This window comes from Thermoflavimicrobium dichotomicum (assembly GCF_900114055.1).
In the GTDB taxonomy this organism is placed as follows: domain Bacteria; phylum Bacillota; class Bacilli; order Thermoactinomycetales; family Thermoactinomycetaceae; genus Thermoflavimicrobium; species Thermoflavimicrobium dichotomicum.
Genome location: NZ_FORR01000017.1, coordinates 1 through 57671 on the forward strand (window position 1 = coordinate 1; position 57671 = coordinate 57671).

Sequence of the window (57671 nt, forward strand, 5' to 3'; positions counted from 1 at the left end):
AGCCAGCCGCCGAAGGTGGGGCAGATGATTGGGGTGAAGTCGTAACAAGGTATCCCTACCGGAAGGTGGGGATGGATCACCTCCTTTCTACGGAGCTTATTTCCGAATAACATTTACTTCTTGGGTCATGACCTCTCACTCTTTGGTTTTCAGGGAATATGAAAACCCTCATCATTTTCCAGGTGGAGAATGATGAGGGTTTTGTTTTTATGGTCATCAGGAGAATGTTTGGTATGACTGGTCAGTATATCCTATCGTTAAATAATAAGCTTAATGAAGATGATTTTTTCCTTTTTCGCTTAATTTGCGTGCTGTCGAGCTTAAAGGTACTTCTTTTTCATGACCATATGTTCCCATGACTCGATCCATTGTTAGATGAGTCACACCGAACCAATAATTTTCATTTTTAAAATGATGGAGTAGATGCAATTTCTTCAGTTTTCTCCCCCATGGTGTAAGTGGTTTAATGGGGCGATGAGCGATAAAATGTTTCCATTCATAATAAAGATGGTAGCAAATGGTACCTGTAATATAACCCAAGGTTAACTCTACATTTTTCGTTATTAGATAAGCGATCCCACCTGACAAAAGGATTAAAGGTCCGCTATACCAAATGGGAAGAAATAGTAGCTTTAGATTATCCGGATCTTCATGATGATCATAGTGCAAGCGCTTTAATAGAGATAGAAGAAAAGGATGGTGAGGTGGCTTTAAGTGAAAGAGGAAACGGTGAATCAGGTATTCGCCAAGAGCAAAAGAAAGGGCACCTGATAACCAGGCAAGCCAGATCCATGGAGTGGCAATATGGATCAAAGTAAAAGTGAATCCTGCCGCACAGACGATACACATGAAGAGGATATCAGGAAAGAGAAAAAATTCTTTCAAGTGTTTTTTCATTGAGAAACTCCCCTGAAAATTTTTGATCTATAATTTATTATAAGATAATTTCATATTATTTGCGAATATATATCACATTTGCAGGTTTTTTATAATGAACGACGAAAAGTATATTAAGAATCTACTTTAAATTCAACATAAAGTATGATTCTTTTTTAATCGTTTGATGTTTTCTTGTGTCTACCAAATCTTTAGTACATAAGGGAGGGGAAAGATTGAAAAAATATGTCCTTTCATTTAGAAATGTTTTCTGTTATCTATTTATTCTGATTCTAATTGGAGCTTTGCTTTACCCTAATATCATATGGGCTCAGGGTGATACGAAAAAAGTGGAGTTGAATGAACAGCAGCCCACCTGGGTAAAAAGACAGTTACGGGCTGTTTGGATTCCAAGCGTGTTAAATATCACTTGGCCATCAAAAACAGGATTAAGCAAAGAAGAACAACAAAAAGAAATGATTCAGCTATTGGACGAAGCAAAGGCAATGGGAATGAATGCAGTGGTTATTCAAATTCGACCAACAGCGGATGCGTTTTATCCTTCCAAAATCAATCCGTGGTCGAAGTACTTGTCTGGAAAGCAAGGAGAAGATCCAGGATATGATCCGCTTGCCTTTATGTTAAAAGAGGCTCATAAACGCAATTTGGAATTTCATGCATGGTTTAATCCATACCGGGTCAGTATGGATACCAACCTGGATGCTTTGGTTCCAGAACATGTAGCTAGGCAGCATCCCGATTGGGTAGTGGCTTATGGAGGAAAGTTGTATTTTAACCCTGGAATTCCTGAAGTCAAACAGCATGTGATCGATAGTGTCATCGAAGTTGTGAAAAATTACGATATTGACGCAGTCCATTTTGATGATTATTTTTATCCTTATCCTGTAGCTGGGCAAGAATTTCCAGATGAAGAGCTTTACCAGAAGTATGGAGCTGGACAGTTTAAAAATAAACAGGATTGGCGCAGACACAATATCAACATGCTTGTCAAAGAGGTAGGTCAGGCTATTAAGAAAGAAAAGCCTTATGTGAAATTTGGGATTAGTCCATTTGGCATTTGGAGAAACAAAAGCAGCGACCCAACCGGGTCAGAAACCAATGGTTCACAAAGTTATGAAACGATTTATGCGGATACCCGAACATGGATTCAAAATGAATGGATCGATTATGTTACGCCCCAGGTCTATTGGAATAGAGGCTATCCACCAGCAGCATATGACAAGCTTGTTCCTTGGTGGGCGAATGAGGTGAAAGACAAACGGGTACACCTGTACATTGGACAAGCGGTCTATAAAATCGGAACAACTTCTCCACCGGCATGGCAAGACCCGGAAGAAATGCCCAATCAGTTAAAATTGAATATGCAGTATCCTGAAGTGAAAGGAAGCATGTTTTTCAGCATGTCTGACTTGCGGGCCAACCGATTGGGAATCAAAGACCGGTTAGCGCAAGATCTCTATAAGTATCCGGCGCTTGTTCCTTCCATGCCGTGGCTGGACGATGATGCGCCCCCAGCTCCACATATTCATTCGGCCCTCAGAACACAGAAAGGGATTGCTCTTGTCTGGGGAGACCATCCTAAAAGCGATGCTGTGTATTATGTGATTTATCGATTTAAGAAAGATGAAGCGATTGATTTTGATCGACCTGAACATATATTGACGACGATTCGGCGAAGTGGTAAATTCAGTATCGCCCAATTTTACCTTGACACGACAGCTCAACCTGATGAACAGTATGTTTATTATGTGACCGCAGTAGACCGTCTGCATAATGAAAGCAAGCCAAGTAAACCGAAAGAAGTAAAAGGAAAACCGTTTTGAAAAATAAAAGTACATTTTTAGGGCATTTCTAACGCAATAGAAATAGCCTGAAAACGTTGACAAACATAGGGGTTCCTTTTCTGGTTGAGCGACTCATGCGAAACGGAAAAGGAACCCCTGTTGCTGCTTCATATCCTCGGTAGAAAAGCCCGATACCACAATAGATCCTTCACCGACGGTTTGACGGAAAGGATCTTTTTTTGCAGAAAAAGTTGGCTCAAAAATGGAAGTCAGCTAAAATAAAGGGAGAAATATGGTTACATTGAGATTGTTGACAAACCCGGTTTTCCTTTTCCAGTTGAACGACTTCTTGCTCATTTTTTTGAGCGGGAGTGAAACAGAAATGGAAAACCGGCTTATAACGGATACTTTGTTAACGGTCTCACATTTTGCATGAGTATTTGATGATCTCACACTCAGAAATTTTAGGAGGTTATTCAATGCATAAAGTAGTTGTACTTGGAACAGGCCCAGCTGGACTCACTGCCGCTATTTATTTGGCACGTGCCAATATGGAACCTCTCGTGATTGAAGGGCCAGAACCAGGTGGGCAATTAACCACAACAACAGATGTTGAAAATTTTCCAGGGTTCCCAGATGGGATTTTGGGTCCACAATTAATGGATAATATGCGCAAACAGGCAGAACGCTTTGGTGCCCAATTCAAACGTGGTTGGGTCAAAAAAGTGGATCTTTCGCAGCGTCCATTTCGCCTGTTTATCGGTGAATCTGAAGTGGTGGAGACTGAAGCATTAATTATTTCTACTGGAGCATCTGCCAAACTTTTGGGCATTCCAGGTGAAAGAGAAAGTATTGGTCAAGGGGTCAGTACCTGTGCCACTTGCGATGGCTTTTTCTTTAGAGGGAAAAAGATTATCGTGGTTGGCGGAGGAGACTCGGCGATGGAAGAAGCTATCTTTTTAACCAAGTTTGCTTCAGAAGTTCGCGTCGTTCATCGTCGAGACCAGCTCCGTGCTTCAAAAATCATGCAGGAGCGGGCGAAAGCAAATCCCAAAATTACGTGGAGCTTTAATCGCACACCATTAGAAGTGGTTCGAAACGATCAAGGTGTGACCGGTTTGAAAGTGCGTAATAATGAGACCGGCGAGGAAGAACTGATCGAAGCAGATGGCATTTTTGTTGCCATTGGTCATAAACCGAATACAGACTTTCTTGAAGGACAAGTGAAAACGGATGAGTTAGGCTATATTGTCGTCGAGCCAGGTACGACCAAAACCAATGTACCAGGTGTATTCGCCTGTGGTGATGTTCAAGATCGTGTATATCGACAAGCTATTACTGCGGCGGGAACAGGATGCATGGCTGCCCTTGATTGCGAACGCTTTTTGGAGGGAAGTGCCACTCACGATTGGAGTCATAGTGTCTCCAAATAATAAATAGATGGAATCATACCGCTGATTCTCACAGTTAGATGGGAATCAGCGGTTTTTTGTGGTACAGGATAAATCTGAGCAATACCATCAGAGAGATGAAAATATAAAGCGGAGGGATGGGTTCCTTACGGAGTGACTGTGATGGAACAGAAGTCGTCACGGAGGAAGGAACCTATCCCGAAGCATGGGAGTAAGGTATATATTTTCCGGATAGAGATAGATGGTTTTAGGCTTTTTTGGATTAACCAATAACCCTGATAGGATCCAGTCTCGGAGCAAATGATTATGAAAGCGAACCGCTTTTTTGCATATAATTATTAGAATAATCAATCTATTTTTATCTCTGCATTGTTATTCTGTTAAAAATAAAGAGGAAAACAAGCAAACTTCATGTTTTCTATGTCTTTTTCCTCTACAAATATATCTTGTGTGGAGTCAAATATGAAAAACGTAGCTTCAAAAAGAAAGAAACACAAAAAACGATGTTACCCCCATGTTTATTTGTCTCAAGATTTTATTTCTCCTTTTTAAGGTTTTGCCACAATATGTTGTATTGTTTATACTCAAGTAGCAACTATATATAGATCGGACGTGATAGAGATGTTAGAAGTAACGGAAAAAATGTCTTTATTGGATCCATTTCGTCCTTTACTGAAAGAAGTATTTGCTGATTTTCCGCATTTAGACCAGACACAGTGGATGGAAGAAATTGGTTTGCAGTTAAGGGACAATTTGACAGAAAAAGAGGTACTGCAAATCATTACCCAAGTAGCCGTGGAAAGAACAAGTGTAGAGGAACCGGACTGGCAGTTTGTCGCTGCCCGTTTGCTTGCTTATGGACTCTATCAGGAAGCGGCTGCAAACCGGGGTTATGATGCCTCTTGCAGATATGGTTCTTTATACCATCTCGTACATACATTGACTGAGAAAGGATTATATGGCCCTTACTTGCTGGAGAATTATACCAAAGAAGAGATGGATGAACTCGAAAAAGCCATTGATCCAGAAAGAGATAAACTGTTTAACTATATTGGTCTCAAAGTATTGGCTGATCGCTATATTGTACGTGATTATGATCACAGTGTAATGGAGTTGCCTCAAGAACGATTCATGATTATTGCCATGCACTTGGCGCAAAAGGAACAGGACCGGCTGGGGTGGGCGAAAAAGTTTTACGATGTACTGTCCAAATTGGAAATGACCGTAGCCACTCCGACTTTGGCGAATGCCGGAAAACCTTTACATCAGCTATCCTCATGCTTTATTGATACGGTGGATGATTCGCTCTGGTCCATTTACAATACCAATTCGGCCACAGCACAAGTATCCAAACATGGTGGTGGAGTTGGTATTTACTTGGGAAAAGTTCGTTCCAAAGGTTCCAAAATCCGTGGGCATAAAGGGGCATCTGGCGGTGTAATCCCATGGGTTCGTAACTACAACAATACAGCGGTAGCGGTTGATCAATTAGGGGTACGTCGTGGTGCATTTGCCATCTATTTGGATGTATGGCATGCAGATATATTGGATTTCCTCAATCTCAAGACCAATAACGGAGATGACCGTCTCAAGGCACATGATATTTTCCCAGGAGTCTGTATCCCTGATTTATTTATGCAAAAAGTGAAAGAACGTGGCATGTGGTACCTGTTTGATCCACATGAGATAAGAGAAGTGATGGGGTACTCGATCGAAGATTACTATGGTGAAGAATTTGAACGACGTTATCAGGAGTGTGTAGAGCATCCTGAGTTGTCCAAAACAGAGATTCCAGCGATCGAAATCATGAAACGCATTATGATTAGTGCGTTTGAAACAGGTACTCCTTTCATTTTCTTCCGTGATACCGTTAACCGGGCCAATCCCAATAAACATCAGGGAATGATTTATTCATCCAATTTGTGTACCGAGATTTGCCAGAACATGTCTCCGACCGAACTGATCAGTGAAGAGCTGGAAGATGGCATCATTGTTACCAAACAAAAACCGGGGGATTTTGTCGTTTGTAACCTGTCTTCGATTAATCTGGGCCGGGTGCGTAGCTATGAAGATATTGCAAGGATCGTTCCGATTCAGATGCGCATGCTGGACAATGTGATCGATTTAAATATCTATCCAGTGAGACAGGCAGAGTATACCAATAAAAGATACCGGGCTGTTGGATTGGGAACAAGTGGCTATCATCAATATCTTGCACAACGTGGAATTATGTGGGAATCTGAAGAGCATTTGGAAGAAGCTGATCGTTTGTTTGAAGAAATTGCTTATCATGCCATTCGTTCATCAATGGAAATTGCCAGAGAAAAGGGAACCTATCCGTTGTTTGAAGGCAGTGAATGGCAAACGGGTGAATACTTCGAACAGCGTGGATACACCAGTGAGCGTTGGCAAAAACTTCGTGAAGATGTGGCAAAATACGGAATGCGAAATGCATGGGTAATGGCCATCGCACCAACTGGTTCTACATCCTTGATCGCTGGTTCGACCGCCGGAATTGATCCTGTCTATGCGAAGTATTTTGTGGAAGAAAAACGGGGAGCGTCCATCCCGCAAACTGCTCCAAATCTTACTCCAGAAACGACCTGGTATTACAAAGAAGCGCATCGCATTGACCAACACTGGAGCATCCGTGCAGCGGCTAAACGGCAAAGGCACATTGATCAGTCTCAATCGCTCAATTTGTATATTACCCCGAATACAAGTGCACGTGAGTTCCTGGATTTATACGTCCAGGCGTGGGAACATGGAATTAAAACGATTTACTATGTACGCAATCAGTCCATAGAAGTTGAAGAGTGTGTCAGCTGTTCTTCCTAGAGATGAGATGAGGGAGTCGCTTCGAAAATCGGAAGCGATTCCCTTTGATGGATCGGCTGGACGAAGAGAGGAGAAGAATCATGGCGAAGCTAGAGAGAAAAAAGATCTTTAATGAACACGGACAAAGAGGGACGCAACGGTTAATCAATGGCAATACAACCAACTTGCGTGAGTGGAATCGCATTAAGTACGATTGGGCATTTAAACTGTATCGAACCATGCTTAACAATTTCTGGATTCCAGAGGAAATTCCATTGGCCAGTGATGCGAAAGAGTTTAAGGAATTGTCCGTCGCCGAGAGAAGAGCTTTTGATAAAACAATTTCTTTCTTAAACTTTCTGGATTCGATTCAAGGAGAAAACTTGCCGAATATCAATGAATATGTGACGGCACCAGAAGTGTCATCTCTCTTAAATATCCAGGCATTTCAAGAAGAAATCCATGCGCAATCATATAGTTACATTTTAGACAGTGTTTGCTCGCCAGAAACACGTGAAAACATTTATGATGAGTGGCGGAATGATGAGCACTTGTTAAAACGGAATCGTTTTATTGCCGATCTGTATCAGCAATTTGTAGAACACAAGGATGATCGGCAATTTGTCCGGACCTGTATGGCTAACTTTTTGCTGGAATCCTTGTATTTTTACAGTGGCTTCTCTTTCTTCTACACCTTGGCACGGGCAGGAAAAATGACCGCAACCGCTACGATTATCAAATATATTCAGCGGGATGAGCTGACACATGTCGTCTTATTCCAAAACATGATCAAAGAACTGCGTAAAGAAGAGCCAGATTTGTTTACGCCTGATTTGATTGAGGAATTACGAGACATGACACGGACGGCTGTTGAGCACGAGATCCAATGGGGACAATATATTACCAATAACCAGATTCCTGGCTTAACCAATGAAATGATTGAGCGGTATATCAAATATTTGGCTAATGAACGGTTAAATCGGCTAGGGCTGGAAATCCTGTATCCGGAATATACAACCCATCCGATGAAATGGGTAGAGAGTTTTTCCAATCTCAATGCGACGAAAACCGATTTCTTTGAACAGAAGGTAACCAACTATACCAAAGCAGGTACCCTGGATTTTGGTGATCTATAAGCCTATGAATCCTCCTGAAAAGGAGGAATGAGACTGTTGACAAACCCGGTTTTCCTATTCCAGTTGAACGACTTCTTGCTCGTATTTATAGAGCGGGAGTGAAACGGAAAAGGAAAAACGGCTTGTAACAGAAACTTTGTCAACAAGCTGAATCCTCCTGAAAAAGGAGGAATTTCTTTTTTATATCTGTGAAGGGAGCAAATGAATGAATCGGGAATGGGAAAAGGTTAAACAATTTCATATCCATTTTGGAGTGCCCTATAAAGAAACGCCATCCTTGCTTACATCTGATCGGGTTCAGAAAAGAGCTCACTGGATGATGGACGAGATTCGAGAGTTTCAGGAAGCGAAAACATTGGAAGATCAAGCTGATGCCATGATTGATGTTATTTATTTTGCACTGGGGACATTAGTTGAAATGGGTGTAAAACCTCAAGAGTTATTTGACATTGTTCATGAAGCGAATATGGCTAAGCTTTGGGAAGATGGGAAACCACGTCATCGAGAGACAGATGGCAAAATCATCAAGCCACCTACATGGAAAGATCCACATCCTAAACTTAGAGAAGCCATTCATAAACAAGAAGCAAATCGTCAACCTCTTAGATAGGCCATATCTCTTTTGAGAGTGGCCTTAAGGGTAGCATCGCTCATTTCTGTTTGGATAACAGCCAGCCAGTGAGGTCATTACGCAAGGGTGAGTGGGGCGGACTGGACGACTCGGCTCTGTGAGACTTACTGAGAAAGGCCCGGCGGACAATACATGGGATCAGGAACATGTTTTTGTTTCCGTTAACTTGAAATTTGTTCGTCGGAGGCGTGCATATCGGCATCGGGAGAGTTTTTCGCCCGCCGAAAATATCCAGGCAGCAAAATGCAGCTGATCCCATAGCACTTGACGATGTACAAGATCAGGATGGCCAGCGATCCAAATAGAAAGTCGATACCTTTGGATGTACTGATAATCATTTTTCGCGCGATGGCAAATATCAGGATGTCCAGCATAATGTTCGGTTTACGCTTGACAAACATCATGGCGACTTCGAGGCCGATTATATACAACAAGACGTAATCAAGAAAAATTTGAAATGAATGTAATTTGCCTTCGAAAGCCACATTCCACATTTGCTTAGCGTGCAGGATTCCCTCGATAAAGATCCCGATTACTATAAAAATGGCCAACCCGATTTCTAAGACGCGGATAATCATTTCTGCAATTTGATATGCTTTTTCAACGCTTTTATTCATTGAGTATTCATCTCCCTAAAAAAGAATAATCAAATAATTCTGTTATATAATAATATATAAAATAATTGTATGTTATGCAACAGAAATGTTAACAACCATTAACGTTACAAAATATTGACAGACTATTTCGATGTTTGTTTGATCGTCACATTAACAATGGAAAACACAGGTAGATCCTGTCCAAATCGACTGAAAGGATTCTCAGTATAAACTTCGTCTTTGTGCCGGTACTTGCTCATGCTGGGCGGGGAGGGGAATTCCGAATGAATGTGGTTTGGAATGAGGATGTGCAGAATTCTTAGAAGAATTAACTGCAGTAGATGATGGTCAAGTACGCAGAGAAGGATTTACTACACTTATGGATAGACACCTCTTAAACAGTTGAGACAAAGACTCCAATGAAAAGATTTTGTTATTTTCTAAAAAGGAACGTTGACAAAACAGAACCGGGGCAATAAAGAGCTGGTATTATCCCCTACAGGTAGACACCAAAAAAAGAGGCCATCTGTTATGGGATACAATCATTGATCATCAACTTGTGAATGCGAGCGCTAATGTATTAGCTTCGCATCCAATAATCAAAAAAGAAAAAGTATTCCAAGACCAATTAATAGCTAGATTATAAATTAGTAGAAGATTATGAAAGGATTCATTCTTGTTTTATAGAAATAGTACATATATTTATATATTTTAATCTCTCATTTTTAAGGAGTGTTTTGAATTGAATAAAAGAAGCTGGAGAGGTTGGCTAACTGGGGTCATGGTTACGAGCTTAGCCCTCACAGGAATTCCACTCTCTTCGAAGATGGGGCAAGGAATAACACCCGCTGTATACGCCGAGGTGAAGAATGCGGACTATTTGCAAAATGCATTCGCGGCGGCGGCTAAAGAATTTCAAGTGCCTGAGAGGATTCTGCTTTCTGTTTCCTATCATGTTTCTCGCTGGGAACATCACAACGGAGAGCCAAGCGTCTCGGGTGGCTACGGATTGATGCATTTAACGGATGTCGATCAAGTTGATTTGCGTGGTACTGGTAAAGGGGATGTGGATAAAGAGTCCATGCCCGCCCCGACTGATCCGAGCTTGCATACATTGGATGAGGCGGCAAGATTGTTAGGACTTGATCCGGAAGAATTGAAGAAAGATCCGAAGCAAAACATTCGTGGAGCTGCTGCTCTATTAGCCAAGTATGCACGTGATACAGTGGGCAAGGTGCCTGCTGAAGAGAGTAACTGGTATAGTGCGGTTGCGAAATATAGCGGAAGCAAAGAGGCAGCAGTCGCTCTTGATTTTGCTGATCAGGTTTTTTCATCCATCAATAATGGGGTTGAGCGTCAGACAACAGAAGGGTATAAGGTCCGTCTGACTCCCAAGAAAGTACAGCCCAAACGAGAAACAGTAAATTCATTGAACCTTCGCAATACCAATTTTACTGGTGCTGACTGTCCAATCAGTCTTGCATGCCGGTTTATACCAGCTGCTTATGAGCAACGCAGCCAAGATCCAAGTGATTATGGGAACTATGACCTTGCTGATCGTCCGAAATCGGGTTTGGATATACGTTATATTGTGATTCATGATACGGAAGGGAGCTACCAGAGTGCGATTAATTGGTTCGCGAATCCCGCTGCTTCTGCCTCGGCACAATATGTGATTCGGTCTGCGGATGGTCAAGTTACCCAGATGGTAAACAATAAACATGTCGCTTGGCAAGCGGGGAATTGGTATTTTAATATGCATTCCATCGGATTGGAGCATGAGGGTTATGCCATGAAAGGGGCAACCTGGTATAATGAGCAACTTTACCGGGCTTCGGCTAAGCTGGTTCGGTACCTGGCTCGGAAATATGATATTCCTCTCGACCGTTCGCATATCATCGGGCATGACGAAATTCCTGGGACATCACCAGCCCGGCAATCAGCCATGCACTCAGACCCAGGTCCTTTCTGGGATTGGGAACACTATATGGAACTGGTAGGAGCGCCGATTACACCTGCAAAAGGTATTGGTCAAATCGTCACGATAAAACCTCACTTCCGGACGAACAAACCTCCTGTAGAGGATGCTGAACCTCAACCGGCTAATTTTGTTTATCTGCATACGGCACCGGATCAAAACGCACCCTTACTCGATGATCCAGCACTTAGCGGTCCGGGGACACGCAAAGGATTAGACTGGGGAGACAAAGCTGTAACAGGTCAAACCTACTATGTGGCTGATCGCCAAGGAGACTGGGTTGCAATCTGGTATGGTGGTCAGAAGGCATGGTTCCATAACCCTAAAGGTAAAAACACTGTACGAGGAAAAGGAATTCTCATTACTCCGAAGGCAGGTAAAACGGAGATCCCTGTTTATGGTGTTGCGTATCCAGAAGCTTCTGCTTATCCTGAAGGAATTTCACCTGCAGCCATCGTCCCTCTCCAATATAAAATAACTGCAGGACAGATTTATGTAGCTTCAGAGAAGGTAAAAGGGGATTACTATTACGCCAAAACATTTACTCTGGATCCTGCCGCGACACATAAAGTGATTATTGGAAAAGAGGAATATTATCGTATTCAATTTAATCACCGCCATGCATTTGTGAAGGCATCTGATGTTGAGATCGTTGGTAAAAATAAAAAAAGGTAAAAAGCTATATACCATCATTTGTCAGCGAAGATCGATGATTTATGCTAATACTGGGGATGATATTGCTTCAGGATTTGGTTTTCCGCGAGTGAAGTAAGTAATAGGCATATATTTACGCAACAAAATAATGGATTTATCATCGAAAAGAAGTCAGCCTATCCAACAAAGGATGGGCTGTTTTTGTTGTGTCTAACATGAGCCATAACATTGTCAAGTTAGCAATAAGCGACGATGCATAAGGACTGTGAGTAGTAATAAATGAAAATCCGGAAAAAATATTACTCATTGGAAACAACTAAACCGAGGTGAATCTCATGAAATTGTTTCAACCCGATCTGATCTACTTTGAACCCCAGGCGCTGGAGTATCCGCTGGGTAAAGAATTATATGATCGATACAAAGATACTGGCATCCCGGTGCGGATGACCACGTCACACAACCGAATTACAGATTTACCGGGAGAAACTGACTTGGAAAAGTATCGAATTGCCAAAAAAACGTTGGTGGTAGGTGTTCGTAAAACACTGAAGTTTGAACCATCTAAACCGTCCGCTGAGTATGCCATTCCTTTGGCCACCGGCTGTATGGGACACTGTCATTACTGTTATCTTCAAACTACGATGGGGAATCGGCCCTACATTCGGGTTTATGTTAACGTGGATGAAATCTTCGATACTGCAAAAAGGTATATTCAGGAGCGTGCTCCCGAAATCACGCGATTTGAGGCAGCATGTACATCTGATCCCGTTGGAATTGAACACATTACAGGTTCGCTTAAAAAGACCATTGAGTTTATGGGAAATCAGGAGTTAGGAAGACTTCGATTCGTTACCAAATTCGCTAACGTTGATAGCTTATTAGATGCGGCTCACAATGGGCATACTCATTTTCGATTCAGCGTGAATACCGATTATGTGATACGCAATTTTGAGCCGTCGACTTCCTCCTTTCATGAACGGATCGAAGCGGCTGGAAAAGTAGCACGTGCGGGTTACCGGCTTGGATTTATTATTGCTCCCTTGATCATTTATGACGGATGGGAAGAAGGATATACCCAATTATTAAAACGTCTTAGAGAAGCTCTTCCTCATACAGAGAGGATTACATTTGAACTGATCACCCACCGCTTTACTCAAACGGCTAAAAGAGTGATTAACGAGCGGTATCCTAAGTCCAAATTGGAGATGGAGGAGGAAAAAAGGAAGAGGAAGTGGGGGCGTTACGGAAGAGTGAAGTATGTATATCAAGATGAGCAAATGGAAGCATTGGAGCGACACATGAGGGAACAAATTGAGTGTTTTTTTTCTGGGTCTACAATAGAGTATTTTACCTAAGTGGCAGCCTGTGTTGAACAGAGAAGGATACAGTCCAAGAAGCCGAAACGCAAGTAGTGGGAGATATAAAGATAGCAGATGGGACAGGAAAAAGTAAAAAAGAAATGGCATCCGAAAAGCGACCAGAGCCGGAAATAACAAGAGGAAAACAGGAATTTCTCGGATGCCGTTTTACTCTGATTGGAAGTCTGATTATAAATCAGAATTTGTAATCATTTCAATAGCTAACAAGAATAGAAAAACAGCAAAACAGATGCGAAATATTTTGCTTCTAACCAAGTGTCGGTAGATAATCATGCCAAAAAGAATTCCAGGTGCTCCTCCTGTTACCATGATAATAAGCCAAAACCATCCAGCTATTTTTTCTCTCAGTTTATCCCTCTTCACAAATCTAAAACCCATTATATTCGACATAATAATTAAACCAACACCAAAAAAGAAAATGGATCCTATCAATCTGGCTATTACTATATCATATACCAGTTCCTCAAATTCTTGCTCTTCTTTTTCCATCTCTTCTTCATAACGTCTCCACGAAAATTTGTGCACTCAAAATATCTCCTTATATATAAATTACTAATATTAATATACATTAAAAAAGTACTTTAACTCATACTTTTTCTTCCAATGAAGAAAAGCCAATTCTATACTTGTTAAAAAAGTGAAATGGATAAGATGACTTAGAGGTGAAACGATTACAGAAAATCTTGGCATGTGCAAGAATTGCTTCCCGTAGACAGAGTGAAGAATTGATCTTACAAGGTCGTCTTCGGAAAAATTATCGTTTAGCCATATTTTAGCTAAAAAAAAAACCGGTATCCCTGTGCACAAGAGATACTGGTTCTTTGCTAATGAAGAAGAATGATTAGACGCTTTTGGATGATAACTTAAACTTTTAATTCTTTGCTTTGTTGTATTCGCAAGTTACACCTCTATCTCTAAATGTGAGCGTGATATAACTTTCCTCTAATTGGTTAAATTCAGCTCTTTCCTCTTTTGAGTCTTGATAGAGTACCAGTTCGGGATCATATTTAGGTGAATATTGTACATAATAATTTACCTTTTTGATATTACTTGGTTTTTCATTAATTACTGCTGTCTCATCCTCTCCGAGTTTAATTTGTGAAGGGCAATCTGCTTTTTTCTCTCCATTTTTATTTTCTTCATTTTTGAGTACCCAAGTCCCTACAGGAGATACGGGAGGACCACAAGCAGTTAATAACAGAAGTGCAAAAAAAATAATAGCAACTTTTTTCATTTTGGGTCTCCCTTTTAATATAACTTTTAAACTATGAAGTTTATATCTGTCATACTGAGAGTAAAAAAACCAAAATCAATTAAGCTTTGGGGTTAGTTCACGTTTTATAATATTTTTATAGACAAAATGATTAGGATTATTAATTTGTCAATAAATATCCACAGTAAAAGCGTAGGCCATAGATACATAATATTTATAAAATATTGATTTCACACAAAAAAATAAAGAGACCAGTTATAATGAAAAATCTACTCTTTATTTATTAAATTTTAATACCAAAATTAATAATGATATGTCGTATAAAAATAGTATGAATATGGATATATCGGTTGAAATAATAGAATTTATGTAGTATTATACTACAGGGCTATTATCGTTTTTGTAAAAATATATTTTACTTAATAAAAATTTTATAGTGTGAGGTGATAGGCGTGGCAAAAAATAAGGAAGCGAAAAAGGAAATGAAACAAAAGAAAAAACTGGGACTCGCCTGGCAAATCTTGATTGGTTTGGTTCTAGGTATTATGGTTGGCTATTTCTTGCGAGAATATCCAAAAATCGCTTCTGATTATTTAAAACCAATTGGTGACGTTTTCATTCGTCTCATTAAGATGATTGTGATTCCGATCGTCGTTTCCAGTCTGGTCGTTGGTGTGGCAGGTACAGGCGATATCAAGAGACTGGGTCGACTCGGTGGGAAAACCATTCTCTATTTTGAAATTATCACCACTGTTGCTTTAGTTGTAGGTCTGTTGCTGGCAAATGTTTTCCAACCGGGTGCGGGTGTTGATATGAAAGCGCTTGATAAAGGCGATATTTCCAAATATGTTGAAACGGAAAAACAGACACAGGCACATGGGTTCATTGATACATTTGTCAACATTGTGCCTACGAACTTATTCAAATCGTTGGCAGACGGTGATATGCTGGCCATCATTTTCTTCTCTGTCATGTTTGGGATTGGTGTTGCGGCTATTGGAGAGCGTGGAAAGCCGGTTTTACAATTCCTGCAGGGAACAGCAGATGCGATGTTTTATGTAACCAACTTAATTATGAAACTGGCACCGATCGGTGTTTTTGCTCTGATTGGAAATACAGTGGCTCAGTTTGGTATTGCTTCATTAATTCCGCTAAGTAAGCTCGTTCTGCTGGTTTATGGTGCGATGATTCTGTTTGTCATTGTCGTCTTGGGATTGACAGCGAGAATCATTAAAGTAAATATTTTCCAATTTATGCGCATTATCAAGGACGAACTGATTTTGGCTTACTCGACTGCGAGCTCCGAAACAGTTTTACCAAAGCTGATGGAAAAGATGGAACGTTTCGGCTGTCCAAAAGCGATTACTTCCTTCGTCATCCCAACAGGTTACTCCTTTAACCTGGACGGTTCCACTCTGTATCAAGCCATTGCAACAGTATTCATTGCCCAGTTGTACGGAATTCACTTACCTATTGAGAAACAGGTGATGATTGTCTTGGTATTGATGGTAACCTCCAAAGGTATTGCAGGTGTACCAGGTGTTTCCTTCGTCGTATTGCTGGCAACTTTAGGATCTGTTGGTTTACCGATGGAAGGACTTGCTTTTATCGCCGGAATTGACCGTATTCTCGATATGGCTAGAACGGCAGTAAACGTAGTCGGTAACTCCTTGGCTGCTGTAGTTATGTCCAAATGGGAAGGCGAATTTGATAGCAAAAAGGCTCAAAAATATTTGGATGAAGTCAATATGAAAGCAGCGTAAAAGATTGTCTCTTTGTTTCTTTGATAAAAAGAAAGGTTCTGAGACTGTTAACAAAATCCGGTTTCCCTTTTCCGGTTGAATGACTTTTGCGAAGCAACGGGAGTGAAACGGAAAAGGAAAACCGGCATATAAAGGGAACTTGTCAACATACTGAAACCAGTTACTCTCGAAAAGGTGAATGAGTAACTGGTTTTTTTGATTGCCAGATCCAACTCTGATAGTTCTTGCATTTTACATAAATTCTAAATCGTAATGCCATGGGACATTACCCAAATTGTTTGAAGACAAGCTCGTAATATACAGAACAGACATAGATTATGGGTGTATTCATGATTACGAATGAAAAAGGGGGTAAACACATGATGGAGATGGAAAGCCCTTATAACCCTTATATGGATGATATGGAAATTGAGCAACAATTTCCTCAGCCACCAACCATACCTGGTCATCCGATTCCACCATCCAGACCCGACCAAAGATATCCGATTCCACCATCCAGACCTGACCAAGGATATCCGATTCCACCATTCAGACCTGACCAAGGATATCCGATTCCACCGCCCAGACCCGCTCAAAGACAGCCTGCCCTGCCAGCCCCACCTCCCTATGCACCGACTACTCCGCCACACTTTCCTCCTGGAGCGCCACCTTATGTAGATCCAAGACGTTTGCGGAGATGTATGCATCGGATGGTATATATCTGGCGTCATGGTGGTAGAAGACCTTTTTGGGCTTGGCTTACAGCTGTAACTGGTCAAAACATAGCAGGTTATAGATGGAGTGAAAGAAGAAGAACTTGGGATCCTTTTAGCATGAATATCCATGAAATCAGATCTTTCCAATGCTATTAAGGGAATAAGGCTCCTGCGGGGGCTTGTTTTTTTCGTAATAACACAACTAATTATGAAAAAAGCTTTGATCAATACGAAGAATGATAGCGCCGTAAGATTTTCCCTATTCGTTGGATCGCTTGATCCAATATCTCAGGAGGTATTTTTCCGAAATTGACCTGAAAGCCAGGTACTGGTTGCTCAACGGCAAAAGCTTCTCCTGGCATGACAAATACATGTTCAGCCAAACATTGCTCAATAAAACGGGTTTCATCCATCGGATGAGGTGGATGTACCCATGTCGTGATGCCGACTTGCGGGGAAGAGAAGGTATACCCGGGAGGAAGCCAGCGTTCCAAACTTTCTAGCATCTGATTGCGAGCCGTTTTCAATCGTTGGCGCAGTTGCTTTAGATAGTTGGGAAAATTTATTTTTTCCCACAGGTGAAGAAGCAGATATTGAGTAAATACAGATGCGGTTTTATCCACGAGCGATTTGGCATGGTGCATGATTTCAACATAAGGTTCAGGAACAATCAGGTACCCTAATCGTATGTTTGTATGGATGAGCATGTGAAAAGAACTCGTATAAAAGATTGAGACATTTGGAGCCATGTTTGTAGCTAAAGCATAAAGAGTGGTAGGTGGGATAGGAGTGTAATAAAGCTCAGCATAAAAGTCATCTTCTAAAATCGGAAAGTTTCGTTTCTGGGCGAGCGCTATAACGGCACGCTTTTTTTCTTCTGACCATGATGCTCCAGTCGGATAGTGACCATTGGGCATAGTGAAAAGGAGTGAGATGGATTTTTTCTGGCAGATTTGTTCTAAGTGGTCAAGATCAATACCATCGGATACCTGTCGAATAGAAACTACTTGAGCTCCTTTGGACTGAAAAATTTCTTTGATGGGTAGATAGCAAGTTTCAGGAATCACAACGATATCACCGGGCTTTAATAAGAGATCGGCAATGAGCCAGATAGCTTGTTGACTGCCATTGAATATACATAGGGAAGAAAGATCGCTCCAAATGCCCCGCTCAACCAATAATCCCTGGATTTTCGAACGAAGATCTGATACACCGAAAGGATCTGATTCTTCTACTTTTAACGAAGAGTCAAGTGCTTGATTGCTTACTTCTTTGAGGGCTTGCAATAAAACAGGATCTGGAGGAAGAGAGATACCAGAAACAGGATACAGCCCAGGAATCTGTTTAAATGCTTTAAGAGTCTGTAATAGAGCCAGTCGTTTGGCATGTCGTTTTGGGGCAAGCATGGGTGTAGATTGAGGGAGATGGGCAGATACCGTCGTACCGTGACGGGGCTTGCTGGTAATCCATCCATCTTTTTTGAGAAGCTGATAGGCTTTTTGGGCAGTTTCCATACTGATTTGAAGAGATTTCGATAATTCCCGAACCGTTGGTAACGATTGGCCCGGTTTTAGCCGTTTGGCTCGAATGGCAGAGATGAATTGTTCTGCTATTTGTTCTGGTATTGGGATAGAGCTGGTTCGATCAATATACAAATATGGAATTGACAAGGGCTTTCCCCCTCCATATAATCTTAAAAATTTATACCCATTGTTCTGCTTTATTCATTTTAGCAGAACAATGGGTAAAAGGATGAGGAGGAATAAATATGAGGCCCTTGCGCAGGAAAATGAAAGAAGTGACAGATACCAATAGAATTCATACCTTTATCCAACAGGCACGTGTGGGATATTTGGGATTATATGATGAAGAGGGGACCTATGTTGTACCGCTAAATTTTAGTTGGCTTAATGGAAACATCTATTTTCACGGGAGCAATGAAGGAAGAAAAGTAGACGCCATTCAAGAGAATGAAACCTACTGTTTTACCTTAGCTGAGGAATATGGTACCGTCGCAGACCCTGTGCCAGCCCATACTGGCACTGCCTATTTCAGTGTAATGATTTTTGGCAAATTGGAGATCGTTCAAGATTTGGAGGAGGCCACAGACGCACTGGAAGCGATGTTAAATAAATATGTGCCTGGATACTTTAAGACGAAGTTATCATCGTCTCATGTAGAAAGATATCGTTCGAGCATGGGAAGTCCAACAGTGGTTTACCGACTGACACCGAGCTGGATTACAGCCAAGGAGGACCCGGTAGAAGAGGATAAAATGTTTTATCCAGGCCGAACTCAATTAGAAGATATTCGGAAAAGATAAAAGAAAAGATATAAGTTGCTGTCTGGTAGAGAGTCCAGTTGTAAGGTAATCATATTTGATATGGTTAAAATCTCCGTATTTCGATTTCAAGCACCCATTCATCTCACTCATTATAGAAGTGGGAGAATTCTGGGTGCTCTTTAGTTAAACAAATCAAGTGAAAGACGAATCCCAACTTTCATCTCACTTCGATGACGAAAAAGTAACTGGCGCTTCCTTCTTTCCAATTACCGTAAATATGGTAGATATATTTTCCTTTTTCATGTGGAAGGATCATCGATTGGTTTTGGATTGGGATGGGTTTGACTTTGCCATCTGCCCATGTCTTTCCATTGCTCCATTGCTCTGCTTTTAGTGTTCCGCCTTTGGGCGGATAGTCAAAGTGGATGAGCAGTTTTGTTTGAGGCAAAACAGGGATCGGTTGATGATTTTTTACCAACTCGGTCGACTCAATGGCATCGACGCACTCCCCTTTGTTGCCACTCTTCCAACAATATGATCCCCGCACAGCTGAAACCTTTTTTCCATCTGCTGTAATCGTAGGTAGCGGTGGTTTAGGGTATTTTGGTATTTCCGGGTTGCAACCCATCAAAGTGAGAATACAGAGACAGCAAACCATGAATGTACCCCATATTTTCAAAGAAAATCTTCCTCTACTGGTTATTTTAATATTCCGAAATATATGCATCTTAATTCTGTGCTTGGATGTTTCTTTGGTAAGATCATATCATGATAACGCTTGGAAATGAACCTGTTTATTTACGAATAAAAGCAAAAGTCAGTGAAATAGGATTAATTCACAAAGCCGGTGACAAACACGTTTTTCCTTTTCCAGTTGAACGACTGATAAAGGAAAAAACAAGCTGAATTCAGCCTTCATATAAAAATGGATATTTTTCTATTTTAAAGAATTAGTTTATAATCAAATCGATTAGTTTTGTTGTACTAATCAATATAAAAAATTGGAAAATGATATCGATAGGTTGTTGGAGGGCAAAGATGAAAGAAACATATGAAAAAAATGGGAAAAAAATCACGCTGATTGATCTTAGCGATCGTTTGGAAAACGAAACGAGTTCTTTTGAGCCGAACCCTCACCATATTCGTTATTTCAAGCATGAGGAAGCGGTTCAGGTTACCGAAAAGGTACTGGGATTGGACGCTACATATTGGCCAGATGGGGAAGGTTGGGCTGTTGAGGAAGTGACACTTTCAACCCATGCAGGTACCCATGTAGATGCTCCTTATCATTATGGAGCGAAGTCGGCTGGAAAACCAGCCAGAACCATTGATGAAGTACCGCTTCATTGGTGTTATGGAGATGGAGTTCTGCTGAATATGACACATAAGCAGGCTGGAGAAGAGATTACAGTAGAAGATATCCAAAACGAACTGGCGAGGATTGGGTATGAGATTAAGCCATATGATATTGTCCTGATTTATACCGGAACTTCCAGGCATTTTAAAACACCTGGATATGAGTTCAAGCATCCTGGATTGGGGCGAGCAGCTACAGAGTGGCTGGTAGATCAAGGAGTACGTTTGATTGGGATTGATGCTTGGGGATTGGATCGTCCGTTTGATGTGATTGCACAGGAAGCCAAAGAAGGAAAAAGACAGTTTTGGGAAGCTCATCTGGTCGGTCGTGAAAAAGAATATTGCCAGATTGAGAAACTATGCAACCTGGATCAGATTCCAAAACCATTTGGTTTTAAAGTTTCCGCTTTTCCGATCAACATCGCAAAAGCGAGTGCAGGTTGGAGCCGTGTTGTGGCCATTATTGAAGAAGATGTGAGCAAAGTGGGTGGAACTAGCTAAATGACATGAATCTGAAGAGGTGGCAGATCCATGTATAAAACGGTAGGCATTTATAAAGGGATTGATGATATAGAGGCATTTGAAAAGTTTTATGTCAAAGAAGTGATACCGAGAATGCTGAAGCTGCCTGGAGTCATCAAGATGAACATCACTCGATTGTACTATACGAATCCGGAGAATCAACCAGACGGCCTTCAGGATGTTCAATTCATTATCGAGACACATTACGAGTCCCTGGAAGCGATACATAAAGTCTTGGATACCCCAGAAGGACAGGAGCTCGCCCGCATCATTACAGGTAAAAACAAAGGACGTTGGCAAGAGGGTCCATTTCCAGTGTCAGTAGCCTTAGGCGTCATGGAAAGATTCTAGTTCTCTACGCTATGAGGTCTTTGGTCAACTTTTTGAAATTTCCTGGTATAAGAAAGAGTATACAGGATCAGTCCAATCCAAATAAAGCTGAAGCTGATCATATGAGTGACCGTGAACGACTCTTTATATAAAAATACGCCTAGAATCAAGCTGATGGTGGGCGCCAAGTATTGCAAAAAGCCGATCGTGGACAGCGGAACTACACGGGCTCCAAGCGCAAACCACAACAGGGGCAGGGCCGTAATCACTCCTGTCCCGATGATTAGAAGAATCAGATCGGGTGAAGCTGAGATAAAGTGCCCTGTTCCTTGGACTTCAGCGAACAGGAGATAAAAAAAGGAGAAAGGAAAGACCATGAGGGTTTCAAGAGCCAATCCTGTCAGGGCATCTACTTGAATTAACTTTTTGGCCAGTCCGTAAAAAGCGAAAGATAGTGCCAAACAAAGAGAAATCCATGGAACGGTTCCATATTGGATGGTGAGTATCGCTACACCGATGGTTGCGAGGAGAAGAGCCGTTTTTTGCCAGGCGTTTAATCGTTCGCGCAATACAATCATTCCAAGTAGCACACTGATCAATGGATTGATATAGTAACCCAAACTGGCTTCAATGATATGCCCATGATTAACAGCCCAAATATAGATAAACCAATTGCAACTGATCAGGAGTGCGCAAAGGAAAACAAAAAGTACCCTTTTCCTGTCTTTGATCACTTCTTTCAAACTCTGCCAGCGTTTTTTGAAGAAAAGAAGAACTGCTACAAATAAAAAAGACCAAAAGATGCGATGAGCCAACAGTTCTTCAGAAGAGACCGATTGTAGCAGTTTCCAATATAAAGGAAGAAGCCCCCAGGCTACATAGGCGGAAAATGTGTAAGCAATGCCAACTTTCATATGGATCGATTCTTTTCTCTCTGTGTCCACGAACTGATCACCTGCAATTCGCTGAGAATCAAATAACTTTATAAACATTCATATATGAAGTATGCAATCTATCATATATTATATATGTTTTCATACTCGAAAAAATAGAATAGCTAAATAAAATGGATTAAGAGATTGTAAAAATGATAGGTAAGCAAGTAAGCAAGAAGTTGTTCAACTGGAAAAGGAAAACTGGGTTTGAGGGCTGTAAGTTTTCAAAACAGTGTTTCGGTGTGCTAGGCACCATGAAAAGGTATCAAAAAAATGTTGACAGAATTAATTGCCTATTGTTAGAATAATTCATAGTTAATCGATGTGAATTATATGAATTGAACCGACCAGACAACTGGAGGTCCTAAACATACACAGATCGGTATAGATCTGTAGGTTATAGGGCCTCTTTTTGTTTTCTTTTTAAAGCCATTTTTCCTATCTATACCCTATGAAACGAAAGGAAATGAGTATCGATGTCCAGAGAAATTGCTTTAGCTACGAATGAAAAAAAGGTGGTGATATCCACCAAGTGGATTTCGGCTGGCACGATTGTTGGCCTAATCTTGCTATGGACGGTGGTTACAAACTTAAAATGGATCGATCCGTTGTTTTTGCCTTCCCCGCAATCGGTATGGAGTGCATTCGTAGAACTGATCAAAGACGGTTATAAGGGTTCTTCCTTAGGAACACATATCCTTAGCAGCCTCTATCGGTTATTTATATCCCTGATTTTGGCATTTATTATTGCCGTACCACTTGGGATGCTTTGTGGATATTCGAAATATATTCGTGCCGTTTTTGATCCAATTATTGAATTTTATCGGCCTCTGCCGCCTTTGGCATACTATGCCTTATTGATCCTTTGGTTAGGTATTGATGATACTTCAAAAATAGCACTGCTTTATCTCAGTGCATTTGCACCGTTGTTTATTGCTACTGTGTTTAGTGTCCAGAAGGTTTCTCAAGATCGAATCAATGGAGCGCTTGCCTTAGGGGCATCTAAATGGAAAGTATTCGTCTTTGTTATTTTTCCAAGCTGCTTACCAGATATTATCACCGGTTTGCGAACAGCCATAGGTGTTTCTTATGCCACACTAGTAGCGGCGGAAATGGTTGCGGCAACTTCGGGAATTGGCTGGCTGGTCCTAGACGCAAGCAAATACTTGCGCAGTGACATTACACTTGTCGGAATCATCATCATGGGTGGAATTGCCATGATCATGGATGGATGCATTCGGTTCGTTCAACGTTACAAATTTTCATGGGTGGGAACGCAAGATTAATGATTTAATTGGAGGGTAAACACAATGTCTTTACAAAAAACAACAAACCTTTTCTTACTTACGATTTTTTTCGCCATTCTTATTTTTATATCTGCTGCCTGCTCCAATCAAAAAGCATCCAGCTCCGATAAGAATTTATCCTTACCAAAAGAAGTGCGGATCGGATATCAGGTTTCTCCAAGTGGAGAGCTATTGGCAAAAGCACTTGGTTTATTGGAGAAAAAATATCCCGATGTAAAAGTGGAATGGATTCAGTTTGATTCAGGAAGAGATGTAAACAATGCGATGGCAAGTGGAAGCATTGATTTTGGAAACGTCGGAACACCGCCTGCCTCCATCGGAATTGCCAGGGGATTACCATATAAAGTTTACTATATGCACAATATCATTGGTGAGAGTGAAGCGTTAGTTGTAAAAAAGGAAGCAGGGATTCAATCTTTGAAAGACCTAAAAGGGAAAAAAATTGCAACCACTTTTAGTTCTACTTCTCATTTTAGTTTGCTAGGCGCCCTTAGGACAGCGGAAATTGATCCGGAAAAGGAGAAGATCACTATTTTAGATATGCAGCCGCCGGATATTTTCGCTGCCTGGAAAAGAAATGACATCGATGGTGCCTACATCTGGCAGCCTACACAAGCGAAGCTGGTTAATGCAGGAGGCAAAGTGATTTTATCTTCGAAGGACTTGGCCGAAAAAGGGGTTGTCACAGCAGATTTAGGAATTGTTCAAAAAGATTTTGCAAAAAAATATCCGGACTTTGTTAAAAAATATATCGCTGTTTTAAATGAAGCTGTTCATTATTACCGGGAGAAACCGAAAGAATCTTCCCAGCTGCTTTCAAAAGAATTAGGGCTGTCTCCAGAGGATAGTTTAAAAACCATGCAGCAAATCATCTGGCTGGACGCCTCACAGCAGGAAAAGTATTTTGGAAAATCCGGGCAGGATGGAGAACTATCAAAAGTGTTAAAAGATACTGGTGATTTTATGTTCAAACAGAAGTCAATTCCATCATCTCCAGATTTAAAAAGTTATCAACAAGGCTTATTAAAGTAGAAAAAGGAGAGGTGCTTATGTCTGTACTCACCTCAAACGAAGTTCAGGAAGAAATTTTAACAAATGAAGCAATAAAAGTACAGAAAGAAGCTTTAACAAGTAAAACAGTCATAGAGGCAAAAAATGTAAATTTGTTTTACGGAAATTTACAGGTTTTAAAATCTATTAATCTAAAAGTTTATCTAAATGATTTTGTTTGTGTCTTAGGTTCATCGGGTTGTGGAAAATCATCGCTCCTTCAGGTATTGGCCGGATTTCTTAAACCAACATCCGGCGAAATAACGATTGGCGGGAAACAGCATAAGAAACCAACCCCTGATGTAGGCGTGGTCTTTCAACATCCAAACTTATTTCCGTGGCTCTCCATTGAAAAAAACATTGCGTTTGGGTTAAGAATGCAATCCGTTCCTAAAACTGAACGAAAGAGAGTCGTTTCTCATTATCTTGAAATGGTCGGACTGCAATCCGCTGCGAAGATGCTGCCGCATCAACTTTCCGGGGGGATGAAACAAAGAGCTTCGATTGCCCGGACATTGGCTACGAATCCAAAGGTTATTTTAATGGATGAACCTTTCAGTGCACTTGATGCTCTAACCCGTATGTCTATGCAAAGCCATCTCAAAGAAATTTGGAAAAAGACACAAAAATCCATCTTTTTTATTACCCATGACGTGCATGAAGCTCTTCTGCTGGGAACCCGAATTGTCGTGATGCATCCAAGCCCTGGCAGGATTGTACTTGATATTCCAAACCCGTTAGCAAAAAAAGATGATTTGCCCCAGCAGGCAGAACAGTCAAAGGAATTTGCTCAATTAAGTAACTACTTACTTTCTGTTATAAGCAATAAAAAATAATAATTAATTTAAAAAGTTTATATAATTTGATCATTAGAAAGGAGAATGTAAAATGTCTAAAGGTAATTATGTTGATATTTCCCGTCCATTGGAAATTCCCCGAAATCGTTATACAGGTACCCGGATTCTTCGCCGTCTTCCCGAAGGAGTTGAAGAGAAACCATACAGATTGTTTCAAGTAAAGCCATTAAGTCCTCTGATTGGGGCAGAAATTATCGGAGTAGATTTACGAAATCCCCTTACTGCGGAAGTAAAGGATGAGCTGCACCGCGCATTGCTGGAGTGGAAGGTAATTTTCTTCCGAAACCAGCAAATTACAAGCGAACAACATATTGCCTTTGGCCGTAATTGGGGGGAACTGGAAGTCCATCCTTTCCTTCCGGAAGGCGATTCCTCTGAGATCGTCCGGTTTACGAAAGACAAAACAGCTACAAGTTATGAAAATATTTGGCATAATGATACAACATTCCGGCAAACTCCGGCCCGTTTCTCCATCCTTAGGGTGATTAAAACTCCTCCATTTGGAGGCGATACATTATGGGCTGATACGGCAGCTGCCTATGACAATTTACCTGATGAAATCAAAGAGCGGATTGATGGTTTGACAGCCATTCATGATTTTACCCATGTGTTTGGCCATCAACTGAACGAAGAGGAGTTAGCCTATTGGCAAGCAGAATTCCCAATCGCAGAGCACCCTGTGGTGATTAAACACCCGGATACCGGGAGAAAGACTCTATTTGTAAACCAAGACTTTACCGTAAAAATTGTCGGACTTGATGAAGAGGAAAGTGAGGAACTGCTCCAGTTTCTGTTCCAGCAGATTCACATTCCGGAATACCAAGTAAGATTTAAATGGGAAGACAACTCCATTGCATTTTGGGATAATTTTGCCACTCAACATTATGCAGTCGCAGACTATTATCCAAACGTTAGAATAGGGGAACGTGTTGCCATCATTGGTGAACGGCCGGTCGGTGTCAAATAAAACTTTGTGGAATTGTTGGCGTAGTCATATTCATTCTGTAATGGGCAGCTAATGGCTGCTCATTTCGTTTGGGAAAACCATCCTCAGGATTTTCTATAAATGTCAGTTTTCTTTAAAATGACGAATAAAATAAATAATTGTGGTGAGTAAATATAATGAACTGGCTTTATCTCTTTCTAGCTATCTTTTTCGAAATTATGGGTACTACCTCTGTAAAATTATCGAATGGTTTTACTAAAATAGTTCCCTCAATTTTAATGTTTGTATTTTTATGGATTAAGTTTAAGTTTTTTATCCTTTGCCTTAAAAAAAATTGATGTAGGCGTGGCCTATGCTGTTTGGTCGGGAGTAGGCATCACCATCGTTGTCTTAATTGGTATCTTCTTTTTCCAGGAATCCATCTCCGTTATAAAAGTAATATCCATCATATTGATTATCATAGGAATCTGCGGACTGAACTTAAGCTAAACTTTTATGCCGTCATCCTACAAGCTGTGGAATCTTTACAGATTCTGATATCTGCTTCTGGAACTAGCCACATTCCCGAAACCTTGAATCCGTGTATCTTCTTTTCCCGACATCATTTTTCACTGTATAAGTGTTAACGGAAAGTATCCGAGCTACATCTCGATCAAGAAGTCGTTCAACTGGAAAAAAACTAGGTTTGAGGGCAGCCTGAAACACCTGATTCATTACGAGAATCAGGTGTTTTTTTTCTGGCTTGTTAGGGGTGAATGTCTAGTTATCGTGTTTAATTCTTTATAATTGACATATATACTAGATTGTTAATATATAAATGTATTGAAAAAGTTGGTTTAATCCCTATTTTTCGTGATATATAAATAACAGGAGAGGATGAACATCTATGTTATGGAGAATGGTTCAGTTTTTTAAGTGGTTCCAATGGAAACAGGATCCTGTGAGAAAAAGGGGTCTCGTGAAAGTAAAAGTGCTGCACGTATATGATGGAGATACCATTCGTGTTCAGTTACCGAATGGGAAAGAAGAAAGGGTTCGCTTTTTATTAATCGATACTCCGGAACTCCATCATCCTGAAAAAGGGATGCAACCGTATGGGGAAGAAGCAAAGTTGTATACCAAATATAAAATTTATAAAAGCCGAGTGGTTGAATTGGGTTTTGATCAGGAAGAGCGTGATCGCTATGGAAGATTGTTAGCCTATGTCTATTGTGACCGAAAACTGTTGCAAGAGGAACTTGTCCGAAAAGGGTTTGCCAGAGTTTGTTATACAAGAAATCGAAATGAGGCAATCGTAAATCGGGTGAGAGCAGCACAAAAAGAAGCAAAAGAAAATAAAAGAGGGATATGGGCTTGTAAAGGATATGTAAGTAGAAACGGATATCATCCAGAAGCGATGGGGTTATTTCAACGATTTTTACATATGTTTAGAGGAAAACTATTAAAATTGGTACTGGATTAATATACATAGATGGGTAGCCAAAAGACTTGATTATTAATGAAAGATGTTTAATAATCAGGGTTTCCTTTTTGTCGGTGTCCAATGGCAGGCACCGACTTTTCATTTGAAGTAATACGGAAGGATGGGTTCAAAATAAATACATAATCCAAACCATAATCGTTCAAACTATCCCAAAAATCTCGAGGTTGAATGATGGTGTGGAACCCTGTAGTACCTTTTGAGCCTGTTCGTATGAATCAATCTCCAGCCGGAGAGAATTGGATTGCCCAGGTGAAGTGGGATGGTGTAAGAGTCTTGACCTATTGTCTGGATCACGAAGTGAAGCTGTTTAATCGGAAAAAAAATGAAAGAACCTTACAGTATCCCGAGCTGCTAAACATATCGAGCTACTGCAAGGCATCCTCTGTTATTTTGGACGGAGAAGTTATTGCACTTGTAGATGGAAAGCCTTCTTTTCATGAAGTCATGAAAAGGGATGCACTGAGAACAGCTAGCAAAATAGAAAAAGCGAAAAAGCAGATCCCCATCACTTACATGATCTTTGACATTCTCTATCATAATGGTCAGTGGGTAACCGAATGGCCATTGATGGAAAGACAGGCACTTTTGCAAGAGATTATTACACCACAAGATTACGTCCAAACGGTTCCCAGTTTTTCGGATGGGAAAGCTTTATTTGAAGTCATGAAAGCCTATGATATGGAAGGAATTGTCTACAAGGATCGAACCAGCACCTATGTAATTGGCGGAAAAGATCGACGTTGGATCAAGAAAAAAGTGGATCACGATCTTTATGCTGTGGTCGGAGGAGTAACCATGCGGCAAGGCATCGTGAATGCCCTGTTGCTGGGGGTGTACGATCAGGAAGGGAAGTTGCACTATATTGGGCATGCAGGCACAGGCAAACTGACAAAAAAGGAATGGTATGCCTTTACCCAAGGAATCCAACCTCTCATTAGAGAACAATCTCCTTTTGTTAATGACTCTCCCAGGATGAAAGGAGCGATCTGGTTGGAACCCCAATTGGTCGTGAAAGTGAAGTTTGCTGAATGGCTACCCGGAAAAACGCTTCGACAACCAAGCATTCAAGCGTTTGTAGAGGTAAAGCCCATGGATTGTACTTTTGATCAGTGATCCGGATGGTAAAGACGAAGACACCCCGAATACCGGGGTGCTGAGACTGTTGACAAACCCGGTTTTCCTTTTCCAGTTGAACGACTTCTTGCTCGTATTTAAGCAACGGGAGTGAAACGGAAAAGGAAAACCGGCATATAACGGAAACTTTGTCAAAAAGCTGAGACACCCCGAATACAGGGGTGCCTCTTTTTTGGTTTTTTTACCAGAAAAATCGGTGTGGAAAGAAAAACGGGAATGGGCGGAAAAAGAAGAAAGGAGCCGGAAAGAAAAAGAAGGGGGGAAAAATATTAACATCCGCTGAAGGGAATTCACTTTGGGCATCATATTGGGAGAGATCGAAATTGTAAGGGGCATATAAATTTGTTTTGTATATGTTTTTATCCATTAGACCTTCACCTCGTTTGCTGTTCTATGTAGTCAATTTATGTATGAATGAATGATTTGGTTATTTGTCTATTCTTAAATTAGACTTGTTCATGGGAGGACATAGTATGCCATCGCCATTTCGCATGGTATCGATTGAAGGATATGAGCTGAAAATTACCAATCCGGATAAATGGCTGTTTCCGGAACAACGGATCAGTAAGTGGGATTATATATTGGAGTGTATTCGACTGGCCCCTTTTCTCCTGCCTTATTGCCGTGATCGCTATCTTACAACGATTCGCTTTCCAGATGGAGTAGGGAAAGCATTTTTTTACCAAAAAAATGTGCCGGTCCATCGTCCAGACTGGGTAGAAACGGTTTCAGATGGGGAAGTCGAGTATATTTTGCTCAATAATCTTCCGACGCTCGTTTGGTTAGCCAATTTGGCTTGCCTGGAGTTTCATGTTTCGTTTAATTTGTATACACAGCCTGATCATCCCAATGAGCTGGTATTTGACCTAGACCCCAGTATCCCGGAATTTTCCCAGGTTGTCGAAGTGGCATCTTGTACACGAGAAGTGCTTCAACAGATGGGACTTGACGGGGTTGTCAAAACCTCAGGGGCAAGTGGGTTGCAAATTTATGTCCCCATTGAACCGATTTATTCCTATGAGGAGACAAGAAAGGTTAGTCAATTTATCGCACGATACTTGGCAGAACGCTATCCCCGCTTGATTACCATCGAGCGAAAAGTACAGGCTCGTGGAGACAAGGTATATTTTGACTATCTCCAACATTGGCGCAAAAAAACCTTGATCGCCCCTTATTCCCCACGAGCCGTAAAAGAAGCGACGATTTCTGCCCCGGTCAAATGGGAAGAGTTAACGGAAGGGCTATCACCCAAGCAATTTCATTTGCCCACGATTCATGAGCGTTTGGAACAAGAGGGAGATTTATTTCGCCCGTTGCTTGTGGGACCACGTTATTCATTGGATGAAATTTTGCAGTTTGTAGAAAAACACTTGTCAGATTGATGTGTTTTGCGTTATGTTAATCGCATCAGGGGACAAGAAAAGAGGGAGTTTGATGAAACAGATCTTCATTCATGCAACGATCATTACAATGGTAGAAGGACAACAGCCATTTTCAGGAGCATTGGGGATTGAAAATGACCGAATTACATATGTGGGCCCAGTACCAACTGCAAAAGAACTGGATGCTTATGATCAGGTAATCGATTGTCAGGGTAAAGCCATTTTACCCGGATTTGTCAACACGCATGGTCATGCGGCAATGTCGCTTTTACGCGGGTATGCAGACGATTTGCCTCTTAAAAAATGGTTGGAAGAAAAAATTTGGCCACTGGAAGCGAAGTTTACCAGCGAACAGGTACGAGCAGGGACAGCTTTGTCCGTTTTGGAAATGATCCAATCAGGTACCACTTGTTTTTTGGATATGTATGATCATATGGATCAAGTGGGACAGGTGGTTACAGAAGCAGGAATCCGTGCCCGTCTGTGTCGGGGTGCCATTGGATTTGGCAGCGAAGAATTAAGGCAAAGCAAGCTGAATGAGGCAGCCCAATTTGCGAAAGATTGGCATGGTGCAGCTGATGGCCGCATAACCACGATGATGGCTCCGCATTCACCATATACGTGCTCACCTGAATATATTCGACAATTTATCGAAAAGGCAGCGGAACTAGGGTTGCCGATACATACGCATATGTCAGAAACGGCGGCAGAAGTACAGCAAAATGTGGATGAATATGGTGTTCGTCCTGTTGAACATCTACGTCGCCTGGGCTTTTTTGACTTGCCATCGCTGGTGGCTCACGCAGTCCATTTGACGGATGAAGAAATTGATATATTGGCAGAATATGATGTGAAAGTAGCCCATAACCCGGGAAGCAATTTGAAATTGGGAAGTGGAATTGCACCGATCCCGAAAATGTTGAAAAAAGGATTGCGTCCGGCTCTGGCTACAGATGGTGCAGCAAGTAATAACAATTTGGATATGTTGGAGGAAATTCAATTAGCGGCACTCATTCATAAAGGAGTGAACCAGGATCCGGAAGCAGTTCCAGCCTATGTAGCCTTGAGCATGGGAACCCTGTATGGTGCGGAAGCACTCTTCTTGGACAAAGAGATCGGTTCTTTGGAAGTTGGAAAAAAGGCAGATTTTATTACGATTGATTTAAGTGGGGCACATATGTGTCCGCTTCATGATGTCGTGTCACACCTGGTTTATTCTGCGTCTCGTGGTGATATCCAGGATGTTTATGTTGATGGAAAAGCGATCATGCGTAATCGTGAGTGTCTCACTTTAGATGAAGAAAAAATCCGTTATGATGCCATCAAAGCATTTGAAGCCATTCAATAAGGAGAATAAATAGCCTGCCCACATGGGCAGGCTGGAAATCATTGGCGGGAAGGTATAGGCAGGAGTTTTATAGTTAAAATATTACTAAACTAAACTTTAATATCGATTCCAACATGGAATCGAATCGGTAGCTCTTCCTCCATTGGAAACCATTGGCGATATCGAGCAGAAGGAGAGACCCAGGATTCGGTGTGGATTAAGGGCTCGACTCGCTGTAATTCTTCAGCAGAAAAATGTGTTTGAAGCAGTTCCTGAATCCAGTGGGGAGAAGACAAAACCCATTCACCTCCCTTGTAACGGTATTTTTAGTATCACCGAAACACCTAGGGATATGTTTAGTACATTTTTCACTTCAGCCCAATATGGGCTTTTTTATTTTGTAAGTAATAAATTCTGCATTTTTTTCGTAAAATTAAGACAAAAAGGAGGGGAAGACGTGTTGATTCGAGTGCTTTGTTTCCTTTGTTTGATTGTCTTGATTGGATGTGAAATGCCACCGAAGAAAGAACCAAATCAGATACAATCGAGTCAAGTACTGAAACAAATCGTGGAGAAAAAAATCCGACAGTTACAGTATCCCTTTTTCATACAAGCAAAACAGGAACAGTTTAAAGGTCAAGTCAATGGTGATGATTGGTTTGTTGAAAAGGATAAGAAAATTCGATTGGAAAAAAAGGGAGAACAGATTCAATTTCGAAAAGATGGAGATAAGGAAGTATTTATGGTTCATCAGATCGGCTTGATTTCTCCAAAGGATCATTTGCAATTGCTAAATGAAGCCGGAAAGCCGAAAAAAGAAAAAAGAAATATTTCCTGGGAAAGGAAACGTGCAGAACAACTCGATATCCATATTGATAAACAGAAACTTTCAGAAAGAATAAAAAAGAGCTTTTTATCTGATCAGCCATTGGTATTATCAGATCAAGTCGATGTGATATATCAATTGATATACTTGCCTGATACTTATGAGCTCAAGAAAATGACGATTTTGATCCAAGCGCAAAAGCACTTGTTACAAGAAGTTCGTTACACTTTTTAGTCTTGCTTTTGCAAAGAGACTTTATCCAGGTCTGAATCGGTATTTACTCCCGATTCTTTTTTTTGTGGCTACGATTGGAAAGACATCATTGCAGGCTTCTTTTCCAAGTTTCCCCTACACATTCGATATATCTACTGTGATATACTGTCTATGCATAAAAATTTATATCAGAGAAAGGAGGCGTGGCAGGATGAACATTCAGTTGCATCGGGTTTTGCTCAGTTTGCTTGTCACGCTGTCTATATTGTTTGGGGGTTTTTTTGCTTATCAAACATTTTATATAAAACGTTCCATTCAACAATCTGTTCAAAAAACCCCACATGTAACGATTGAAAAGCTGGAGGTTAGCCCAAAAGAGGTTCAGCTTCAGTTAAAAATAGATCAACAGTTCCCGGTTCATTCGATGTATGTTCCTTTATATCAACGCATTAAATCATATGTGGGAAATCGGGAGCTCCGCCTGCAAATCCAGGATCAACCTGATCATGAGTTGCAGCAAGCATGGAGCCAAATGCTTTTTGGTATCCGTGAAGGATTGGCTCAACAACGTTATACCCAAGTGCTTCATACGGTTGAAAAAGTGGCAGAGAATCAACAAATTGATTATCAAGTCAACATGGATCAACAGTATTTATATGTACATTTGCGAAAGGGAAATCACTTTTTAACAAAAGTAATCTCGCTTGATCAGGAATCAAGAGCGATGAATAAAGCAGGAAGCGAGGTGAAAAATATTGGGTAAAGAATGGATTATCGGCGCTGCTGCAGCTGTAGGGATATTCAGTATATTTTTGGGAGTCGATCCATTACCGATCCTGTTTTTGATGATCGTGGGAATGGCCGGGTATATTTACTCTCAGCGTTTCCAACATTTCAATAAGAATTATGCGCATGCAACAGGTTCCATTCCCAATGTAAGCTTTGAAGAAATTGGCGGGCAAGAGCAAGCAAAGAAAGAATTAAAGGAAGCCTTGGATTTTCTCATTCATCGTGAACAGATTTCATATTATGGCATTCGTCCGATTAAAGGAATTTTGCTTTCCGGACCACCCGGAACAGGAAAAACATTGATGGCGAAAGCGGCAGCCCATTACACTAATTCGATTTTTGTCAGTGCTTCTGGAAGTGAGTTTGTGGAGAAATATGTGGGAATTGGTGCTCAACGGATTCGTGAACTGTTTCAGCATGCACGCAAGCAGGCGAAAAAACAGCAAAAATCGAGTGCAATTGTCTTTATTGATGAAATCGATGTCATCGGTGGGAAAAGAGAAGGATCCCAGCATAAAGAATACGATCAAACATTAAATCAACTATTGACAGAAATGGATGGAATCACGACTGACCAAGACGTGTTTGTTTTGGTAATAGCCGCAACGAACCGAAAAGATATGTTGGATTCAGCGCTTTTACGACCTGGACGATTTGACCGGCATATTACCGTCAATCTACCTGACAAGAAAGCAAGAAAACAGATTTTGGAATTGCATATACGAAATAAACCTTTAGCGGAAGATGTGAATATTGAGCAGATCGCAAAGGAAACGTTTGGTTTTTCTGGAGCCCAGCTGGAGAGTTTAACCAACGAAGCGGCCATCTATGCGATGCGGGAGAAGAAAAAGAAAATCGAGCACAGGCACTTTTCTCTTGCGATCGATAAAGTGATGATGGGGGAAAAAATCGACCGTGATACCACCCAGGAGGAAAAAGAAAGAATTGCAATCCATGAGTTAGGACATGCCATTGTGGCTGAATGTGTCCGTCCCGGATCTGTATCTCAGGTTTCCCTTACACCGCGTGGTCAAGCTTTAGGGTATGTTCGCCATCATCCAGAACAGGATCGCTATTTATATACCCGTAAGCATATGGAAGAGCAAATGATGATTTGCCTGGCGGGAGCCGCTGCCGAAGAACTGGTCTGCGGTCAGCGTAGCACTGGAGCACGAAATGACTATGAACAGGCTTATCAATATGTTCGTACGTTGATTGAATCGGGTTTATCCGAATTAGGAATAGTAAATCCTGATCTAATAGGTAAGGATAAGATACAGGATGAAGCTTTAAGGATCTTGGAGCAACTTTATAAAGAGACATTAAAGCAGTTATTCCAATATCGATGGATATTTGCTGATTGTCTTAAAATTCTTTTGCAGGATGAAGTTTTATCAGGAGATCAATTCCGGAAAATGATGAAACCATATCAAAATGCCTCATAACTTAGTGTTGGAGGGGTGCTCGCTGTGCCAGGCATAGAGCAGATTGTAGTAATCGGTGGAGGTACGATGGGACAAGGCATTGCAGAGTTTTTTGCCTCAAAGGGATTGGATACGACCATTTTGGAAAAAACAGCTGAACTGGCAGAAAAAGCGAAACAACAGATCGAGTTAAGTTTGGCGAAAAAACTGTCAAAATGGGCGATTACGCTAGCAGAAAAAAAATTGATTTTATCCCGGCTTCACTTTACGAACGAAACAGGCGTATTGAAACAGGCGGACTTGGTCATTGAAGCAGTAACAGAAGATTTGGAGATTAAAAAAGAAGTATTTCGTATTTGTGATCAGTTATGCCAAACAGATGTCATATTAGCGAGCAATACTTCGACGTTAAGCTTGACAGAAATTGCAGCTGTGATAAAACGCCCTGAACGAGTGATTGGGATCCATTTTGTCCACCCCGTAACCAAAACGCCTTTGGTGGAAGTGATCAGGGGACTCAAGACATCACAGGAAACCGTCCAGGAGATTAAGAAATTGCTAAAAAGAATAGAACTTTCCGTTGTGGAAGTGTATGAGTCCCCTGGTTTTGTCACGACAAGGCTTATTTGTTTACTGATCAATGAAGCACTCTATACATTGATGGAAGGAGTAGCCAGTGCGAAAGATATCGATCAAGCCATGCGAATCGGCTATCACTTTGAAAAAGGACCATTAGAAATGGCTGATCGTTTTGGGCTCGACTACGTTCTATTCTCTCTGGAAAAGTTGTATCGCGAATTTGGTGATACCAAGTTCCGACCGGCCCCTTTGCTCAAACAAATGGTTAGAGCAGGTCATTTGGGTGTCAAAACAGGAGAAGGATTTTTTCATTATGACGAAGATGGAGATCGTTTGGATATAGGTTAAAAGAGAAATAAATGAAGGTCAAGCATGCAACCTGGTCAATGATTGTCTGGATCATTCAGATCAGGTTGTTATTTATCATCGAGAATGGTCGGTTCAGGCTGTGATGGAGAAAGATTTTTCGATTAAGGACCCTTTTTGAGAGGATGTGCTTGTTAGGCATGAAGGTTTTGATCATTAATTGTGGCAGTTCATCGATTAAATATGAACTGTTTGAGATGACAACCGAATCTGTATTGGCAGAGGGAGTTGTTGAACGTATTGGTACAGATAGCGCCATTATCAAACTCCGTGTAACAGGTCGAGACCCGTTGGTGCAAACATCGGAGATATTGGATCATCAAGTGGGATTGAGTCGTGTTCTGTCTTTATTGATGAGCAGGGAACAAGGCGTGATTCAAAGTGCAGAAGAAGTAAAAGCAGTTGGTCATCGCGTGGTGCATGGTGGAGAGTATTTTTCGGAGGCAGTCATTATCGATCCAAAAGTTCGGCAAGCAATTCGTCAAACCATTGATCTGGCACCTTTACATAATTTGCCAAATCTCCTGGGGATTGATGCAGCCCAAAGTCAGTTGCCCCAAGCTGTTCATGTAGCTGTTTTCGACACGGCTTTTCACCAAACGATGCCCACTTATGCCTATATGTATCCATTACCCCGTGTATTGTATGAGAAATATAAAATTCGCCGTTATGGCTTTCATGGTACCTCTCACAAATATGTAAGTCAAAGAGCTGCCGCCTTTTTGAAAAGGCCCATCGAAGAATTGAAAATCATCTCCTGTCATATTGGCAATGGTGCCAGCGTCGCAGCGATCAGGCAAGGGAAGTCGGTGGATACGAGTATGGGCATGACTCCTTTGGAAGGATTAATGATGGGAACACGCTGTGGTGACATTGATCCTGCCATTGTTCCTTATGTCATGGCTCGGGAAGAATTGACTTTGGCTGAAGTGAAATCGATGATGAATAAACATAGCGGACTTTTGGGGATTTCAGGTCTTTCAGAAGATATGCGAGTGATTGAAGAGGCAGCAGAACAGGGTCATGCACAGGCAAAACTGGCGTTAGATATGTATGTATATAAGATCAGAAAAGTGATTGGCTCCTATGTCGCAGCAATGAATGGAATGGATGTATTGATTTTTACAGCGGGAGTCGGGGAGAATTCATCACTGGTGCGAGAGAGGGTTTGTAAAAATCTGACCTGTTTTGGGATCGAGTTGGATGATGGGCAAAATCAGCTGCGACGAAAAGAAGAAAGGCGAATCAGTACCTCTTCGTCAAAAGTGGAAGTACTGGTCATCCCGACGAATGAAGAGTTGATGATTGCCCGTGAGGCAAAAAAGCTGGTGGAAAAAATCTCATTGTGATATGATGAACTTATTAGAAAAAAGAGTTTGGGGAGGAACCCATGCATGAAATTGTCTAAGCGAGTTCAACAACTTTCACCTTCACCGACTCTCGCCATTACTGCGACAGCGAAAGCACTGAAACAGCAGGGACAAGACGTAATTGGCCTGGGAGCAGGTGAACCAGACTTTAATACCCCTGAACATATTTTACAAGCTGCAAAAGAAGCGATGGATCAAGGACATACGAAGTACACCGCTTCTGGTGGAATTCCAGAATTAAAAGAAGCGATTATCCAAAAGTTGAAGAGGGATAATCAATTAGAATATCAATCCAACCAAATTACAGTAGCGGTTGGGGCCAAGCATGCATTATATAATTTGTTCCAGGCAATCCTGGATCCAGGCGATGAAGTGATTATTCCTGCGCCGTACTGGGTCAGTTACATAGAGCAAGTAAAATTGGCAGGTGGCGTACCTGTTATTGTGAATGGAAAAGAAGAGAATTCGTTTAAAATAACCCCTGAACAATTAAAAGAAGCGATCTCTGATCGTACGAAAGCGGTCTTGATCAATAGCCCTTCCAATCCAACAGGCATGCTGTATGATAAAGAAGAACTGAAGGCATTGGGACAAATAGCGGTTGATCATGACCTTTTCATCGTTTCGGATGAAATCTATGAGCATCTCATTTATGATGAGGGCATTCAGCATGTTAGCATTGCCAGTTTAGGACCGGAATTTTATAAAAGAACCATTATTATCAATGGGGTATCCAAAACCTATTCCATGACCGGTTGGCGGATTGGTTTTGCAGCAGGAGCGCCTGAAATCATTAAGGCTATGACTGATTTGGCCAGCCATAGTACTTCTAACCCCACTTCGATTGCACAATATGCGGCGATTGCTGCTCTCAATGGCTCACATGAGCCTGTTGAAGAGATGAAAAAAGCGTTCAAAGAGCGTCGTGATTATGTTGTCAAGCGTTTAAATGCGATTCCTGGTTTTAAATGCCTCAAACCGGCTGGCGCGTTTTATGCGTTTGTCAATATTCGGGAAGCACTTGATCAGTCGGGTAAATATCAGACCCCCGATGAATGGGCAAAAGCTTTATTGGAAAAAGAACTGGTCGCTGTTGTACCAGGCTCAGGCTTTGGATCCAATGACCACATTCGTATTTCTTATGCAACGTCGATGGAACAGCTGGAAAGAGCACTGGATCGAATCGAACGTTTTGTGAAATCAAATTAAGAAGACAAACGCCGAACACTTTTACAGTTGTTCGGCGTGATTTTTTGCTCATTAAGCTTCAGAGCTTCCGAATGCCTGGGGATACATATGTGGACTGCTAGAACTTTCCATTTCCCCATGGAGAAAATGATGAGGATGATGGTGACGGCGATGAGGGTGATGATGTTTCATGATATGTTTCAAAATTTTGTAGGTCTTTTTGGCATGACAATAAGCCATTTCTATTTCTCTGCGAGGAACATGATAAGCTGGGTCTATGAGACCATGGTGCGGACAGTGGCGATGTTCCATTTTTTTCCCTCCTTGTTTTTGTACTTACATCGATATCATATGAACAAACATGGATCAGGGTATTAGGGCAAATGACACATTTTTGGAGAAAAAGTCATGGCTCCTAAAAAAAATCCCCCAACGATGAATGTTGGAGGAAAGTAGATGTAAGTTTATACCACTTCCCGAATTAAGCTGATGACTTTGCCGAGAATCGTTACCTGTGGTAGTAAAATGGGCTCGAGTTGATCGTTTTCCGGTTGTAGACGGATGTGATCTGCTTCTTTATAAAAACGTTTGACGGTTGCTTCACCTTCTGGAGTCATGGCTACGACAATGTCCCCATTGTCGGCTGTTTGCTGTTGTCTGACAACGACATAGTCACCATCGTAAATACCTGCGTTGATCATGCTATCTCCCTGAACGGACAGCAGAAAGACTGTTTGGTCATCTCCGACCAGACGACGAGGAAGTGGATAATATTCCTCGATATTTTCTACAGCAGTGATTGGTTCCCCTGCAGTTACTTTTCCAACGAGTGGTACCATAACTGTATCGATATGGGGCTTTTCCGGTTCGCCATTCGAACGTTTCAGGATTTCGATCGCTCTGGGCTTTGTAGGATCACGACGGATATACCCCTTTTTTTCCAATCGAGCCAAATGTCCGTGTACAGTTGAGCTGGAAGCGAGGCCGACTGCTTCTCCAATTTCTCTGACGGATGGCGGATATCCTTTTTCGCGTACTTCTTTTTCTATGTAGTCTAAAATGGATTTTTGCCGCGGTGAAAGCTTGCTCATTCTTCTCATCTCCTTTCTTTATCTATCCGCATGAAGTGATACCGTTTTCCCGATAAATACTCACTTAATTTCAGTATACATGATGTAACAATAAATGACAAACGTTAGTTCGATTTATTGAAAAAATAATGAATTACACAACCAGTTTGTTGACAAAGTATTCATCCCGCTTAAATGAGCTTTTCCAGGCGATCCAATGCCTGGTCTTTTTCGGTGTTGATCACGTGGGTGTAAATTTGTGTTGTCTGAATACTGGAGTGACCTAAAATTTCCTGTACGACCCGCAAATTTTCTCCGTTGGCGAGAAGCAAAGTAGCGAGTGTATGACGCAATTTATGTGGAGAGATGGCCGCTGCTTTTGGCGGTAAATTGGCTTCACGCACATATTTTTTAACTACTTCAGAAACAGCCTTGCGACTGATGCGCCCAAGATTCTTGTTCAGGAATAGAGCGTCTTGGTGTTTTGTATCATGGGGCGTAGGGCGTTGTTTCAGATATTCTTGTAAAGCCTCTACCGTTTTGTTATTGAGTTTCAGTATTCTCTCTTTTCCACCCTTTCCAATGATCATGACACGAATGAGATCGCCATCAGTTTGAATGCTGTTTATATTGAGGTTAATTAACTCAGATACCCGCATCCCCGTATTCAACAACATGAGGATGATGGCCAAATCACGTGCTTCCAGCCAGTTTTTTCGCTTTTTCTTTTCGTGGTATGTACTGATTGCCTGAATCAGCCGCAACGCCTCTTCTCGAGTTAGAAAAACGGGAACTTTTTGTCGAGAACGAGAACGTAACGTGGCATCTTCATATTCTTCCATTGGATCACGGTCCAGGACATGGGTTTTCACCAAATAACGAAAGAGAGAGCGGAGTGAAGCGCGTTTTCTTTGTTTTCCGCTACGGGAGTTTTCACGAAAATGTTTGCGCTCAATCCATTCTTCTCTTTTTTCTCCGGTTTGAGGATCGACTTTGGTCAGTTTGACATAGACACTGCGTTCATACCCATTTTCGATATATCGGAAAAAGCGTTTGATCAGGATCGGATCCACTTGCTCAATGGTTTTGTTCCGGGACTGAAGGAAGTCAAAAAACAGAGCAAAGTCATAAGCATAATTGGCGATCGTTTGTAAAGATCGATCCGCGCTAATCATTTCCAGGAAAAATTCTTGGACTTCTTCTGGAAATTTGCTGACGATTCGGTTGATATTTTCGGGTAGACGCCGCGAAACAATGGGTGTGTCCAATTATTTCCTCTCCTTTCATTCTTATTGTATTTCTTCTCTATTTCATATTTCCAGAGTTAAAAACAGCCTCAAAGTATATCATACGATCCAAGAGAAATTCTTTCATAATAGGTAACCAAATAAATTGACATACTTTTGTTGATTGCTTTATTATATTTCTAAATCAAAATAATCCCTATTAAAAGAAGAAAGGGAAAAGGAGATGAATTAAGTTATCCTGAAAAAATGGATACCTTTCTCTCGCGCTTCGGGCTGGGTTCCTTCCTCCGTGTTGCCCGGCAACATGAGGGTCTGTTGATAAACATGCATATAACAGAAACGGTGTCAACAAACTATGAGTTTTAATTTTTATAGTTAGCGTTTCTATTGTTTAGCTGACTTTTTTTTAAAATCCATTTGTTAGTTATATTAACTAACTGAAGGAGGTGATAGGAACATGGGTTAGGCAAGCGCAGGATTCGTAACACCCAGCTGGTAAAGATGCTAAATAGACAGGAGATTTTACACGCACTTCGCAAATATGCCCCCATCTCACGGGCGGATTTGGCCAAAAAAACACAGTTAAGCCGTCCTTGTGTTTCTGCTTTGGTTGACGAGATGATTCAGGAAGGACTCATTCATGAAATAGGGATCGGTGATTCGACGGTTGGACGCAAACCGATTTTATTGGAATATAACGCTACTGCTTATCTTGTGATGGGAGCTCTTTTTGATGGAAATGTCCTGCATATGGCGTTAGCGGATTTAAAAGGCGAGCTATTGTGTCATGAAAAGAAAAAATTGGTTTCACCGATTTCCGGAGAAACACTGATCCAGGAGTTGGAGGAAGGATTGTCTCGCCTATTGGAGCAGAGCCAGATGACGAAAGAAAAGATGTTGGGGATTGGTATTGGATTACCCGGTATCACCAGGAAAAGAGATGGAACGATTAGCTACTCGCCAAGCACAGGTTGGATGGACTTGCCTGTACAGACCGATTTTGAAGCCCGGTTGGGATTGCCTGTGGTGATTGACAATGATGTCAACATGATGACCCTGGGAGAATATTACAAAGGCATTGGTATAGGGGTAGCCAATCAGATTTATATGTATGTGGGAACTGGAATCGGAGCAGGAATCATTCTTCATCATCAATTTTATCGGGGAAGCAGAGAAGCAGCTGGTGAAATTGGGTATATGATAGTAGGCGCGATTCAACCCATCTCTAAAGGAGAATACGGAATATTTGAAAGAAACTATTCCACTCCAGCCATTTATGCGAAAGCCAGAAAAATATTGCCTCATGTATGTGAGGAAACGAGTGTCATCAGGCAGCTTGTCCATCATGCCGAACAGGGAAATGTCCAGGCTCGACATTTGTTGGATGAAGTGTATCAACATTGGGCTTATGGCATGGTGAACATGATCAGTTTGCTGGATCCAGACCTGCTCATTTTAAGCGGGGAGATGGTGAATATTGGCGAAAAAGGCGTTCAGCGTATCCAACACTTTTTGGCAGAGTGGGTTCCGATGGTTCCAGATCTGAAGCTGGCTGCTTTGGGAGAGCAAGCAGGAATGATTGGAGCAGTGTTTAGCGTATTGGAAACGTTTCCAATGTTAACAGGACAAAAATGAGAGACGAGGAGGAAAAGAGGTTATGAAGAAATGGGTGAAGTGGCTGAGTTTGGGTTTGGTGGCAGCATTGATGATACCGCTTGCTGCATGTGGTGGAAGCACCAGCAAGTCCGATGAAAAGAAAAAGTTAGTCATTTATACGGGTCGGGATAAAAATGTGGTCAATACCGTGATTTCGAAATTCAAGCAGAAGTATCCCGACATTGAAGTAGAAGCATTGACCATGGGGGCACAGGAAATCCTGGAGCGTGTTCGTGGAGAGAAAGCAAATCCACAGGCTGATTTCTGGTGGGGTGCTCCGCAAACGACTTTGATGACAGCGGCTGAAGAAGGGCTGCTGGAAAGCTATAAACCTGGTTTTGCTGATAAAATTCCGGCTAACTACAAGGATGCGCAACATCGTTGGGTAGGGGAAATGTTGCTTCCTGAAGTGATCATGTACAATTCCAAGGCGTTGAAAAAAGAAGAAGCTCCACAAGATTGGGATCAGCTGCTTGATCCGAAGTTCAAGGACAAAATTGTGATTCGTGGCGTTATGCAGTCAGGAACGATGCGTATGATTTATTCTTCAATGATTTACCGGCTGGGAGCCGATCAGCCGCAAAAAGGGTATGAGTGGCTGAAAAAACTGGATGCGAATACCAAAGAATATACACCAAATCCAACGAGTTTGTATTTGAAATTGACCCGGCAAGAAGGAACAGTTTCTGTTTGGAACTTGCAAGATATCATGATTCAAAAGGAATTGAAAAAAATGCCGGTTGACTTTATTTATCCAAAGAGCGGGGCACCCATCCTGGTCGATGGTGTGGGAATTGTCAAAGGTGCCAAAAATGCCGATGCCGCTAAAAAATTCTATGAGTTCCTCTTTGAAGAACAGACAGCCAGTGAATTATCGAAAAAGTTCTATCAAATTCCAACTCGTACAGACTTGAAAAAACCTGACTGGTTAGCTGGAACAGAGCTGAAACCGCTCAATATCGACTGGGCTGTGATGGCGAAGAAAGAAAAAGAATGGATGCAGTATTGGGATGCCAATATCAAAAATAAAGGGAAAAAATAAAGAGCTGTAACAATGCCGAATCTGTATGAGGGGGCAGGCATCTTGACAAACGTAAAACTGGATCATGTCAGCAAGTATTTCGATAAAGTAATAGGCGTGGAAAACATTGATGTAGAAATCCGCTCGGGTGAATTCTTCACTTTCCTCGGCCCGAGCGGCTGTGGAAAAACGACAACATTACGCATGATTGCAGGGTTTTATTATCCCACATCGGGACGGATTTTTTTTGGGGATCAAGATGTGACGTATCTTCCGCCTAACAAGCGCAATATTGGAATGGTTTTCCAAAATTATGCCTTGTTTCCGCATCTCACCGTTTTTGAAAATGTGGCCTTTGGTTTGCAAGTTCGTAAAAAATCGAAACAGGAGATTAGGGAAAAAGTAGAACGAGCATTGAAGATGGTTCATTTGGATGGATATGGAAATCGCAGAATTGACCAGCTGTCTGGTGGACAACAGCAACGAGTGGCTTTGGCCAGGGCATTGGTCATTGAACCACAGATTTTGCTGTTGGATGAGCCACTATCCAATCTTGACGCGAAATTAAGAGAAGAAACGAGAGTGGAGATCAAGCGACTCCAACTGGAATTGGGGATTACCACCATTTATGTGACCCACGATCAGGCAGAAGCGATGGCGATGTCTGACCGGATTATGGTAATGAAAAATGGCGTTGTACAACAGGTTGGAACGCCTGAAGAAATTTATAACCGGCCTAATAATCAGTTTGTCGCTTCATTTATCGGTGAGAGTAACTTATTGGAAGGAACGGTTGAAGAGATGGATGATCGACTGGTTAAAGTACGCATCTCTCCGGAGCTTGTACTTTCTGGATGGAAGGAGAATGCAGCACCAGGAGTCCAGCTGAAAAAGGGAGAAAAAACAACGGTTTCCATTCGGCCCGAATCGATCAGGGAAGCTTCGTCCAGTGAACAGGGTGAGGAAAATGTCGTACGGGGACAAGTGACACTCTCCGAATTTACAGGGGTCAGTGTCAACTATCTAACCAGGGTTGGGGAACATCAGCTCAAGTCCATGTTTGTGAATCGAGGTTTTCGTGTTTATCAACGTGGAGAAGAGTTAACCATATCGATTCCGAAAGAGAGTGTCTATTTCTTAGGCTAAGGGGGAAGGTTTTCATGTATTCAACTTCCAATCACTCATGGACCCCTTCGGCAATGAAGAGGAAAACTTCGATAACTTCCTCACCATACTTTGTGTACGTTCTGGTTTCTCCATTGTTTCTGGTATTATTGGCTTATGTCATTTATCCCTTGTTTCAAACGTTTATTGAAAGCGCCCAAATCGACGGAACTTTTTCGTTACAGAATTATCTGGAGTTTTTTAGCTTGAAAAATACATCGAATCTGGAAGCCTTGTGGACGAGTATTTATATTTCGATATTGAGTGTGATCACATGTGGAATTGTGGGCGTGGGCATGGCATTTTTATTGGAAAGATACGAGTTTCCAGGACGAAAAATTTTATCGGTTCTGGTGATGGTGCCGATGTCCTTACCACCACTGATTGGTGTTTTATCGTTTGAGTTTCTTTATGGAAAAAGCGGTATTATACCGAGAGCATTTCAGGCATGGTTGGGCTTGAATGAAGTGCCATTCGCTCTATCGGGAATCACCGGGGTACTGGTCGTTCACACCTTTACCATGTATACCTATTTTTATATGACTGCTTCTGCTGCCATTAAAGGTTTGGATCCATCTTTGGAGGAAGCAGCGGCAAGTCTGGGAGCCAGCCGATTTTATATCTGGCGACGGGTTATTTTACCCATGTTGACACCGGCCATGGTTGCTTCTTCGCTACTGGTATTCATGATTTCCATGGCATCATACACCGCTCCACTGATTTTTGGTGTGGAAAGAACGATGACGATGCAAATTTACTTGTCAAGAACGAATGGCGATCTGGATATGGCTGCTACACAGTCAACGATTCTCTCCATCGTATCAATCCTGTTTTTGCTAATCATGCGTTGGTACCAAAACATTCGTAATTACCAAAACATGAGCAAAGGAATCAGTGTACATCGGACTGAAGTAAAAAGTAAAGTAGGAAAATATGTTGCGATGATCCTTTCCTTGATCGGCGTGATGATCCTGCTGTTACCCATTCTTGTATTGGTTCTCTTGTCTTTCTCTGTTGACGGTTCCTGGACTGTAGAAGTACTGCCAACAGAATATACGTTAAACCATTATATTGAACTGTTTACGGATAGCAGGACATGGCGCCCCATTGCCAACAGCTTTGAAATGAGCATGATCGCAACCATTGGCAATATTCTCTTTGGCGTAGCGGCGGCTTATGCAGCTGTTCGCTTGAAATTCAAGGGAAAAACACTCCTGGATGTACTCATCATGATCCCTTGGGCACTGCCAGGAACCGTTGTAGGGATTAACTTGATCGCAGCTTTCAGTGAACCATCCGTATTTAGCCTGAATCAGGTACTCGTTGGAACTTTCTGGATTATCCCGCTTGCTTACTTTGTGCGACACTTGCCACTCGTATTTCGCTCGACATCGGCTGTTTTGCTGCAGATGGACCGTTCCGCTGAGGAAGCAGCCAGAAGTCTGGGGGCTTCATGGTGGTACAGTTTCCGACGTGTTGTGTTTCCAATGGCGTTTAGCGGAATCCTGGTAGGCGCATTGCTGGCTTTTGTCCAGGGAATTGGAGAGTTTGTCGCTTCGATTTTGATTTATACATCAGAAACGGTACCGATTTCGGTGGAGATTTTCCAGCGGATGTACGCTTTTGAGTTTGGAACCGCTTGTGCCTATGGTGTTTTGCAGATTCTGCTGATTTTGATCGTGCTCTTTATTTCACAGAAAGTATCAGGAAATAACAATATAACGGTTTGAAGTTGTTGACAAACTCGGTTTTCCTTTTCCAGTTGAACGACTTATTGCTCGTATTGAAGCAACGGGAGTGAAACGGAAAAGGAAAACCGGCATATAATGAAAACTTTGTCAACAAGCTGATAACTGTTTAGTGTTTGTATAACCATTTTTCTGGAAATTGCCTGTCATGTATCAGGCAATGTAAGTGGAAAAATGGTTTCCTTGTTGGCAAGGAAATCGCACGAAAAAACTGGGTCAGTCAAGGTGCGATTTCCTTCCATATATTGTATTAACAAATTTGAGATGAATGGGAATAAGGGAAAAGAGGAAGTGGAATAGGATGAAAGATCGAGAAGTGATTTTGGCAGAAGAAGGAGCTTGTTTCCCAGGAAAGACTTATACAGAAGTTGTGCTCGCACCTGCTTATGATGAAGCAAAGGAACATTTGCTGGAACCGATGATGGCCATCAATAAAGCGCATTTGATTATGTTGTATGAACAAAATCTGATTTCCAAAGAAGAAGCGATAACGATTGCTCGTGCGATTCAAAAGTTGAATATGGAACATTTACAGAACTCGAGCTATACGGGAGAATATGAAGATCTTTTTTTTCATGTTGAAAATCTGTTACTTGAACAGGCAGGGGATATTGCCGGGAATCTCCATTTAGCCAGAAGTCGAAATGACATGTGTGTAACCATGTTTCGGATGGTGATGCGGGATAAGTTGCTAAAAGTCTTATCATCCGCTCTTGTACTGAAAAAGCAACTGCTTGCATTTGCCGAAGAGCATGTAAATACGTTGATGATTGCTCATACGCATACACAGCAAGCACAACCAACAACATTGGCGCATTATATCATGGCTGTAGTTGATTCGCTGACCCGTGATATTCGCAGGCTTCAAGCTGCCTATCAAAACTGTAATCGCAGCAGTATGGGGGCTGCGGCCATTACTACGTCTGGCTTTCCCATCAGTCGGGAAAGAGTGATGCAGTTACTCGGATTTGAAGAGCTGGTCGAAAACTCATATGATGCCATTGCCGGAGCGGATTATTTGGGAGAAGCAGCTACAGCGATCCAGCTTGCGGCGATTAACCTGGGGCGTGTCGTACAAGATTTTTTGCTCTGGTGTACGCAGGAGTTTTCCGTATTCAAGGTATCAGAGCCGTATGTACAGACCAGCTCCATCATGCCACAAAAACGGAATCCTGTTTCCTTTGAGCATATGCGCTCGCTGTTATCAAGTTGTGTCGGCAATACACAGTCGGTTTTATCGATGTTGCATAATACCCCTTTTGGCGATATTGTTGATACGGAAGACGATATGCAACCTTATGCCTGGAAAAGTGCAGAGTTACTGGAAAAAATCTATCGCCTTCTCACCTGTGTGATGGGAACCTTGGAAGTCAATGAAGAAATCCTGGCCAAACGGGCAGAATCCAGTTTTGCAACGGTTACAGAGTTAGCAGATACACTGGTCAGGACGGACTCCTTATCTTTTCGCAAAGCGCACCATATTGTAAGTAAAGTTGTAAAAAAAGCTATTGCTGAAGGACTTCAAGCAAATGAAATCAATTTGTCCATGTTAAACGAAGTAGCACAAGAAGTCATTGGGCGCTCCCTTTATATGGATGAAATGACACTGGAAAGAGCACTAGATCCAGCACATTTTATTGAGATTCGCTCATTGCCGGGTGGCCCCAGCCCAAGTGAAATGAGAAGATTGATTGCAGATCGTCAGAAACAATGTACCTTGCTGGCTGAATGGCTGGAAGAAAAGGAAAAAAGATGGGAGCAAGCGCGGATCCATCTCGATCAAGTTTTGAAAGGATGGAGTGTAGAGGAATGAATGCCTTGCGCATCCCTCTTCTGGCGGTAGATGGAGGGGGAACCAAAAGTTTGGCCATTTTTATGAATATGGAAGAGCAAATATTAGGTCAAGGACAAGCAGGCAGTTGCAATTATCAAGGTGTTGGAAAACATACAGCTGCAAAGTCTTTGATTTCCTGCCTGAAAGAAGCGATCGCCGACTTTGAAAGGAAACAAAAACCGGAGTCATTCTCATCGATCGAAGTGGAATGTGCTGTATTTGGCATGGCAGGCTTGGATACAAAACAGGATCGGCAAGTGATTTTAGAGATGATTCGCGAAGTTTTACAGGAAGTGCAAATTCATCCCCGACACTTATGGGTCGAAAATGATGGATTCGCCACTTTATTGGGAGAAACCGAGGGGAAACCTGGAATCCTGATTATCGCTGGAACAGGTTCGATTGTATATGGAGTGAATGAAGAAGGAATTTATGCACGAACGAGTGGCTGGGGTCATCGGATTGGTGATGAGGGAAGTGGATACTGGATTGGCAAGCAAGCAGTTACAGCCATTTTGCGGGCTGAAGATGGCAGAGGCAAAAAGACACGTCTGGGTGATTGGATTTTCCCCCATATTGGAGCTACATCAGGAGAAGAACTGGTGAATTGGGTTTATGGTCCTCAGTATTCGATTGAAAAAATGGCTGAGCTTGCCCCTTTTGTTTATCAGGCCTATCAGGCCGGAGATGAAGTCGCCCAAGAGATTTTGCAAAAAGCAAGCGAAGAATTGTTTATCGCAGCACGAGCGGTGATTCATCAGTTGCAGTTAGTAGAAAAACCTTTTCAGATCATATTGCAAGGTGGAATTCTCAAGCATATTGATTTTGTACGACAGTCATTGATTCAACAATTGCAAGATTATGTGCCTCTGGCCGAGATTGATTTGGGAAAACGGGATCCGATCTCCGGGATTATTACCAAAGGATTGTCCTATTTAAAAGAGAAAAAGAAAAACGGATGTTAAAAAAATCTGCAACCTAATCCTCATTGGAGTGGGATTAGGTTTTTTTTATGAAACAGGTGAGGATTGTTTGTATTTATCATCGGAGTTATTTTTTCCAACTGCTGATCGACCCTTTTGCTTGACAGCCGGTAATCGTAATGTACTTACAAACCAGTAAAAGGGCATATTTTCCAGGTGGAACATGAATGCGTTTTTGTTTAACGGAATCGATTCCATAATCAGCGACGGGTTTTTTCTTGTTTTGGGTGATGATTCCCCAGTTAATTTGGTATTCTCCCCCTTTATTTTCAACCGTGACTTCTAGGTAGCCATCTTTGGGAACAGTGATAAATTTGGATATGATGTGTTGTTGCTTGACAGAAGTAAATTGGATCAAATCTTTGTCATGCAAAGTTGCTGCGGACACACTCACGGAAAAAATGAGAAGAAGTGATAAAAAGAAGCTAAGGCCAAGAGAAAAAAACTTTTTCATTTCAAATTTCCCCTTTCAATGAAGGCTATAGATACTATATGGTTTATTTGTATTCAAGATGGATATAATTATGATTTCTTATTAAAATTTGATAATTACATATCTGTTTTCTTTATCAATTGATTGATGATCATATATATTAATCCTAAAGTAGAAGAATTAACAAAAGAAATATTATCTATAAAAGTAAATGAATTCCCAATTGAGTGGAGAAGTGATAAGTACTCCAGCCTGCATCAAATTACGACTTTAACTGAAGAAAGATGGGGAACAGTAAGAAGCAAAATAACGAATGGAGCTAATCGATATGAAAATTAGAATTCTCTCTTTGGAGGATGCGGAAAAATATTGGCAACTCCGTTTGCGAGCCTTAAAAGATCATCCAGATGCGTTTTCAGCGTCGTTTGAGGATTCAGTAAAAATGCCATTAGAAGAAGTGAAAAAGCGTTTAGTAAAAACTGAAAATCGTTTTATTTTAGGAGCTTTTGATGACAGTGAACGCTTGATCGGGATGCTGGGATTTTTTCGTGAAACCTCTATCAAATTGAAGCATAAAGGGAAAGTATGGGGTATGTATGTTATTCCGGAAGAAAGAGGCAAAGGAATTGGAAAAGCTCTTTTAAATGATATTATTCATAAAGCGAGATTGATCAAGGATTTGGAACAAATTCAATTATCAGTGAATACTGCAAATGTGGCTGCAAGAAAGTTATACATTTCATTCGGGTTTCAACCTTTTGGACTTGAGAGAAAATCGCTAAAAATCAATAATCAGTATTTTGATGAGGAACATATGGCATTTTTTCTATAGAAAGTGGATGAGCTGACAATGGATTTTCCCTCATATTGGAGCAACATCAGGAGAAGAACTGGTGAATTGGGTCTATGGTTCTCAGTATTCGATTGAAAAAATGGCTGAGCTTGCCCCTTGTAACTATGAACAAGGTGACAATGGCGCTAGAAATCCTAGCTCGAGTACAAGAAGAGGTTCAAAGAAAAGCATTACTCGTACTACAAAAATAAATTCCACAATATCATTCACCCTTGGGCGGATCACTTTCCGTCTGAGGGTGTTTTTTATCAATCCACTACGCGAATTAGGAGTGATTTTAGTTAAAGAAAAATTGGGAATTAATTTTGATGAATGGAAAAAATGGGAGGCAAGAAGATGAAAATAGACGGTCATACTCATACTCACTACTGTCCTCATGGTTCCGGAGAAGAAACAGCAAAATATATCGAAAAGGCAATCGAACTGGATTTTGATGTATATGTTTTAACTGAACATCCACCTTTACCTGCTTCTTTTCGTAACCAACTTCCATATTCAGAAGAATTGATTTCATCATTGGCAATGAAGGAAGCAGATCTTGACTCATATATAAAAGAAATGCACAAACTTAAACAAAAATATAAGGATCGTATTCAGATACGTGTAGGATTAGAACTGGATTATTTGCCTGAACACTTGGACTGGACAAGATATTTGTTAAAAGAGTATGATGGCTATCTAGATGAGACAATATTGTCTGTTCATTTTCTCAAAGGAGTAAATGGCTGGAGATGCGTAGACCTGACTCCAGAGGACTATAAAGAAGGACTTATTGAATACTATGGAGACTTCCATTCAGTACAAAAAGTGTATTATCAAACTCTACAAGAAGCTATTTGTACCTTCCATCCTACAAGAGTAGGTCATCTTACATTATGTCAAAAGTTTCAACACTATTTTGCAAATGGGTTGTATATTCCAGAAGAAACCAGGAAACAGATCTTGAGTATTTTATCTATCATCAAACAACAGGGGTGTTCCTTGGATTTTAATACAGCAGGTTTATATAAAAAGTATTGTTTAGAACCGTATCCATCTTCATGGATTGTACAAAAAGCTTGTGAGTGGGAAATTCCGCTTATTTTCGGCTCCGATGCTCATGCAGTAGATCAAGTCGGGAGATCATATGATATATATTTAAAACAATGTATAAAAGCTGCTCCAAAGCGTTAACCAGAAGGGAACATCCTGAAATACATATTTAAAAACTAAAAGGGATTCAATTATGTTTATTAGAGTTAAGTGAAATGATTATAAAAGAAGCTATTATTAAGGAATCACCCACCCGGTAATCTGGATAGGTTATTGTGTATAAATTTTGATGGTTATTTAAATTATCGCGTTTTTTCTTTTGCACATGGTAAAATAAAATATCTGTATTTCTCGGTTTTCAAAGGCAGATGTATATGGTACCAGTTAATCTGATTATGGTGGGAGTATGTGGTTTAGATTGGTAGTAGTGACGATTTCCCCATTGCTGAATAGACAGGAGTGTTTACCATGAAAATATGGAAACGATTAAATTGGATAGGGATTTGTGGAATCGTTCTTTTTCTGATATCCCTTCCTATGATCACATTAATCACCATGGAAGAAATCTATAAATCTAGTGTTAGGAGTCGATATCAAGTAGAACCTTCTTATCGTTCGTTACTTAGTCAATATCCTCCTGAAGATAGATTCCCATCCCCTCCTTTTACATATGGAAAAAATAAAGTGGAATTAAAAGTGAATGCAAGAAATGTGATTGTTAACGAAGATAAGAAATATCAAGCTATTGGTGATGTGGAAGTCTATCTCAATGGGAAGCTTTTGGATAAGCTGAATCAGCGATTAATAGAAAGTGAATATAACAGATTTGACCCTTTATCAGTTTGGGATGTTTCTGTATTTGTGTTAACAGATCAGGAAACAAAGAAAAGTCAATTGGTAATTATAGAAAATATCACGGACTACGAAGTGAAAAAGCAGAATAAATATGGATATTACGATTACCATGAAGATGAAGTAGAAGATATGCAAAAGTTCCGATTATATCGAGTGAATCAGGATGGAACTTATATGAAAGAAGAGTTTGGATATAACGGGAAGAGGACGGGGCTTCAAACATATTTGGCCCAGGGAGTAACAAGAATTGCTTTTGGACAGTATACAAATGTTTTAGATGTATGGCCTAACATCTTCTTTCCAATCCTTTATCCATTCTTCACTGGAGTCATCGGTTTGATTCTTGTTCCATTTGGTTTACGAAAAAAACAATCGTAATGAGATCCAGATGGGTTTATCCATGGTAAATTCTCTATTTGTTGAATTCAAATAATAAGTTTAATATTTCATTTTATGATAAAATACAAGTATGTCGAATCATCGAAAAGGGGTGATGAATCAATGGCGATTCAAGTAGGGGATGTATTTACATGGGAAAGAACGTTTACTGAAGAGGATGTGTTGGCGTTTGCTGAGTTCTCAGGAGATCGAGGGCGTCATCATTTGGAGAAGGATGAGCAAGGCCGACTGGTCGTTCATGGCTTGCTGACAGCTTCCATCACAACAAAAATTGGTGGAGACCTCAATTATGTGGCGAGGAAGTTTGAAATGGAATTTATTCGTCCCGTATTCACTGGTGATACCATTCGTTGTGAGGTAGAAGTAACAGAAGTGGTACCAACCGAAAAGTATTTAAGAGTAAAAATGAAATCCGTCTGCCGTAATCAGCATGGGAAAGAGGTCTTGATCGGAAAAAGTGATGGAGTAATTTGGAATAAAAATGACTGATTGGTCAATGTTTGATTGGGATCAGTCAATAAGAAATACATGAAAAAGTCTGTGAACCTTAAGGTTACAGACTTTTTCATGTATTTGCTTAATATTGAACGAATAGTTGTGTCCAGTATGTGCCCATGGATCCCCCTTTTGTAAAGCCCACACCAATATGGGTAAAGGAAGGATTCAAGATATTTGCACGGTGACCGGAACTCTCCATCCAGCTTTTCATGACCTCTTTGGCAGTCATTTGCCCTGCAGCGATGTTTTCAGCCGCTGATCGATATGAAACACCATACTGATTTAACATGTCAAAGGGTGACCCATATGTAGGGGAATAGTGACTAAAGTAGCTATTTTTTTTCATATCATCGGACTTTTTTTGTGCAAGATCTGAAAGTTTTTCGCTTGCTTTAAGCGGTTTCAATCCTCTTTTTTCACGTTCAGCATTCACCAGTTGAATCACTTCTTTTTCGATGGCTTGCAAAGAAGAGGAGCTTGCTTGATTTGCAGAATCATCTTGTTGTGAAGGTTTGTTAGGAGCGGTTGAACTTCCTGAATCACCTGACTGTGAACCCGATTGTTTCTCCTGTGAATCCGATTGTTTTTCCTGTGAACCTGATTGACTTTCTGAACGATTTACTTTTGTTTTTGTTTGATGCTCCGAGTCTGACTGCTTCCCCTCAGAACGTTTGGGATTTCCTTGGTCCATTTGATTTTCTTTGCTTTCATCAGCAGGCAAGAGGTCTTCTTCATCGAATGGGTATGAGTCATCATTTGGATTGGGAGTCGCCTTGGGAACAGGTGGCTGCTGTGAAGGCGAAGATGGTGGAGCAGCTTTCTGGTCAGAATCGGATGAGCAAGCGGTCAGTGCTGAAATGACCACTAGCGAAGAAAGAGCAGATAGAAACCAACGTTTCATAATAGCCTCCTTTCATAAAAAAAGTGGAATTTATGTTATATTACAATATTATTTATGAGATTTACATATACAATTTTTGATAAATCTTGTATTTTGGGCGTTGAAATGGGATTTCTTCAAAATGATTATGGTTCAAAATGTTAAATACAGTCTTCTTCTATCATTTCGATAAATTGCTGGATTAATTGAGAATCGTCGTGTTTTCGCCAAGTCACATAGAAATCAATAAAGGGAACAGGTTCACAAATGTTTAAAAAAATAATGCCTCTTTGATTCGATTGCAGAGAAGCCGGAATCAATGAGATACCTAAATTGGCGGAAACCAGATGCAAAACGGCTTGAAAGCTGGAAGTGTATTGAGAGATTTTTGGGTAAACGCCAGCCGCATGAAAGGCATGAATGATTTGATCGTGAAAGTAAGGATTTTTTGATTGCTCTAATAGAATAATCGGTTCATTCACTAGCAAATTTAAATTGATTCGTTTCTTGGAAGATAGAGGATGATGTTCGGATAATGCAACAACCAGTTTTTCATTCGCTATTTTCTTACATTCCAAATGGGGGTCCGTAATAGGCTGAGAGATAAAGGCGATGTCAATTCGTTTTTTATGAAGTGATGTTATTTGCTGATCAGGAGACATTTCATGTAAGACCAAGTCAATGTTCGGATAGCTTGTTTTAAAACGCTTAAGCAGAGTAGGAAGAAACATATTGATTGCCAATTCACAATAACCGATCTCAATCCATCCGATCTCGCATCGGTGGGCACGATGCGTAGCGCGAACGGCTTCGTCAACTTGTTCTAAAATCGACTTCGCATGTTCGTAAAACACTTTTCCTGTATAAGTAAGTTCAACTTGGCGGTTATTTCGTTTTAGCAGCTGAACGCCTAATTCCTCTTCGAGCTGTTGGATTTGTTGACTAAGTGGTGGTTGAGCGATATGTAAACGCTTGGCTGCCCGGCCGTAATGAAGCTCTTCGGCTACAGCTATGAAATAGCGCAAATGTCTTAACTCCATGAAATCATATCTCCTTTATATCAAAGTAATACATATGAAGTATTGGATGTACAAGGGAAATCCGATTTATGATTCTTAGTAGATATATTTCAAAATAACATACAAGGGGTTGAAATAACGATGAAGAGATATGGTCGAATCCAATCAATCCCTGACTCTATTGGGGTATTATTATTTTCCTCTTTTTTAATGAATGTGGGCGGTTTTGCTGTTTATACATTTTTAAGTATTTATTTATCCCAGACATTGCATTTTTCGGCGCTACAAGTTGGCTCCATTCTGACAGCCAATTTATTGGCACAGCGTGGACTACCACTGGTTATGGGTTTAGTAGGAGACCGAACAAGTCATAGTCAAATGATTATATTTGGATATTTGATTAGGGGGTTAGGCTTTTTAGGGATTGCTTTTTTTCAACAATATTGGATTATACTGCTCTGTGCTTTATTGGCAGGTTTAGGTGGTGCATTATTTGGTCCTTCTGTATCGGCGGTCTTCGCTTCAGTATCTATAGATCTGTATAAACAGGTATTTGCTACATACAATCAGGCATTAAATTTGGGAGTGATTACTGGACCGATCGTTGCCGGACTGCTCATCTCTATTGATCCTGTTTTCCCTTTTTTATGGGCGGGTCTGATCTTTTTATTGATGGCTTTGCTCATCTTCTTTTTTCGTAAAGAGTATCAAACTCCCCGCAGTTCAGAAAGTGTCATTTTTACATTAAAGGAAGTATTCAGTCACCGTTCTTTCATATTCTTTCTGTTAGTTCTGTGCTTTTATTGGATGATTTTTCAACTTTTGTTTCTATTCCTATTTATACCTATACAATCAGTGGTCATGCTCAATCGGTAAGTCTACTGGTAACCGTTAGTTAGTGGCTTGATTTATATGATGCTATTTAAGAAGAAATTTACCCAATATCATCCATTTTGCTTGTTAGGGATAGGTGTTTTCATTTTATCTTTAGGGCTAGTACTCATTCCTGTTTTTCAAGAGTTATGGTGGTTATTATTTTGCATTGTGATCTTTACAATTGGAGAAACCATGGTTTTTCCAGGCTCACAAGTGATTACCGCTGAAATGAGCAAAGGAAGAAATGCTGGAGCTTACTTTGGAATGTGGGAATTGTCTTGGGGAGTAGGTGGAGGGATCGGAAACTACTTAGGATCCTGGCTTGTAAAACAACCAGGAGGATTCGAATGGTCATGGTATGTTTATGCAGCCATTGGTTTGATTTGCTGTATATTGCTGGTTCGGCTGAGGGATTTTGATAAGAAATATTAGATTTGAAAATGACTGATTTGAACGGGTATAAAAAATCTGAAATGCCAATAAATTTCGTTTTGCGGTCTGTCGACTAAAACGTGGTGCATATTCATGGATATAGAGAGGATCATGGGAGGTGGAAACATGGGATGGCAATATGGATTACTCTTTGATACAGCCGAAGAGTTTATTGGCTATATTCGGGATAAACAACAGGCCAGATACCCTGAAGTGCATGTTCATGGCACTTGGCAACCGGACTTTGCAGATTTTACCGGTTCGAATCATTTGGAATTACAAGATGCAATGAAGCGATTTCATACCATTGATCGAGGATGGGATGATATTGCTCAGCACATAACCATCTTTCCAGACGGTAAAATCGTAACAGGACGTGATATCAATGTTCCACCAGCGAGTGCGGTAGGTAATAATGATCCAGATGATGACAATACTCATCCCTTTATGTTTGAAATGGTGGGAAATTTCGATGTGGGACATGACAAGTTGGATGGAGATCAACTTGACACGGCCTTAAAAATATGCCGTTTCTTTTCTGAAAAGCAAGGAGCAGTGATCCGATTTCATAATGAAATGACCGATAAAAAGACTTGTCCGGGCTCTGGAATTGACAAGGGATGGTTTGTTGATTTGATTTGTCTTAGTTGGACTCCCACTTCTCTTTTGGCCTATACAGTCGAGTCGATATATGATTCAAATCCATCCTTTCATCGTTTTTTGTATTTGAAAAATCCAATGTTTTTCGGAGAAGATGTCAAACAATTGCAGTTACGACTGAAAACGATACCTGACGGAATATTTGGCGTAAACACTTTAAAAGCACTCCTTCATTGGAAAGCATGTAACCAATGGAATGGAACAGAGCCGAAAGAAATCGTGACCCAGGAAGTGTGGCAAGCCATATTCTGCAGTTAGACAGGGGTAAAAAAAAGAGCGAATCTTAAGGGCAGATTTCGCTATTTTAATAATATTTTCAATTCTATTGCAGAATTCGAAAAACATGACTGTTTTTTTATTGCGTTGGAAAACTGGGGGTACCTAGGGT

The 57671-nt window shown here is 41.0% G+C and carries 55 protein-coding genes, 1 rRNA gene and 1 pseudogene; 43 read left to right on the forward strand and 14 right to left on the reverse strand.

The genetic code is table 11. The annotated features are described in order from the left end of the window. Positions 1–87 (forward strand): 16S ribosomal RNA (locus BMZ78_RS14165); the annotation flags it as partial. Positions 88–270: 183 nt separating this feature from the next. On the opposite strand, the gene BMZ78_RS14170 is transcribed toward BMZ78_RS14165, so the two are convergent. Beyond that, positions 271–897 (reverse strand): sterol desaturase family protein, encoded by a 627-nt coding sequence (locus BMZ78_RS14170; RefSeq protein WP_093231095.1) that lies wholly within the window; start codon positions 895–897, stop codon positions 271–273. Positions 898–1112: 215 nt separating this feature from the next. Between BMZ78_RS14170 and BMZ78_RS14175 the strand changes: the two genes are divergently transcribed. The 5 genes from BMZ78_RS14175 (at position 1113) to BMZ78_RS14195 (ending at position 8656) form a co-directional block, all read left to right on the forward strand. Next, positions 1113–2720: a glycoside hydrolase family 10-like protein gene (locus BMZ78_RS14175; protein WP_425263938.1), complete on the forward strand. Its 1608-nt coding sequence runs from the start codon at positions 1113–1115 to the stop codon at positions 2718–2720. A 440-nt stretch (positions 2721–3160) separates the two neighbouring features. Then, positions 3161–4114: a thioredoxin-disulfide reductase gene (trxB, locus tag BMZ78_RS14180; protein ID WP_093231096.1), complete on the forward strand. Its 954-nt coding sequence runs from the start codon at positions 3161–3163 to the stop codon at positions 4112–4114. A 600-nt stretch (positions 4115–4714) separates the two neighbouring features. Beyond that, positions 4715–6931, forward strand: coding sequence for a ribonucleoside-diphosphate reductase subunit alpha (locus BMZ78_RS14185; RefSeq protein ID WP_093231097.1), 2217 nt, complete (start codon positions 4715–4717; stop codon positions 6929–6931). 80 nt (positions 6932–7011) lie between these two features. After that, complete coding sequence (locus BMZ78_RS14190; protein ID WP_093231098.1) at positions 7012–8046, forward strand: ribonucleotide-diphosphate reductase subunit beta; 1035 nt, start codon at positions 7012–7014, stop codon at positions 8044–8046. Positions 8047–8251: 205 nt separating this feature from the next. Beyond that, positions 8252–8656 (forward strand): pyrophosphohydrolase domain-containing protein, encoded by a 405-nt coding sequence (locus tag BMZ78_RS14195; RefSeq protein WP_093231099.1) that lies wholly within the window; start codon positions 8252–8254, stop codon positions 8654–8656. A gap of 182 nt (positions 8657–8838) precedes the next feature. Here the strand turns inward: BMZ78_RS14195 and BMZ78_RS14200 are convergent, their stop codons facing one another. Further along, positions 8839–9294 carry a hypothetical protein gene (locus tag BMZ78_RS14200; protein ID WP_093231100.1) on the reverse strand — a complete coding sequence of 152 codons (456 nt, stop codon included), beginning with the start codon at positions 9292–9294 and terminating at the stop codon, positions 8839–8841. Between the two features lie 721 nt (positions 9295–10015). Between BMZ78_RS14200 and BMZ78_RS14205 the strand changes: the two genes are divergently transcribed. Beyond that, entirely contained in the window at positions 10016–11926 is a 1911-nt protein-coding gene (locus BMZ78_RS14205) for a peptidoglycan recognition protein family protein (RefSeq protein WP_245739866.1), read from the forward strand. 314 nt (positions 11927–12240) lie between these two features. Continuing rightward, positions 12241–13260: a spore photoproduct lyase gene (gene splB, locus BMZ78_RS14210; protein ID WP_093231101.1), complete on the forward strand. Its 1020-nt coding sequence runs from the start codon at positions 12241–12243 to the stop codon at positions 13258–13260. Positions 13261–13452: 192 nt separating this feature from the next. Here splB and BMZ78_RS14215 read toward each other — a convergent pair whose 3' ends face one another. After that, positions 13453–13809 carry a hypothetical protein gene (locus tag BMZ78_RS14215; RefSeq protein WP_093231102.1) on the reverse strand — a complete coding sequence of 119 codons (357 nt, stop codon included), beginning with the start codon at positions 13807–13809 and terminating at the stop codon, positions 13453–13455. 137 nt (positions 13810–13946) lie between these two features. On the opposite strand from BMZ78_RS14215, the gene BMZ78_RS18585 reads away from it, so the two are divergent. Further along, on the forward strand, positions 13947–14060 hold the full coding sequence (locus BMZ78_RS18585; protein ID WP_139203336.1) for a S4 domain-containing protein: 114 nt from the start codon (positions 13947–13949) through the stop codon (positions 14058–14060). 95 nt (positions 14061–14155) lie between these two features. Here the strand turns inward: BMZ78_RS18585 and BMZ78_RS14220 are convergent, their stop codons facing one another. Then, a complete protein-coding gene (locus BMZ78_RS14220) occupies positions 14156–14518 on the reverse strand; it encodes a membrane lipoprotein lipid attachment site-containing protein (protein ID WP_093231103.1) in 363 nt (120 codons plus the stop codon). Between the two features lie 461 nt (positions 14519–14979). Here BMZ78_RS14220 and gltP point away from each other — a divergent pair, with 461 nt between their 5' ends. Both gltP and BMZ78_RS14230 read left to right on the forward strand, forming a co-directional pair. Continuing rightward, complete coding sequence (gltP, locus tag BMZ78_RS14225; protein WP_093231152.1) at positions 14980–16260, forward strand: glutamate/aspartate:proton symporter GltP; 1281 nt, start codon at positions 14980–14982, stop codon at positions 16258–16260. 359 nt (positions 16261–16619) lie between these two features. After that, positions 16620–17111: a hypothetical protein gene (locus BMZ78_RS14230; protein WP_093231104.1), complete on the forward strand. Its 492-nt coding sequence runs from the start codon at positions 16620–16622 to the stop codon at positions 17109–17111. Positions 17112–17179: 68 nt separating this feature from the next. On the opposite strand, the gene BMZ78_RS14235 is transcribed toward BMZ78_RS14230, so the two are convergent. Then, positions 17180–18625, reverse strand: coding sequence for an aminotransferase-like domain-containing protein (locus BMZ78_RS14235; RefSeq protein WP_093231105.1), 1446 nt, complete (start codon positions 18623–18625; stop codon positions 17180–17182). A 98-nt stretch (positions 18626–18723) separates the two neighbouring features. Here BMZ78_RS14235 and BMZ78_RS14240 point away from each other — a divergent pair, with 98 nt between their 5' ends. Next, on the forward strand, positions 18724–19278 hold the full coding sequence (locus BMZ78_RS14240) for a pyridoxamine 5'-phosphate oxidase family protein (RefSeq protein ID WP_093231106.1): 555 nt from the start codon (positions 18724–18726) through the stop codon (positions 19276–19278). Positions 19279–19456: 178 nt separating this feature from the next. Here the strand turns inward: BMZ78_RS14240 and BMZ78_RS14245 are convergent, their stop codons facing one another. Beyond that, complete coding sequence (locus BMZ78_RS14245; protein WP_093231107.1) at positions 19457–19918, reverse strand: hypothetical protein; 462 nt, start codon at positions 19916–19918, stop codon at positions 19457–19459. Positions 19919–20277: 359 nt separating this feature from the next. On the opposite strand from BMZ78_RS14245, the gene BMZ78_RS14250 reads away from it, so the two are divergent. Continuing rightward, entirely contained in the window at positions 20278–21096 is an 819-nt protein-coding gene (locus BMZ78_RS14250; RefSeq protein ID WP_093231108.1) for a cyclase family protein, read from the forward strand. Positions 21097–21126: 30 nt separating this feature from the next. Continuing rightward, positions 21127–21468, forward strand: a complete 342-nt coding sequence (locus tag BMZ78_RS14255; protein WP_093231109.1) for an EthD domain-containing protein — start codon at positions 21127–21129, stop codon at positions 21466–21468. On the opposite strand, the gene rarD is transcribed toward BMZ78_RS14255, so the two are convergent. Beyond that, complete coding sequence (rarD, locus tag BMZ78_RS14260) at positions 21465–22361, reverse strand: EamA family transporter RarD (protein WP_093231153.1); 897 nt, start codon at positions 22359–22361, stop codon at positions 21465–21467. The two genes, BMZ78_RS14255 and rarD, sit on opposite strands and share 4 nt — an antisense overlap. A gap of 497 nt (positions 22362–22858) precedes the next feature. Here rarD and BMZ78_RS14265 point away from each other — a divergent pair, with 497 nt between their 5' ends. The 9 genes and pseudogenes from BMZ78_RS14265 to BMZ78_RS14305 all read left to right on the forward strand — a co-directional run bounded on the left by BMZ78_RS14265 (position 22859) and on the right by BMZ78_RS14305 (position 31889). Then, positions 22859–23668, forward strand: coding sequence for an ABC transporter permease subunit (locus BMZ78_RS14265; RefSeq protein WP_093231110.1), 810 nt, complete (start codon positions 22859–22861; stop codon positions 23666–23668). 24 nt (positions 23669–23692) lie between these two features. Further along, positions 23693–24721 carry a taurine ABC transporter substrate-binding protein gene (locus BMZ78_RS14270; protein WP_093231111.1) on the forward strand — a complete coding sequence of 343 codons (1029 nt, stop codon included), beginning with the start codon at positions 23693–23695 and terminating at the stop codon, positions 24719–24721. A gap of 17 nt (positions 24722–24738) precedes the next feature. Further along, positions 24739–25575, forward strand: coding sequence for an ABC transporter ATP-binding protein (locus BMZ78_RS14275; protein ID WP_093231112.1), 837 nt, complete (start codon positions 24739–24741; stop codon positions 25573–25575). 52 nt (positions 25576–25627) lie between these two features. Continuing rightward, positions 25628–26563, forward strand: coding sequence for a TauD/TfdA dioxygenase family protein (locus BMZ78_RS14280; protein ID WP_093231113.1), 936 nt, complete (start codon positions 25628–25630; stop codon positions 26561–26563). A 155-nt stretch (positions 26564–26718) separates the two neighbouring features. Continuing rightward, positions 26719–27031, forward strand: a pseudogene (locus tag BMZ78_RS14285) (DMT family transporter). Positions 27032–27428: 397 nt separating this feature from the next. Next, positions 27429–28004 (forward strand): thermonuclease family protein, encoded by a 576-nt coding sequence (locus tag BMZ78_RS14290; RefSeq protein ID WP_093231114.1) that lies wholly within the window; start codon positions 27429–27431, stop codon positions 28002–28004. A 192-nt stretch (positions 28005–28196) separates the two neighbouring features. Continuing rightward, positions 28197–29138: an ATP-dependent DNA ligase gene (locus BMZ78_RS14295; RefSeq protein WP_093231115.1), complete on the forward strand. Its 942-nt coding sequence runs from the start codon at positions 28197–28199 to the stop codon at positions 29136–29138. 494 nt (positions 29139–29632) lie between these two features. After that, complete coding sequence (gene ligD, locus BMZ78_RS14300; protein ID WP_093231116.1) at positions 29633–30541, forward strand: non-homologous end-joining DNA ligase; 909 nt, start codon at positions 29633–29635, stop codon at positions 30539–30541. Between the two features lie 49 nt (positions 30542–30590). Then, complete coding sequence (locus tag BMZ78_RS14305) at positions 30591–31889, forward strand: amidohydrolase (protein ID WP_425263939.1); 1299 nt, start codon at positions 30591–30593, stop codon at positions 31887–31889. Between the two features lie 89 nt (positions 31890–31978). Here the strand turns inward: BMZ78_RS14305 and BMZ78_RS14310 are convergent, their stop codons facing one another. Beyond that, complete coding sequence (locus tag BMZ78_RS14310) at positions 31979–32164, reverse strand: hypothetical protein (protein WP_093231118.1); 186 nt, start codon at positions 32162–32164, stop codon at positions 31979–31981. Positions 32165–32325: 161 nt separating this feature from the next. Between BMZ78_RS14310 and BMZ78_RS14315 the strand changes: the two genes are divergently transcribed. The 6 genes from BMZ78_RS14315 to BMZ78_RS14340 all read left to right on the forward strand — a co-directional run bounded on the left by BMZ78_RS14315 (position 32326) and on the right by BMZ78_RS14340 (position 38644). Continuing rightward, entirely contained in the window at positions 32326–32928 is a 603-nt protein-coding gene (locus BMZ78_RS14315; RefSeq protein WP_093231119.1) for a hypothetical protein, read from the forward strand. A gap of 190 nt (positions 32929–33118) precedes the next feature. Continuing rightward, positions 33119–33670: a hypothetical protein gene (locus BMZ78_RS14320; protein WP_093231120.1), complete on the forward strand. Its 552-nt coding sequence runs from the start codon at positions 33119–33121 to the stop codon at positions 33668–33670. Then, on the forward strand, positions 33663–35141 hold the full coding sequence (locus tag BMZ78_RS14325) for an AAA family ATPase (protein ID WP_245739867.1): 1479 nt from the start codon (positions 33663–33665) through the stop codon (positions 35139–35141). Before BMZ78_RS14320 ends, BMZ78_RS14325 begins: the two co-directional genes overlap by 8 nt. A gap of 24 nt (positions 35142–35165) precedes the next feature. Continuing rightward, positions 35166–36047 (forward strand): 3-hydroxyacyl-CoA dehydrogenase family protein, encoded by an 882-nt coding sequence (locus BMZ78_RS14330; protein WP_281244581.1) that lies wholly within the window; start codon positions 35166–35168, stop codon positions 36045–36047. Between the two features lie 158 nt (positions 36048–36205). Continuing rightward, complete coding sequence (locus tag BMZ78_RS14335; protein ID WP_093231121.1) at positions 36206–37414, forward strand: acetate/propionate family kinase; 1209 nt, start codon at positions 36206–36208, stop codon at positions 37412–37414. A 45-nt stretch (positions 37415–37459) separates the two neighbouring features. Continuing rightward, the gene (locus BMZ78_RS14340) at positions 37460–38644 is read left to right on the forward strand and encodes a pyridoxal phosphate-dependent aminotransferase (protein ID WP_093231122.1); all 1185 of its coding nucleotides are present in this window, start codon (positions 37460–37462) and stop codon (positions 38642–38644) included. A 51-nt stretch (positions 38645–38695) separates the two neighbouring features. Here the strand turns inward: BMZ78_RS14340 and BMZ78_RS14345 are convergent, their stop codons facing one another. The 3 genes from BMZ78_RS14345 to BMZ78_RS14355 form a co-directional block, all read right to left on the reverse strand. Next, complete coding sequence (locus BMZ78_RS14345; RefSeq protein ID WP_093231123.1) at positions 38696–38935, reverse strand: hypothetical protein; 240 nt, start codon at positions 38933–38935, stop codon at positions 38696–38698. Positions 38936–39087: 152 nt separating this feature from the next. Continuing rightward, positions 39088–39714, reverse strand: coding sequence for a transcriptional repressor LexA (lexA, locus tag BMZ78_RS14350; protein WP_093231124.1), 627 nt, complete (start codon positions 39712–39714; stop codon positions 39088–39090). 170 nt (positions 39715–39884) lie between these two features. After that, entirely contained in the window at positions 39885–40961 is a 1077-nt protein-coding gene (locus tag BMZ78_RS14355) for a tyrosine-type recombinase/integrase (protein WP_093231125.1), read from the reverse strand. A 480-nt stretch (positions 40962–41441) separates the two neighbouring features. Here BMZ78_RS14355 and BMZ78_RS14360 point away from each other — a divergent pair, with 480 nt between their 5' ends. From BMZ78_RS14360 to BMZ78_RS14385, 6 genes are all read left to right on the forward strand, one after another. Beyond that, entirely contained in the window at positions 41442–42575 is a 1134-nt protein-coding gene (locus BMZ78_RS14360; protein ID WP_093231126.1) for an ROK family transcriptional regulator, read from the forward strand. 22 nt (positions 42576–42597) lie between these two features. Then, positions 42598–43638 carry an extracellular solute-binding protein gene (locus BMZ78_RS14365; RefSeq protein ID WP_093231127.1) on the forward strand — a complete coding sequence of 347 codons (1041 nt, stop codon included), beginning with the start codon at positions 42598–42600 and terminating at the stop codon, positions 43636–43638. A 42-nt stretch (positions 43639–43680) separates the two neighbouring features. Continuing rightward, positions 43681–44763, forward strand: a complete 1083-nt coding sequence (locus tag BMZ78_RS14370; RefSeq protein WP_093231156.1) for an ABC transporter ATP-binding protein — start codon at positions 43681–43683, stop codon at positions 44761–44763. Between the two features lie 14 nt (positions 44764–44777). Continuing rightward, positions 44778–46511 carry an ABC transporter permease gene (locus tag BMZ78_RS14375; protein WP_093231128.1) on the forward strand — a complete coding sequence of 578 codons (1734 nt, stop codon included), beginning with the start codon at positions 44778–44780 and terminating at the stop codon, positions 46509–46511. A 319-nt stretch (positions 46512–46830) separates the two neighbouring features. After that, positions 46831–48342 (forward strand): argininosuccinate lyase, encoded by a 1512-nt coding sequence (gene argH / locus BMZ78_RS14380; RefSeq protein WP_093231129.1) that lies wholly within the window; start codon positions 46831–46833, stop codon positions 48340–48342. Beyond that, entirely contained in the window at positions 48339–49328 is a 990-nt protein-coding gene (locus BMZ78_RS14385) for an N-acetylglucosamine kinase (RefSeq protein ID WP_093231130.1), read from the forward strand. Before argH ends, BMZ78_RS14385 begins: the two co-directional genes overlap by 4 nt. 85 nt (positions 49329–49413) lie before the next feature. Here BMZ78_RS14385 and BMZ78_RS14390 read toward each other — a convergent pair whose 3' ends face one another. Further along, on the reverse strand, positions 49414–49800 hold the full coding sequence (locus tag BMZ78_RS14390; RefSeq protein WP_093231131.1) for a hypothetical protein: 387 nt from the start codon (positions 49798–49800) through the stop codon (positions 49414–49416). Between the two features lie 307 nt (positions 49801–50107). On the opposite strand from BMZ78_RS14390, the gene BMZ78_RS14395 reads away from it, so the two are divergent. The 5 genes from BMZ78_RS14395 (at position 50108) to BMZ78_RS14415 (ending at position 53407) form a co-directional block, all read left to right on the forward strand. After that, positions 50108–50611: a GNAT family N-acetyltransferase gene (locus BMZ78_RS14395; protein ID WP_175482499.1), complete on the forward strand. Its 504-nt coding sequence runs from the start codon at positions 50108–50110 to the stop codon at positions 50609–50611. Positions 50612–50672: 61 nt separating this feature from the next. Next, on the forward strand, positions 50673–50972 hold the full coding sequence (locus BMZ78_RS14400) for a hypothetical protein (RefSeq protein WP_093231133.1): 300 nt from the start codon (positions 50673–50675) through the stop codon (positions 50970–50972). Continuing rightward, positions 50969–51805 carry a histidinol-phosphatase HisJ gene (gene hisJ, locus BMZ78_RS14405; RefSeq protein ID WP_175482500.1) on the forward strand — a complete coding sequence of 279 codons (837 nt, stop codon included), beginning with the start codon at positions 50969–50971 and terminating at the stop codon, positions 51803–51805. Before BMZ78_RS14400 ends, hisJ begins: the two co-directional genes overlap by 4 nt. 327 nt (positions 51806–52132) lie before the next feature. Beyond that, positions 52133–52897, forward strand: coding sequence for a hypothetical protein (locus BMZ78_RS14410; protein WP_093231135.1), 765 nt, complete (start codon positions 52133–52135; stop codon positions 52895–52897). A 123-nt stretch (positions 52898–53020) separates the two neighbouring features. Beyond that, positions 53021–53407: a MaoC family dehydratase gene (locus tag BMZ78_RS14415; protein ID WP_093231136.1), complete on the forward strand. Its 387-nt coding sequence runs from the start codon at positions 53021–53023 to the stop codon at positions 53405–53407. Between the two features lie 88 nt (positions 53408–53495). Here the strand turns inward: BMZ78_RS14415 and BMZ78_RS14420 are convergent, their stop codons facing one another. Both BMZ78_RS14420 and BMZ78_RS14425 read right to left on the reverse strand, forming a co-directional pair. After that, positions 53496–54317: a CAP domain-containing protein gene (locus BMZ78_RS14420; RefSeq protein ID WP_245739868.1), complete on the reverse strand. Its 822-nt coding sequence runs from the start codon at positions 54315–54317 to the stop codon at positions 53496–53498. 140 nt (positions 54318–54457) lie between these two features. Continuing rightward, on the reverse strand, positions 54458–55336 hold the full coding sequence (locus tag BMZ78_RS14425; protein WP_093231137.1) for a LysR family transcriptional regulator: 879 nt from the start codon (positions 55334–55336) through the stop codon (positions 54458–54460). A gap of 120 nt (positions 55337–55456) precedes the next feature. Here BMZ78_RS14425 and BMZ78_RS14430 point away from each other — a divergent pair, with 120 nt between their 5' ends. From BMZ78_RS14430 to BMZ78_RS18590, 3 genes are all read left to right on the forward strand, one after another. After that, positions 55457–56191 (forward strand): MFS transporter, encoded by a 735-nt coding sequence (locus tag BMZ78_RS14430; RefSeq protein WP_093231138.1) that lies wholly within the window; start codon positions 55457–55459, stop codon positions 56189–56191. A 36-nt stretch (positions 56192–56227) separates the two neighbouring features. Then, positions 56228–56623 carry an MFS transporter gene (locus tag BMZ78_RS14435; RefSeq protein ID WP_093231139.1) on the forward strand — a complete coding sequence of 132 codons (396 nt, stop codon included), beginning with the start codon at positions 56228–56230 and terminating at the stop codon, positions 56621–56623. Positions 56624–56749: 126 nt separating this feature from the next. Then, positions 56750–57541, forward strand: a complete 792-nt coding sequence (locus BMZ78_RS18590; RefSeq protein WP_139203337.1) for a peptidoglycan recognition protein family protein — start codon at positions 56750–56752, stop codon at positions 57539–57541. Positions 57542–57671 lie beyond the last annotated feature (130 nt).

What these genes read in the sequence shown, in the direction of transcription:
- BMZ78_RS14170 (WP_093231095.1), bottom strand. Translation starts at nt 897, where the DNA reads ATGAAAAAACACTTGAAAGAATTTTTTCTCTTTCCTGATATCCTCTTC.
- trxB (WP_093231096.1), top strand. Translation starts at nt 3,161, where the DNA reads ATGCATAAAGTAGTTGTACTTGGAACAGGCCCAGCTGGACTCACTGCC.
- BMZ78_RS14185 (WP_093231097.1), top strand. Translation starts at nt 4,715, where the DNA reads ATGTTAGAAGTAACGGAAAAAATGTCTTTATTGGATCCATTTCGTCCT.
- BMZ78_RS14190 (WP_093231098.1), top strand. Translation starts at nt 7,012, where the DNA reads ATGGCGAAGCTAGAGAGAAAAAAGATCTTTAATGAACACGGACAAAGA.
- BMZ78_RS14195 (WP_093231099.1), top strand. Translation starts at nt 8,252, where the DNA reads ATGAATCGGGAATGGGAAAAGGTTAAACAATTTCATATCCATTTTGGA.
- BMZ78_RS14200 (WP_093231100.1), bottom strand. Translation starts at nt 9,294, where the DNA reads ATGAATAAAAGCGTTGAAAAAGCATATCAAATTGCAGAAATGATTATC.
- splB (WP_093231101.1), top strand. Translation starts at nt 12,241, where the DNA reads ATGAAATTGTTTCAACCCGATCTGATCTACTTTGAACCCCAGGCGCTG.
- BMZ78_RS14220 (WP_093231103.1), bottom strand. Translation starts at nt 14,518, where the DNA reads ATGAAAAAAGTTGCTATTATTTTTTTTGCACTTCTGTTATTAACTGCT.
- gltP (WP_093231152.1), top strand. Translation starts at nt 14,980, where the DNA reads ATGAAACAAAAGAAAAAACTGGGACTCGCCTGGCAAATCTTGATTGGT.
- BMZ78_RS14230 (WP_093231104.1), top strand. Translation starts at nt 16,620, where the DNA reads ATGATGGAGATGGAAAGCCCTTATAACCCTTATATGGATGATATGGAA.
- BMZ78_RS14240 (WP_093231106.1), top strand. Translation starts at nt 18,724, where the DNA reads ATGAGGCCCTTGCGCAGGAAAATGAAAGAAGTGACAGATACCAATAGA.
- BMZ78_RS14250 (WP_093231108.1), top strand. Translation starts at nt 20,278, where the DNA reads ATGAAAGAAACATATGAAAAAAATGGGAAAAAAATCACGCTGATTGAT.
- BMZ78_RS14255 (WP_093231109.1), top strand. Translation starts at nt 21,127, where the DNA reads ATGTATAAAACGGTAGGCATTTATAAAGGGATTGATGATATAGAGGCA.
- rarD (WP_093231153.1), bottom strand. Translation starts at nt 22,361, where the DNA reads ATGAAAGTTGGCATTGCTTACACATTTTCCGCCTATGTAGCCTGGGGG.
- BMZ78_RS14265 (WP_093231110.1), top strand. Translation starts at nt 22,859, where the DNA reads ATGTCCAGAGAAATTGCTTTAGCTACGAATGAAAAAAAGGTGGTGATA.
- BMZ78_RS14270 (WP_093231111.1), top strand. Translation starts at nt 23,693, where the DNA reads ATGTCTTTACAAAAAACAACAAACCTTTTCTTACTTACGATTTTTTTC.
- BMZ78_RS14275 (WP_093231112.1), top strand. Translation starts at nt 24,739, where the DNA reads ATGTCTGTACTCACCTCAAACGAAGTTCAGGAAGAAATTTTAACAAAT.
- BMZ78_RS14280 (WP_093231113.1), top strand. Translation starts at nt 25,628, where the DNA reads ATGTCTAAAGGTAATTATGTTGATATTTCCCGTCCATTGGAAATTCCC.
- BMZ78_RS14290 (WP_093231114.1), top strand. Translation starts at nt 27,429, where the DNA reads ATGTTATGGAGAATGGTTCAGTTTTTTAAGTGGTTCCAATGGAAACAG.
- BMZ78_RS14295 (WP_093231115.1), top strand. Translation starts at nt 28,197, where the DNA reads ATGGTGTGGAACCCTGTAGTACCTTTTGAGCCTGTTCGTATGAATCAA.
- ligD (WP_093231116.1), top strand. Translation starts at nt 29,633, where the DNA reads ATGCCATCGCCATTTCGCATGGTATCGATTGAAGGATATGAGCTGAAA.
- BMZ78_RS14320 (WP_093231120.1), top strand. Translation starts at nt 33,119, where the DNA reads ATGAACATTCAGTTGCATCGGGTTTTGCTCAGTTTGCTTGTCACGCTG.
- BMZ78_RS14335 (WP_093231121.1), top strand. Translation starts at nt 36,206, where the DNA reads ATGAAGGTTTTGATCATTAATTGTGGCAGTTCATCGATTAAATATGAA.
- BMZ78_RS14340 (WP_093231122.1), top strand. Translation starts at nt 37,460, where the DNA reads ATGAAATTGTCTAAGCGAGTTCAACAACTTTCACCTTCACCGACTCTC.
- BMZ78_RS14345 (WP_093231123.1), bottom strand. Translation starts at nt 38,935, where the DNA reads ATGGAACATCGCCACTGTCCGCACCATGGTCTCATAGACCCAGCTTAT.
- lexA (WP_093231124.1), bottom strand. Translation starts at nt 39,714, where the DNA reads ATGAGCAAGCTTTCACCGCGGCAAAAATCCATTTTAGACTACATAGAA.
- BMZ78_RS14360 (WP_093231126.1), top strand. Translation starts at nt 41,442, where the DNA reads ATGCTAAATAGACAGGAGATTTTACACGCACTTCGCAAATATGCCCCC.
- BMZ78_RS14365 (WP_093231127.1), top strand. Translation starts at nt 42,598, where the DNA reads ATGAAGAAATGGGTGAAGTGGCTGAGTTTGGGTTTGGTGGCAGCATTG.
- BMZ78_RS14375 (WP_093231128.1), top strand. Translation starts at nt 44,778, where the DNA reads ATGTATTCAACTTCCAATCACTCATGGACCCCTTCGGCAATGAAGAGG.
- argH (WP_093231129.1), top strand. Translation starts at nt 46,831, where the DNA reads ATGAAAGATCGAGAAGTGATTTTGGCAGAAGAAGGAGCTTGTTTCCCA.
- BMZ78_RS14385 (WP_093231130.1), top strand. Translation starts at nt 48,339, where the DNA reads ATGAATGCCTTGCGCATCCCTCTTCTGGCGGTAGATGGAGGGGGAACC.
- BMZ78_RS14390 (WP_093231131.1), bottom strand. Translation starts at nt 49,800, where the DNA reads ATGAAAAAGTTTTTTTCTCTTGGCCTTAGCTTCTTTTTATCACTTCTT.
- BMZ78_RS14395 (WP_175482499.1), top strand. Translation starts at nt 50,108, where the DNA reads ATGAAAATTAGAATTCTCTCTTTGGAGGATGCGGAAAAATATTGGCAA.
- hisJ (WP_175482500.1), top strand. Translation starts at nt 50,969, where the DNA reads ATGAAAATAGACGGTCATACTCATACTCACTACTGTCCTCATGGTTCC.
- BMZ78_RS14410 (WP_093231135.1), top strand. Translation starts at nt 52,133, where the DNA reads ATGAAAATATGGAAACGATTAAATTGGATAGGGATTTGTGGAATCGTT.
- BMZ78_RS14415 (WP_093231136.1), top strand. Translation starts at nt 53,021, where the DNA reads ATGGCGATTCAAGTAGGGGATGTATTTACATGGGAAAGAACGTTTACT.
- BMZ78_RS14420 (WP_245739868.1), bottom strand. Translation starts at nt 54,317, where the DNA reads ATGAAACGTTGGTTTCTATCTGCTCTTTCTTCGCTAGTGGTCATTTCA.
- BMZ78_RS14425 (WP_093231137.1), bottom strand. Translation starts at nt 55,336, where the DNA reads ATGGAGTTAAGACATTTGCGCTATTTCATAGCTGTAGCCGAAGAGCTT.
- BMZ78_RS14430 (WP_093231138.1), top strand. Translation starts at nt 55,457, where the DNA reads ATGAAGAGATATGGTCGAATCCAATCAATCCCTGACTCTATTGGGGTA.
- BMZ78_RS14435 (WP_093231139.1), top strand. Translation starts at nt 56,228, where the DNA reads ATGATGCTATTTAAGAAGAAATTTACCCAATATCATCCATTTTGCTTG.
- BMZ78_RS18590 (WP_139203337.1), top strand. Translation starts at nt 56,750, where the DNA reads ATGGGATGGCAATATGGATTACTCTTTGATACAGCCGAAGAGTTTATT.